The sequence below is a fragment of the Streptomyces sp. NPDC036984 genome (assembly GCF_055607665.1).
This window is the reverse complement of the sequence record NZ_JBVJRL010000007.1, coordinates 1-54,879: the sequence shown is the minus strand read 5'-3', so window position 1 is coordinate 54,879 and position 54,879 is coordinate 1. Positions and strand designations below refer to the sequence as shown.

The following is a 54,879-nucleotide window of genomic DNA, read 5'->3' as shown; positions in this document are numbered from 1 at the left end:
GAACGCTGCGAGGTCTCCTACGAGCCCGGCACCGGCCGCCCCGCCGGAACCCCGGAGCCGGCGGTCCCCGCCCCCGCCGCGGACGCCCCGCTCGCCCCGCTGCTCGACTGGGCGCTGCGGGCCCTCGCCTCCGTCGGCGCCCTCACCTACGGCGGCGGCCAGGCCACCCTCACCCCGCTGGGCAGCTGGGCGGTGTGGGTCAAGCTGGAGCAGATCTGCGTGGCCGCGCAGAGCCCGGCCGGCAACATCGAGCAGTCCGCCGAGGACATGCTCCGCGGCTGCGCCCAGCTGCGCCCCAACGCCGCCCGCGCCGAGTACCGCGCCTGGCTCGCCGCCCGGCCCGTCGGCAGCGCCGTCACCGAGCTGATCGCCGCCGCCCGCGGCGACGACGCCCTGCTGCGCGGCCTCGCCTTCGAGGCGCTGCGCGTCGTCGGCGCCCCCGCCGAGCCCGACGTCCGGGGCGTCGTGGACGAGCCGGCCCTCAGGCCGTACGCCCTGCTGTGGCTCGCCGAGCACGACGGCCTCGACCCCGAGGACGCCCACGAGGTGCTCACCCGGGAGGAGGCCACCTGGCTGTGGGTGGACACCGCCGCCGCGGTCGCCGACCACGGCGAGGCGCCGATGCTGGTCCGGCATCTGGAGTCGGCGGTGCAGCCCACCGTGCCCCAGCTGCTCGACGAGGTCCGCGCCGTCGGCCACCCGCGCACCGTGCAGGTCCTGGTCGCGCTCGCCGCCGCCCACCCCGACCCGGCCCTGGCCAAGGCCGTACGCCGGGCCGCCTTCCAGGTGCACACCGGGGGATGAGCGGAGGGAGGGGGACTCAGGAGCCGATCTCGGGGGCGTACGTCCCGAAGCTCCAGATGTTCCCCTCGGTGTCCCGGGCCATGTAGTCCCGCGAGCCGTAGTCCTGGTCCGTCGGGGGCATCAGGATCTCCACCCCGTGCTCCACGGCCCGCTCGTGGTGGGCGTCCACGTCGTCCACCACGACGTACACCCCGGCGGGCCCCGCGTTTTTCATCGCCGCGTCGAAGAGGCCGCCGCGGCCCTTGGAACCGATCATCACCGCGCCGGTGCCCTGGACCAGCTCGGCGTGCATCACCGTGCCGCCCTCCGTCTCGTACACCGACAGCTCGGTGAAGCCGAGGGCCTCCGTGAGCTGCCTGATCGCCGCCTTCGCGTCCGCGTACAGCAGCGTGGGATAGATGCTCGGCCGTGCGCCGCCGCCCGTGCCTGCCATGCCGATCACTCCTTCGTGCATCGGTTCCGCCGTGCTTTCCGAGTGTGGCAGGCACCACCGACAACGCCCCGGCGGACCGCGCCGCATCGCGCCGAGCCGCCGGTCCGGTGCCCCTGCTCGCGGCCCGCCGCCGGCCTCCGAACGGGCGACTTCCCCACCCGGCCCGCCAAGCCGCCCCGCCCGCCCCGCCGACGGTGACTACGCTCGGCGCCTGATCCGGGACGGTGGCCTACCGAAGGGGGGCGAGGTGGCACTTCCACCCCACGGACCCCACCGGCACCACCCCACCCGGTCTCCGGACACCAACCCCCCACCCCCGGATCCGGGCGCCAACTCGGCACCTCCGGCTCGGGACAGCGCCCCGGCCCCCATGCACACCGCCCCGGCCCCCATGCACACCGCCCCGGCTCGGGACATCGACCCGCCCCCCGCGCACACCGCCCCGGCGTCGGAGGCCCCCCGAGCCTCCGCAGGCCCTGCCTCCGCCCCGGAGGCCCCCCGACCCCCCGCAGGCCCTGCCCCTGCCCCGGACACCAGCCCGCCGTCCACGCGCACGGCCCCGAAACCCACCCCGCTCATCCCCGTCGCGGCCCCCCGTCGGCTGGCCGGCGCCCTCCTCCTGGCCGTCCTGGCCGCCGGTCTTCTCGGCGCGGCCCACCAGCTGCGGCCCGCCCCCTACGGCGACCGGATCCTGCACGGCCGGGAGCGGGTCGCGGATGCGCAGGGTGCCGTCATGGCCGGGCACGACAGCCGTACCGGTGTGCCCCGGTGGCGCTACGCGCGCGTGGGGCACCGTCCCGTCGCCGTGCTCCCCGCGCGCGGGGAGGTGATCGCACTCTGGGACGACGGGCTGCTCACCGACACCGACGACCGTTCCGTGCGCTGGCACCGGGCCCTGCCCGACGCGGCCGAGTGGCTCCCGGCCCAGGGCGGCACCGGCGTCCTGCGCCCCCTCGGCCACGGCATCCTCGCGGTCGTCACACCGCACCGCGTCACCGCGTACCGCACCGCCGACGGTGATCTGCGCTGGATGCTGCCCGCCCGCAAGGGCTGCGCGTTCCGGCCCGAGGACGCCGTACGGCGCGGCGCGGCCCTGCTGCTCGCGCAGCCCTGCGCGGACGCCGCCTGGACCGGGCAGCTCGTGGCCCTGGACGACCTGGGCCGGATCGCCCCCGGCCGCACCCCGCTGCGCAACGATCTCCCGGCCCGCGCCCCCGGCACCTGGACGCAGAAAAACCGCTTGCACGGCCCCGTTAGACTTGTCCCCATGGCCATTCTCCTCGCGCATTAGACGGCGGGAACGTCCTGACGCCGCCCACCCGCCAACCCCTGTACGCCCTGGAGTCTGTCCTTGATCTCCGCCTCCGGTATCGAGCTGCGCGCCGGTGCGCGCGTCCTCATCGAGAACGCCAGCTTCCGTGTCGCCAAGGGCGACCGCATCGGCCTCGTCGGCCGTAACGGCGCCGGCAAGACCACGCTCACCAAGTGCCTGGCCGGCGACGGCATCCCGGCCGCGGGCCAGATCACCCGCTCCGGCGAGGTCGGCTACCTCCCGCAGGACCCCCGCACCGGTGACCTGGACGTCCTCGCCCGCGACCGCATCCTCTCCGCCCGCGGCCTCGACGTACTGATCCGCAAGATGCGCGAGAACGAGGAGCGCATCGCCAACGGCAAGGGCACCACCCGCGAGAAGGCCCTGAAGCAGTACGAGCGCCAGGAGACGGAGTTCCTCACCAAGGGCGGGTACGCCGCCGAGGCCGAGGCCGCCACCATCGCCGCCGCCCTGAACCTGCCCGACCGGGTGCTCGGCCAGCCGCTGCACACGCTCTCCGGCGGCCAGCGCCGCCGTATCGAGCTGGCCCGCATCCTGTTCTCCGACGCGGACACCCTGCTCCTCGACGAGCCGACCAACCACCTCGACGCAGACTCGGTCATCTGGCTGCGGGACTACCTGAAGACCTACCGCGGCGGCTTCATCGTGATCTCCCACGATGTCGATCTCGTGGAGACCGTCGTGAACAAGGTGTTCTACCTGGACGCGAACCGGTCCGTGATCGACATCTACAACATGGGCTGGAAGCTCTACCAGCAGCAGCGCGAGGCCGACGAGAAGCGCCGCAAGCGCGAGCGCGCCAACGCCGAGAAGAAGGCCGCGGCGCTCAACGCGCAGGCCGACAAGATGCGCGCCAAGGCCACCAAGACGGTCGCCGCGCAGAACATGGCCCGCCGCGCCGAGAAGCTGCTCTCCGGCCTCGAGGACGTCCGGATGTCCGACAAGGTCGCCAAGCTCCGCTTCCCGGATCCCTCGCCCTGCGGCAAGACCCCGCTGACGGCCGAGGGCCTGTCGAAGTCGTACGGCTCGCTGGAGATCTTCACCGACGTCGACCTCGCCATCGACAAGGGATCCCGGGTCGTCATCCTCGGCCTCAACGGCGCCGGCAAGACCACCCTGCTGCGCCTGCTCGCGGGCGTGGAGACGCCGGACACCGGCCAGGTCGTCCCCGGGCACGGCCTCAAGCTCGGCTATTACGCGCAGGAGCACGAGACCCTGGACGCCGACCGCACGGTCCTGGAGAACATGCGCTCGGCCGCCCCCGACATGGATCTGGTCGAGGTCCGCAAGGTGCTCGGCTCGTTCCTGTTCTCCGGCGACGACGTCGACAAGCCGGCCGGTGTCCTCTCCGGCGGTGAGAAGACCCGGCTCGCCCTCGCCACGCTCGTCGTCTCCTCGGCGAACGTGCTGCTGCTGGACGAGCCGACGAACAACCTGGACCCGGCGAGCCGCGAGGAGATCCTCGGCGCCCTGCGCACCTACAAGGGCGCGGTCGTCCTCGTCACCCACGACGAGGGTGCCGTCGAGGCGCTCCAGCCGGAGCGGATCATTCTGCTGCCGGACGGCGTCGAGGACCTGTGGGGTGCCGACTACGCCGATCTCGTCGCCCTGGCGTGATCCAAAGCCTGATCCATTGAGTATGGATCATTCGGCCCATCCGTGATCCATCATCTGTGTGAGATGCCCTCGTATCGAGGTGTGTCGTACACGGATTTTCCGGCCGATCCCCGTGCTGCCAAGGGATCGGCCGCTCTGCGTCCCTGACCTGGTACTTCGCGAATCCACCCGTTCGGACCCAAGGATCCCAGCGCTCGGAATCTCATATTCCGCTTGTGGGGAACCGCTCCTGTCGTCACAACGATGTCTCACGGACCTTGCCGAATGGGTGGCCATCGCGCCGAAGAGGGGTGATCATGAGGAGACCAGAGCGCACTTCCCATGAGGAGGCACGGGTGGCCGAGACTCTGAAGAAGGGCAGCCGGGTGACCGGCGCCGCGCGCGACAAGCTCGCGGCAGACCTGAAGAAGAAGTACGACTCCGGTGCGAGCATCCGGGCGCTGGCCGAGGAGACCGGCCGCTCGTATGGCTTCGTACACCGGATGCTCAGCGAGTCGGGCGTCACGCTACGTGGGCGTGGCGGAGCGACCCGGGGCAAGAAGGCCGCTTCGTCCTGACGCCGGGCGGCCCATCGGCTTCGATGGTGGCCACCCGGTCGGCGGACTGACCGGCCGGGTGGTTACTGTGCAGTCACTTAGCTCTGCTCAGCTGACCGCACCCATCGGAGGCGTCCCATGGCTTCGCCCGACCAGGATCTCGCTGCTGTACTCGACAAGGACGGCGTACGGCTCACCGTCGACGACGCGCTCGCCACGGTGACGCTGGCCAACCCGGCCAAGCGCAACGCACAGAGCCCCGCCCTGTGGCGGGCGCTCGCCGAGGCCGGGCGGCTGCTGCCGGGCTCCGTCCGCGTTGTCGTGCTGCGCGGTGAGGGCAAGTCCTTCTCCGCCGGGCTGGACCGACAGATGTTCACCCCGGAGGGGATCCCGGGCGAGCCGACCTTCATCGACCTCGCGCGCCGTGACGACGCCGGGCTCGACGCGACCATCGCCGAATACCAGGAGGCGTTCACCTGGTGGCGACGGAACGACATCGTGTCCATCGCCGCCGTCCAGGGGCATGCCATCGGGGCCGGGTTCCAGCTCGCGCTCGGCTGCGACCTCCGGGTCGTCGCCGACGACGTGCAGTTCGCCATGCGCGAGACCAGCCTCGGTCTCGTCCCGGACCTGACCGGCACTCACCCGCTGGTCGGCCTCGTCGGGTACGCCCGCGCGCTGGAGATCTGCGTGACCGGGCGGTTCGTCGGGGCCGCCGAGGCGGTGTCGAGCGGGCTGGCCAGCCTCGCGGTGCCCGCGGCGGAACTCGACGCGGCCGCGCGGGACCTGGCCGCCGCCGTGCTGGCCGCGCCGCGGGATGCCGTGGTGGAGACCAAGGCGTTGCTGCGCGGCGCCCTGGACCGCACGTACGAGGAGCAGCGCGTGGCCGAGCGGGCCGCGCAGGCCCGGCGCCTGCGGGACCTGGCCGGCCTCGGCGAGTGACCCCACGGCCCTAGACGTGTTGTCTCGGTACGTCGGTGACACGCGTGCACAAGTACATCCAGTACGAGGGCCGGGGCCCGGCATTCCCCCAGAGCACGCACCCGACGTCGCGCGGCGCGCCCTTCGGGCGGACGACGGGAGTGTGACCACGGCCCCTAGCCGACCGCCGTGACCACCACGGCCACCGTCGGCCGGTCCGTCAGCGCGTCGCGTACGGCCGCGCGGACCTGCCGGGCCACGTCCACGGCCCGGTGGTCCGCGCCCGTCATCAGTTCCACCCGGACATGACGGCGCGGCAGCGTGCCCTCGGACACGCGCTCCTCGATGTGCACCGCCCGGCCGAGGCCTCCCAGCACACCCGTCAGCCGGGCCACCCCGGGGGTGGCGAGGGCCGCCGCGGCCACCGCGGTCTCGTCCGGGTCCGCCGTCTCCCGGGCGGGTGGCGGCTGCGGCGGGCGCACCGCCGCGGGGGTCTGTTCGTCGGTCTCCAGCAGGTCCGTCACCCGTAGATCGACATCCGTCACGGCGAGACCGAGGCGTTCCGTCGCCGCCGTCGCCAGGGCCAGCCGCAGCCGGGACGCCGCCGCCGGCAGCGGCTCGGCGGCCGTCACCGCGCAGTCCGCCGACACCCGCAGCAGGCCCGGCGGCAGCGCGCTCGGCGGCGCCGGCACGACGGGCTCCTGCGCATCCTCCGGATCGGCCAGGGCGATCCGCAGCGCATCCAGCCGCACCCCCGGCGCGCTGTCGGCCGCCGCACGCCCCAGCACCGCGCCGGCCGCCGCCTCCGCGATCCACGCGCCGTCCCGCGGCCCACCGAGCGGCACAAGCCTGCCCAGTCCCACCTGTTGCCGCACCATCCGAGTCCACCGGTCCGCCGTCATTCCACCAGCCTGCCGTATGAGCGGCGCGCGGCCGAGCAACCTTGCATAGCGTGGTGCGTGAGGACGACGACCGGGCGGGGCGACGACCGAAAGGGATGTACGGCGATGACCGACATGACGACCACTCCCGAAGGCAGCCAGGAACCGCCGGCTTCGACCCGCAAGACCACCCGGCACGGCGGCGACCCGGCCGCCCGCGGCCGGACCACCATCGCCGACGGCGTCGTGGAGAAGATCGCCGCGCTGGCCGCCCGCGACGTGGTCGGCGTCCATGCCATGGGCAGCGGCCTGGCCCGCACCTTCGGCGCGGTACGCGACCGGGTGCCGGGCGGCGCCAAGTCCGTGACCCGCGGTGTGAAGGCCGAGGTCGGCGAGGTGCAGACCGCGCTCGACCTGGAGATCGTCGTGGACTACGGCGTGGCGATCGCCGATGTCGCCCACGCGGTACGGGAGAACGTGATCGCGGCCGTGGAACGCATGACCGGCCTCGAGGTGGTCGAGGCCAACATCGCGGTCGGCGACGTCAAGCTGCCCGAGGAGGCGGAAGAAGAGGAGGAGCCGGGGCCCCGGATCCAGTGAGACCGGACCCGGCCCCGGACACCGCGCGCCCGAGGGCGCACCGGACACCGCACGCCTGACGAGCTGAGGAGCGCTGCATGAGCAGGGCCGTGGTCGGCATGATCGCCGGAATGGCACTGGGTTTCGCCGGGTACTTCGGCGGTTTCGGCGCGTTCCTGCTGGTGGCGGCGCGGTCCTGGCCGTCGGCCTGGGCGCGCCGCCCCCTCCTGGTGGCTGCACACCGGCCCGCACGACGTCTGGCGTCCCTTCCGGCGGAGGTCCGGCTGACGAAGGTCAGGCACACGGCGCAACGGGTGTCCTGACAGCCCTGGGGGCTAGAACCCGTGCCGCATCCCTCCGTCGACGGGCAGCATGATTCCCGTCAGATACGACGCGGCCGGGGACAGGAGGAACGCCGCCGCCTTCCCGAACTCCTCCGGCGTCCCGTACCGGCGCAGCGGAATCCGGGACTCGTTCGCGGCCCGGGTGGCCTCCGGGTCCGCGGACAGGCCGTCCAGCTCGCGCACGCGATCCGTGTCGATCCGCGACGGCAGCAGTCCCACCACCCGGATGCCGCGCGGGCCCAGCTCGTCGGCGATCGACTTGGCGAACCCGGCCAGCCCCGGCCGCAGGCCGTTGGAGACGGTCAGTCCCGGAATCGGCTCGTACACCGACGCGGACAGCACGAACCCGATCACTCCGCCCGGCTCCAGCTGCTCCGCCGCAGCGCGAGCGAGCCGCACGGCGCCGAGGAACACCGATTCGAACGCGTCCCGCCACTGCTCGTCGGTGTTGTCGGCGACGAACCCCGGCGCCGGCCCGCCCACGCTCACCAGCACACCGTGGAAGCCGCCGAAGTGCTCACGGGCGGCGGCGATCAGCCGCTCGGGAGCCTCCGCGTCCGCGTTGTCCACGGCCACGCCGATCGCGTTCGGGCCCAGTTCGGCCGCGGCGTCGGCGACCCGCTTCTCGTCCCGGCCGGTGATCACGACCTTCGCCCCGTCGGCGACGAGCTCGCGCGCGGTGGCGTTGCCCAGTCCCCGGGTGGCCCCGGTGACGACGTACACCCGGTCCTTCAGTCCAAGATCCATGCCCCTATCCTGCCCCGTCGCCCCCGAACAGCGTGAGGGCGGTGTTCACCAGGCCGATGTGACTGAACGCCTGCGGGAAGTTGCCCAGCTGGCAGCCCGCCACGGGGTCGTACTCCTCGGCCAGCAGACCCACGTCGTTGCACAGGCCCACCAGCCGCTCGAACAGCTCCCGCGCCTCCTTCGGCCGGCCGGTCATGTGCAGCGCGTCGGCCAGCCAGAACGAGCAGGCCAAAAAGGCGCCCTCGCCGCTGGGCAAGCCGTCGACCAGTGAGTCCTCGGTGTCGTAGCGGCGCAGGAAGCCGCCGTGGCCGAGGCCGTCGCGGATCGCGTCGACCGTGCCGACCACCCGCGGGTCGTCCGCCGGCAGGAACCCGACGCGGGGGATCAGCAGCAGCGCGGCGTCGAGTTCCCGCGAGCCGTAGTACTGGGTGAAGGTGTTGCGCTCGCGGTCGAAGCCCTTCTCGCACACCTCCCGGTGGACCTCGTCCCGCAGCCTGCGCCAGCCCTCCAGGTCGCCGCGCAGCTGCCGGTGCGTCTCCAGCGTCCGCACGGCCCGGTCGGCGGCCACCCACACCATCACCTTCGAGTGCACGAAGTGGCGCCGGCCGCCGCGCACCTCCCACAGACCCTCGTCCGGCTGCCGCCACGCCGACATCAGGAAGCCCATCAGCGAGCGCTGGATGGCCCACATGTGCGGCTTGGCGGGCAGGCCCGAGGCGCGGGCCAGCGACAGCGAGTCCATCACCTCGCCGTACACGTCCAGCTGGAGCTGGTCGACGGCGCCGTTGCCGGTGCGCACGGGCGCGGAGGCGACGAAGCCGGGCAGCCAGGGCAGCTCGGTCTCCGGCAGCCGCCGCTCGCCCGCGACGCCGTACATGATCTGGAGGTCGGCCGGGTCGCCGGCGACCGCGCGCAGCAGCCAGTTCCGCCAGGCCTCGGCCTCCTCCTGGTAGCCCGCGGCGAGCAGCGCGCCGAGGGTGAGGGTGGAGTCGCGCAGCCAGCAGTACCGGTAGTCCCAGTTGCGCACCCCGCCCGGCTGCTCGGGCAGCGAGGTGGTCGCCGCGGCGACGATGCCGCCGGTCGGGGCGTAGGTGAGGGCCTTGAGGGTGATGAGGGAGCGGACCACCTCGTCCCGGTACGGGCCGGTGTACCGGCACTGGCGGGCCCAGTGCCGCCAGTCGGTGACGCTGCTCTCCAGCGCCTCGTACGGGTCGACGAGCGGCGGGCGCTTCTCGTGCGAGGGGTGCCAGGTGAGCACGAAGGCGACCCGCTCGCCCTCGGTGAGGGTGAACTCCGAGTGGGTGCCGTAGTCCTCGCCCCAGGTGTGTACGGCCGGCTCGGCGCGCAGCCAGGCGGAGTCCGGGCCGGCTACGGCCACCCGGTGGCCGTCGGAGCGGCGCATCCACGGCATGATCGAGCCGTAGTCGAAGCGCAGCCGCAGCGTACTGCGGACGGTCACCCGGCCGCTGACGCCCTCCACGATCCGTACGACGTCGGGGGCGTGCTCGCGCTGCGGCATCAGGTCGGTGACGCGCACCGTGCCGTCGGCGGTCTCCCACTCGGTGTCGAGGACGAGGGTGTCGGGCCGGTAGGCGCGGCGGGTGCAGGTGTCCGCCCCGGCGGGCGCGATCCGCCAGTGCCCGTGGTCCTCGTCGCCCAGCAGCTTGGCGAAGCAGGCCCCGGAGTCGAAGCGCGGCAGGCACAGCCAGTCGATCGAACCGTCCTTGCCGACCAGGGCCGCGGTCTGTTCGTCTCCGATGACGGCGTAGTCCTCGATGCGCGCGTTCACGGGATGCGGTTTCCCGGCGGACCAGGGGGCCAATCAGGTGGTGCGCCGGGGGAGTGAGCCGCCCCGGCGAACCGTGGCGCGCTCAGACCGCGGCCGGTTCGCTCTCCTCCGGTCGCGGCTCGGCCGCGGCCTCCGCCCGGTCGCGGATCTCCCGCCGGACCAGGAACCACCAGCCGACCGGGACGGCCGCGGCGAACAGCCACCACTGGATCATGTACGCGTAGTTCAGCGGGGCGTCCTCGCTGCCCGGGTCGGAGATCTGCTCCGGGGAGCCGCCCTTGGCTTGGGGCGCCGTCTGCTGGATGTAGCCGCCGAGCACCTCGGCGCCGAGCCGCCGTGCCTCCTCCGCGCTGTTGATCAGCATGATCTGCCGGTCGGGGAGGCCCTTGACGTTCTTGATGCCGCTCGCCGCGGTCGTCTCGTCGGCCATCAGCCGCCCGGTGACGGTGGTCCGGCCGGCCGGCGGGGCGGGAATCTCGGGGAAGGCGGTCTGTACGCCGTTCGCCGGGATCCAGCCGCGGTTGACGAGCAGCACCTTGCCGTCGGTGAGCACGAACGGGGTGAGCACGTGGAAGCCGACCTCGCCGTCGGAGCTGGTCCGGCGCCGGACCACGACCTCCTTGGCGGTGTCGAAGGTGCCGGTCGCGGTGACCGTGCGGTACTTCTCGGCGCGGGTCACGGCGTGCCCGGGAGAGCTCAGCTCCTCGACCGGGACCGGCTCGGCGTGCAGCGCGGCGGAGACCAGGTCGTTGCGGGCCGTCCGCTCCTCGTACCGGTGCTGCTGCCAGAAACCCAGTTTGATCATCGTCGGGATCAGCGCGATCGCGACGAGCGTGAGGATCACCCACTGGCGGGACAACAGGAAGCGGTAGCGGTGCACCCCACGACGGTACCTCCGGGGCGTGGGGTGCCTTGCCCGGGGGTGCCTTGCCGTGGGGTGCTTCGGACGGGTGCCGGGTCACACCCGGTCGACGATTCCGGTCCTCCCCTCCTGGCGGGCGCAGTGCCCGCCGCAGTACCAGTGGCCCTCCACCTCCACGCCCTGGCCGATGATCTGCACCCGGCAGTGCTCGCAGATCGGGGCCATGCGATGGATCGCACAGGAGAAGCAGTCGAAGACGTGCACCGCGCCCTGCGCGTGCACCTCGAAGGTCATTCCGTAGTCGTTGCCGCAGACTTCGCATGTCGCCATGGGCCACAGGGTGGGCCGTGGCCCCTCCCCGGGCGAGCGGGCGCCGGGTGAGTCGTGTGGCAATCACCCATTCGTACGATCACGCCCCGGGTGGGCGACAGGGTGGGCGACAGGGCGAGCGGCTACTCGTCGGCGGGCTCGACATCCCGGAGCAACTGGCCGAAGGCGGCCTCGTCCACGATCGGCGTGCCGTACTGCCGGGCCTTGACCGTCTTCGACGTGCCCGAGTCCGGGTCGTTGGTCACCAGCAGGCTGGTCAGCCGGGAGATGCTGGTGGCGACGTGCAGCCCGGCCTCGACGGCACGGTCCTCCAGCATCTCGCGTTCGGTCGACGTGTCACCGGAGAAGGCCACCCGCATGCCCTGTTTGAGACGTTTGCCGTCTTCGTAGCGACCTGGGTTGGGATAGGGGCAGGCGGGCCTTTTGCGGGACGGGCGCCAACTGCTCGGCCGGTAGGCGCCGTAGCCCCCGGACGACTGCCGGGGTACGGGCCGGTCCGACCACTCCGTCAACGGCCGGCACTCCAGCAGCGGCAGCCGCACACCGCCCGCCGCCGCGGCCCGCAGGCTGGGCCGGAACGCCTCCGCCAGCACGCGCGCGTCGTCCAGCGCGTGGTGCGCCCGCTGCTGTACGACCCCGAAGTGCGCCGCCAGCGACTCCAGCTTGTGGTTGGGCAGCGGCAGTCCCAGCTCCTTCGACAGCGCGATGGTGCACAGCCGCTGCCGCACCGGCGCCTCGCGGCGCACGCGCGCGTACTCCCGCGCGATCATCTGCCAGTCGAAGACGGCGTTGTGCGCGACGAGCACCCGGCCGTCCAGGCGGGCGGCGAACTCCTCGGCGACGTCCGCGAACAGCGGCGCGCCGTCGAGCACCTCGCTCGTCAGACCGTGTATCCACACGGGCCCCGGATCGCGCTCCGGGTTGACGAGCGTGTACCAGTGGTCCTCGACCTCGCCGCGCGCGTCCAGCCGGTAGACGGCCGCCGAGATGATCCGGTCGTCCCGGGCCAGGCCGGTGGTCTCCACGTCAACGACCGCGTATCCCTTCGGATACGCGGCCGGCCACTGGGTGGGGGAGGACACTGCGGTCGCACGGTCTTCGAGCATGGTCACTGAGGATACGGGCCACGACTGACAGCGCTGTCCCACAGGGGGCGGTCATGCGTCCCGGGCTCGCCTTCCTGCTCGGCGCTCGCACACACACGCGCGTGCGCGCGACGGCTCGGTCGCCACGGTCCGCGCGTGCCCGCAATGGCACGCCGGTGGAGCCGCCCCGCGGTCGGGAACCGCGGGCGTACGGCAGTTCGGGCGGCGGCTAGTTTCCGCATGGGGCCAGCAGCGACCGCACCAGCGCCCGTACGGCCGTCACGAACAGCCGTTCCGTGTCCACCGGGCGGGCCAGCGCCCGGGCCAGCGCGGGATCGTCCCCGGCGCCCCCGGTGTGCCACAGCTCCTCCTCGCCCGGGTGCTGTGCCGGTGCCCGCTCGCGGTTGCGCTCCACCAGCACATGCCCGACGACCTGGAACTGCACGGCCCGGACGAACTCGGCGGCGCGGGCGCCGCGCAGCCCCGCCGCGTGCGCCTCGCGCACCAGGACCTGCTGGGCCGGCAGGAACATCCGCTCGGTCAGGCCCCGCTCGTGCACCAGGGCCACCAGATGCGGATGGTCGCGCAGCTGGCGCCGCAGGGCGCGCGCCACGGACAGCACCCGCTGCTCGGGCGTGCGCCCGGCCGGGCGGATCTCGCCGAGGCCGGCCACGGTCCGCTCCACGAGCGCGTCGAGCAGCGCCTCGCGGCCCCCGACGTGCCAGTAGATCGACGTCACCGCGGTGCCCAGCTCGGCGGCGAGCTTGCGCATGGTCAGCGCGTCGGGGCCGTGCTGCCGCACCAGCCCCGCGGCGGCCTCCAGTACGGCCTCCCGGGTCAGCGCGCTCCTCACCCCGCTCGGCATGATCGCCCCAACTCCCTTCCGTGCACGCGTATTTACCCCGCACCCGGTCTGCTGTAACTGTGTTACAGGTGACGGTCCGTCAGGAGAAGGGTGGTACGGGTATGGCACGCGTACGGTACGGCGCGCGGACCGAGCGGGAGATCGCCGCCACGCGCACCGCGAGCGCACGGCTCCCCGACATCTGGTCCACCGGGGTGGTGGCCGTCTGGGAGACCGACCCGGACGCGGTCGCGGCGGTGCTGCCGCCCCCGCTGAAGCCCACCGCACGGCCTCTGGTGCGGGTGAACATCAGCAAGGTCGACCTGTCCGGGTATCCGCTCGGCGCGGGCTCCTTCGCGGTCGCCGCCGCCCACGGCGACGTCGACGGCTGGTACCCGCTCGTGATGCCGATGACCCGCGAGCGCGCCCTCACCGGCGGCCGCGAGGTCTTCGGGGAGCCCAAGAAGCTGGGCGAGGTCACCGTCGAGCGCGACGGTCTCGTCGTGCGGGCGTCGATGGCCCGGCACGGCATCGCCTTCGTGGAGGTCCGCGGGGCGGTCGTCGGCCCGCTGCCCCTGCCCGGCCCCGCGCGCAGGACCGACTTCTACTTCAAGTTCCTGCCCGCCGTGGACGGGCACGGCTTCGACGGCGACCCCGTGCTCGTGCACTGCGTACGCGACGAGAAGGTGCGCCGGCTGGAGCGGGTCACCGGAGACGTCGTCCTGCGCGAGTCGATGTACGACCCCGTCGCCGACCTTCCGGTCCGGCACCTCGTGGAGGTCACCATCGGCGAGAAGACCAGCGACCAGCGCGGCCGGGTGGTCGAACGGGTCGACCCGCAGACCCTGCTGCCGTATGTCCACCAGCGCTACGACGACCCGCTCCACGCCCTCGACGCGCCGCCCGAGGGGAGCCGCTGATGCGCCTCGAAGCCGGACAGGTCGCCGTCGTCACGGGCGCGGCGAGCGGGATCGGGCTCGCGATGGCCCGGCGGTTCGCGGCCGACGGCCTCAAGGTGGTCCTCGCCGACGTCGAGGAGGCCGCCCTGGACAAGGCCGCGGCCGGGTTGCGCGCCGAAGGCGCCGACGTCCACGCGTGCGTGGCCGACGTCGGCGACCGCGACCAGGTGCGGGCGCTGGCCGACGAGGCGTACGACACCTACGGCGCCGTGCACGTCCTGTGCAACAACGCGGGCGTCGGCTCCGGCGCCGAGGGCCGCATGTGGGAGCACGAGCCGAACGACTGGAAGTGGGCCTTCGCCGTCAATGTGTGGGGCGTTTTCCATGGCGTCCAGGCATTCGTGCCCAGGATGATCAAGTCGGGTCAACCCGGTCACGTGGTCAATACATCCTCCACCGACGGCGGTGTCGCACCGCTCCCGACCGCCTCCGTCTACGCGGTCACCAAGGCGGCCGTCGTCACCCTCACCGAGTCCCTTTACGCCCATCTGAAGGCCGAGCAGGCGCGCGTGGGCGCCTCGGTCCTCTTCCCGGGCCCGCACATGCTGCGCACCGGCCTGTGGGAGTCGCACCGCAACCGCCCCGCCCGCTACGCCAAGCAGCGCCCGCGCCGGACCCCGTACCGCAGCCTCGGCCAGTGGGAGGCGGCCATGCGCGCGGCCGGCCAGGAGGTCCGCTTCACCCCCGTCGAGGAGGTCGCCGATCTCGTCGTGACCGGTATCCGGGAGGACCGCTTCTGGCTGCTGCCGGCGAGCGAGCACAGCGACGAGCGGATCCGCGCCCGGGCCCGCTCGATGCTCGACCGGGCGAACCCCACGTACCTCGAAAGCTTCATCCTGGACTGAGAGGAGGCCGCGGTGACCGGCCAGGACGACCCGTACCTGATCATCTCCTCCGACTGCCACGCCGGACTGCCCACCGAGGAGTACCGGCCCTACCTGGAGGCCCGTTTCCACCGGGACTTCGACGAGTTCCTCGCCGGCCGCGACCGGCGCCGCGAGGAGATGACCCGGCTCGGCATCCGCAACGAGGCGTTCGCCGACAGATGGTTCGAGGACAACGAGGAGGGGCTGCGCGGCGGCTGGGATCCCGCACAGCGCCTGAAGGAGCTGGACGGGGACGGGGTGGCCGCCGAGGTCGTCTTCCCGGACGCCGACGCCGTCGACAGCCGCACCGCCGCCCCCTTCGGCGTGGGCCTCGGCCTCTCCGGCGACCAGGACCCGGAGCTGGGCATGGCGGGCGCGCGGGCGCACAACCGCTGGCTCGCCGACTTCGTCTCCGCCCGCCCCGAGCGGCACTGCGGAGTCGCCCTGCTGCCCGTCACGGCCCCTGTCGATCAGGTGGTCGCCGAGATCCACCGGGCGAAGGAGTCCGGGCTCGGTGCCCTGATGATCCCGTCCATGTGGGCCGACAAGGAGCCCTACCACGACCGCCGTTACGACCCCGTGTGGGCGGCGGCCGCCGAGCGCGGCATGCCGGTGCTCACCCACTCCGGCGCCGCTCCGCGCCACGAGTACGGCGACCACCTCGGCATCTACGTCTCCGAGGTCACCTGGTGGCCGGCCCGCCCACTGTGGTTCCTGCTCTGGTCCGGTGTGTTCGAACGCCACCCGGGGCTGCGCTTCGGCGTGGCCGAGTCGGGCTGCTGGTGGCTGCCGAACCTGCTGTGGTTCATGGACCGCCTCTACCTCGGCGCGCACGGCGGCAAGAAGCTCTCCCCGTTCGAGGAGCTGCGGCGCCCGCCGCACGAGTACCTGGACCGGCAGGTGTTCGTCTGCGCCACCAACACCAAGCGGCGCGAACTGGCCCAGCGGTACGAGATCGGCGTCGACAACATCCTGTGGGGCAGCGACTTCCCGCACCCGGAGGGCACCTGGCCCGACACGCGCGCGTGGCTGCGCCGCACCTTCCACGACATCCCCGTCGCCGAGACCCGCCGCATGCTCGGCCTCGCCGCGGCCGAGGTCTTCGGCTTCGACGTCGCGAAGCTGACGCCCCTGGCCCGACGCATCGGGCCCACCCCCGCCGACCTCGGCCAGCCGGCCGACCAGGCGGCCGTGGAGGCGTCCTGGGCGCGCTCCCGCGAGACCGGCCGGCACTGGCTGACCGGCGGGGACTTCCCGGTTCTGGGGGTGACCCGATGACCGACGACCGGTACACGGTGATCTCGGCCGACTGCCACGCCGGCGCCGACCTGCTCGACTACAAGCCGTACCTGGAAAAGCGCCACCACGACGACTTCGACGTCTGGGCGGCCACCTACGTCAACCCCTACGAGGACCTGCTCGCCGACTCCGCCGACCGGAACTGGAACTCGCAGCGGCGGCTCGCGGAACTGGAGGCGGACGGGATCGTCGCGGAGGTGATCTTCCCGAACACCATCCCGCCGTTCTTCCCGTCCGGCTCCCTCATGGCCCCGCCCCCGGGCGCCGAGGACTTCCGGCGCCGCTGGGCGGGCCTGCGCGCCCACAACCGCTGGCTCGCGGACTTCTGCGCCGCCGCGCCGGGCCGCCGGGCGGGCGTCTTCCAGATCCTGCTGGGCGACGTCGAGGAGGCCGTCAAGGAGATCCGCTGGGCCGCCTCGGCGGGTCTCAAGGGCGGCCTGATGCTGCCCGGCACCCCGCCCGGCTCCGGCCTGCCCGAGCTGTACTCGCGGTCGTACGACCCGATCTGGGCCGCCTGCGCGGAACTCGGACTCCCCGTCAACCACCACGCCGGCTCGGCATCCCCGCCGCTCGGCGAGGAACCGGCCGCACGCGCGGTCTTCATGGTGGAGACGACCTGGTTCTCCCACCGCGCCCTGTGGCACCTGGTCTTCGGCGGCGCCTTCCGCCGCCACCCGGACCTGCGACTGGTCCTGACCGAGCAGGGCTCCGGCTGGATCCCGGGGGTCCTGGACATGCTGGACTACTACCACGGCCGCCTGGTCGCCGCGGCCACCGAGGCGGACACGGCGGAGGCCAAGTTCGGTGCCGGCCTGGCCGCAGGCATGGGCGAGGCGCCCTCCCTGGTCTGGCGCGACCACTGCTACGTCGGCGCCAGCTTCATGCGCCCCCACGAGGTGCCGCTGCGCGACCGCATCGGCGTCGACAAGATCATGTGGGGCAGCGACTACCCGCACGACGAGGGCACCCACCCGTACACCCGCGAGGCCCTCCGGTTCGCCTACGCGGGCGTCCCGCGCGCGGAGGTCGCGGCCATGCTCGGCGGCAACGCGGCCCGCGTGTACGGCTTCGACCTCGGCCTCCTGGACCCCATCGCGGCGAAGGTCGGACCGGCGGTGGCGGAGGTCGCCGAGCCGCTGGACGAGCCGCCGGCCGACGCGACCAGCCCGGTGTTCGCGCGGGGGGCGTCGGTACGCGTGTGGTGACATCCGGCCGGGGCCGCGCGGGCGGTGCCGCAGGAGCGTCGGTGCGGCGGGCGTGACCGTCGGGGTGGGATCCTCCCTGCTGTGATGGAACCCACCCACGACGAGGCCCACGGCGGCGCGCTCGGCTCACGGCTGAACTGGCTCCGGGCGGCCGTGCTGGGCGCGAACGACGGCATCGTCTCCACCGGGGGACTGGTCGTGGGCGTGGCCGGCGCGACCGAGAGCCGGGCCGCCCTGCTCACCGCCGGACTGGCCGGCCTGCTCGCCGGTTCGATGTCGATGGCGGCCGGCGAGTACGTCTCCGTCTCCACCCAGCGCGATTCCGAGATGGCCGCGCTGGCCGTCGAGAAACGGGAACTGCGCGAGCAGCCCGAGGCCGAACTGCGGGAGTTGACCGACCTCTTGGCGGAGCGCGGCCTGACCCGCGAGGTGGCCCGGGAAGCCGCCGAACAGCTCACCGCGCGGGACGCGCTGAAGGCCCACGCGCGCGTGGAGCTGGGCATCGACCCCGACGAGCTGACCAACCCCTGGCACGCGGCCTGGGCGAGCTTCCTGTCCTTCACCGTGGGCGCGCTGCTGCCCCTGCTGGCCATCGTCCTGCCTCCCGCCGGCGCGCGGCTGGCGGTCACCGTCCTCTCGGTCCTGGCCGCCCTGACCCTCACCGGCTGGAGCAGCGCCCGCCTCGGCGCGGCGGACCCGAAACGCGCGGTCCTGCGCACCGTGGCGGGCGGGGCACTGGCGATGGGGGTCACGTACGTGGCGGGGAGCCTGCTGGGCGCGGCGGGGGTGTAGCACGCGCCGTGGCCCCTGCCGGTGCTGGTGAGCAACGGGCTGAGTCAACGCCGTCAACGGGCGCGTCATGTCGTCAATGGTCACGCCGCGTCGTCAACAGCCGCGTCGGGTCGTCAATGGTCGTGGGGAGTCGTCAACGGTTGCCAATGGTCGTGGGGCGCCGTCGACGGTGGCCCATGGCCGCGGGGGCGTCGTCAACGGTTGCATCACGTCGTCAAGCGTCGCGTCCCGTCGTCAGCACCGGGTCCGATCCGGCCTACTGGCACAGCCACTCGGCCGGGTCCGATCCCCATGCCCCCGCCGGCCGTGCCCAGCCGGTGGGGCCGCCGGCGAAGGAGACGGCCGGGCGGGGGTGCCGTAGCCGGCCGAGGGGGCTGCCCGTCTCGGTCAACCAGGCGTCCGGGCCCGGATCCGGCGTGCCCTCGGCCGTCGCCGGGCGGATGCCGTCCGTCAGCCAGCGGGCGGTGCGGGCCAGCGCCAGCCGGACCAGCCGGCTCCCGCCGTCGTACGACTGCTCGGTCAGCGCCCGCAACACGGCCGCCGCCAGCAGATAGCCGGTGCCGTGGTCCAGGGCCTGCGCGGGCAGCGCGCCGGGCTGTTCGGCCGCGCCCTCGGTGACCGCGATGCCGGTCGCGACCTGCACCAGGCTGTCGAAGCCGCGCCGTCCGCTCCACGGCCCGTACGCGCCCCACGCCGACACCTGCGCCACGACCAGGCCGGGGTGCCGCTCGGCCAGTGCCCGCGGGGAGAGCCCGAACCGGTCGAGGGCGCCCGGCCGGTATCCGGTCACCACCACGTCGGCCGTGCGCAGCAGTTCCTCGAAAGTGTCCCGGCCGGCCGTCAGGTCGAGCGTGGCGGACCGCTTGCCGATGCCCGTGTCGGCGTGCTGGTCGGGCAGTTCCGGCAGCCAGGGTGCGTCCAGGCGCAGGACGTCCGCGCCCAGCAGGGCCAGGGTGCGGGTGGCGACCGGGCCCGCCAGTACCCGGGTCAGGTCCAGGACGCGCAGCCCGGCGGCGGGCAGCAGCGGAGCGGCGGCCGGGTCGGTGGGAGGCAGCACGCGCACGGGTGCCGTGTCGAGCCGTGCGCGCTCGACCAGCGGCCGTGCGGCCACCTCGGCGGCCTGCGGGTGCTCGTGCCACTCCTCGGGGGTGCGCAGGGCCACGGCGAGGCCGCCGGCGCCGTACACGGCCTCCTCGGTCTCCAGGGCGGAGCGCTCGACGAGCCGGCCGGCGGCCTCCTCCACCGAGGCGTCCGCCGGCAGGCCCAGCGCGGCGAGCAACCGGGTGCGGTGGTGGGGGTAGTTGGCGTGGGTGCGCACCCAGCCGTCCGCCGTGCGCCAGAACCGGGACAGCGGCGCGAAGGCGACCGGCGTCCGGCCGTCGACCCGCAGCAGCCGCTCGCTGTGGAAGGCGGCGGCCACCGCTCCGTCGTCCACGGTGACCGCCGGTACCTCGGCGAGGCCGGCCCGCCGCGCCCCCAGCTCGGCGGCGGCCAGCGCGCACGCTCCCACGCACGCGTGCGCCAGCTCCCGTACGGGCAGCCGCGCGGCGAGCACGTCCCGGCGGACGACGGCCGAGACACGCGGCACCAGAGCGGGCTGCCCGCCCAGGGCGTCCCAGGCATCCTTGATTGCAGTCATTACTTCACTATGCAGTATTGATTCAATCAACACTGCATAGTGATGACTGCACACGACGGGCAGGGTGCACGGGGTGGGCAGGGTGGACTGGTCGTACGGATCAGCGGTCGCTACTTGACCGCACGCAGCGCGTTGACGACACCGAAGCCGTAGAAGCCGTTGACCCGCTTGCCCCCGGCGCAGGTTGCGTCCACGACCCCGTCACCATTGCCGTCGTACGGCTCACTCGGGCAGCCCGGGTTGTCCGCCTCCGCCTTCAGCAGCGCCTGGAGCTGCGCCGGAGTGGCGTGCGGATGGGTCGACTTGAGCAGCGCGGCCACCGCGGCCACGTGCGGGGAGGCCATCGAGGTGCCCTGGAGGAAGCCGTACTGGTTGTTCGGCAGCGTGGACAGGATGCGGCCGTTCTTCGACGGCGTGTCCGGGATCTGGTACTTGTCGCCGCCCGGCCCCGCCACGTCGACGACGCCCTGGCCGTAGCTGGAGTAGTACGACTTGGTGCCCTTCACGCCCACCGCGCTCACGGTCACCACGCCGGGCAGCTGGGTCGGCACGTCGAAGCACTCGTGCGGGTCGACCGTGCGGGTCTGGGCGGTCGAGTCGTCGGGGCTGGAGTCGTCCACGAGGGCGTCGGAGTCCAGGTCGTCGTTGGAGTTGCCCGCCGAGGCGACGTTGAGGGTGCCCTTGTGCTGGGCGTACAGCTGAGCCCTGTTGACCGCGTCAACGATGGCGCGTTGGTCGGGGTCGTCCATGCAGTTGTACAGCCACGGATCAACGTAGTAGCTGTTGTTGGTGATCTCGATGCCGTGGTCCGCGGCGAACACGAACGCGCAGACCACGCTCTCCGGGTAGAACAGCGACTTCTCGTCCGGCTGCGCCACCGTGATGCTCGCGACCTTCACCCCCGGCGCCACACCGGCCACGCCTGTGCCGTTGCGGGCCGCGGCTATCTCACCGGCCACGTGGGTGCCGTGGTAGTGGTCGGCGTCCACCGGCCGCCAGGCGCCGTACGTGGTGTCCGCCTTGCCGCTCACGCAGCTCGCCGACTGGGCCGGGGAGAAGTTGGGGGCGATGTCCGGGTGGGTGTCGTCGACGCCCGTGTCGATGACACCGACGGTCACGCCGGCGCTGCCCGGGTTGATCTTCGCGGCCTGGTCGGCGCCGATCGCCCGCAGGTCCCACTGGTCGGCCTCGAGGGGTTCCTCGCCCGCCGCCGCGCCCTGGGCGATCCTGGCGGCCTCCGCCTTCGACAGCACCTGCGCCGCGCCCTCGTCGGTCGTGCCCGCCGCCGTCAGCGGAGCCGTGCGCGTGGCACCCGCCGACTGCACGCCGCGCACGGCACGCATCCGCGCGCCGAAGTCGGGGTTGGCGGAGTGGACGACGATCACGCCGATCCGGTCGTAAGTCGCCACGACGGTCCCGCCGTTGCGCGTGATCTCTCGCTGCACCGACTCGATCGTCCGGTGGTCGGTCCGGGTGTTGACCACGTACGCGAGGTTGGGGCCGTCCGCCGCCCGTGCCGCCGTGGCCGCCGTGGCCGTCGGGGTCGCCGCCGAGGCCGCCGACGGAAGGAAGCCGAGGGAGGCGGTCAGCGACAGCACGACCGGTACGGCGAGCGCAAGCCGGCGTCTGGAGCGCAGATGAGCCATGGGATCTCCACATCATCCGAATACGAAAACCGCCCGAGACGCAGGTGCTGTTCGGGCAGGTACATGACGGGTGGTGCAGGGCGAAGCTATCTCCCGAGGCTGATCTCCGAAAGAGCCAGGCGGACTTGAACCACTCCGCGCGTGGCGCCGTGACCGTGAACGGAGGGCCCATCCGGATCGTGGCCCTCGCGGGAATCACGCCAAGGAGTCGTTCGATGACTCCTTGTAATGTGGCCCCCGTACCTGTGAGATCAGAAAAGCGCATGTCCGTGACGCGAGGAGACTCCGTGGCAACCGAGACACCGCCGCCCGCGAAACCCCAAGCCCACCTTCCCTCCACCGAGGAGTTCACCGAGGTGCAGCAGAGCGCGGAGTTCGGTGAACTGCGCCGCGCCTACCGCTCCTTCGCCTTTCCGCTCACCTTCGCCTTCGCCGCCTGGTACCTGCTCTACGTCCTGCTCTCCAACTACGCGGGCGACTTCATGGGCACCAAGGTGGCCGGCAACATCAACGTGGCCCTCGTCCTGGGCCTTGCCCAGTTCCTCACCACGTTCCTCATCGCCTGGTGGTACGCGCGGCACGCCGCCGCCAAGCTCGACCCGAAGGCCGAGGCCATCAAGTCCCGGATGGAGGGCCGAGCATGAGCCCCGCACACACCCTGCTGGCCGCCGGTGAGGCGAGCGAGCACCGGACGCTGATCATCACGCTGTTCGCGGTGTTCGTCGCCGCGACCCTCGTCATCACCGTCTGGGCGGGCCGGCAGACCAAGGACGCCGCCGACTTCTACGCCGGCGGACGCCAGTTCACCGGCTTCCAGAACGGCCTCGCCGTCTCCGGTGACTACATGTCCGCCGCGTCCTTCCTCGGCATCGCCGGCGCCATCGCCCTCTTCGGCTACGACGGCTTCCTGTACTCCATCGGCTTCCTCGTCGCCTGGCTCGTCGCCCTGCTCCTGGTCGCCGAGCCGCTGCGCAACTCCGGCCGCTACACGATGGGCGACGTGCTGGCCTACCGGATGCGCCAGCGTCCCGTCCGCACAGCCGCCGGCACCTCCACGATCGTCGTGTCGATCTTCTACCTGCTGGCCCAGATGGCCGGCGCAGGCGTCCTCGTCTCCCTGCTCCTCGGCATCACCAGCGACGGCGGCAAGATCGGCATCGTCGCCCTGGTCGGCGTTCTGATGATCGTGTACGTCACCATCGGCGGCATGAAGGGCACCACCTGGGTCCAGATGGTCAAGGCGGTCCTGCTGATCGTGGGCGCCCTGCTGCTGACCTTCCTGGTCCTGCTGAAGTTCGACTTCAACATCTCCGACCTGCTCGGCAGGGCCGCCGACAACAGCGGCAAAGGCAGCGCGTTCCTGGAGCCCGGCCTGAAGTACGGCGCCACCGGCACCACCAAGCTGGACTTCATCTCGCTCGGCATCGCCCTGGTCCTCGGCACCGCCGGCCTGCCGCACATCCTGATCCGCTTCTACACGGTGCCCACCGCGAAGGCCGCACGGAAGTCCGTGATCTGGGCGATCGGCCTCATCGGCGCCTTCTACCTGATGACCCTCGCCCTCGGCTTCGGCGCCGCCGCGCTGATCAAACCGGACGAGATCATCGCCTCCAACAAGGCGGGCAACACCGCGGCCCCGCTGCTCGCACTGCATCTGGGCGGTGTCGACTCCAACTGGGGAGCCATCCTGCTCGCCACCATCTCGGCGGTCGCCTTCGCCACGATCCTCGCGGTCGTCGCCGGCCTCACCCTGGCCTCGTCCTCCTCGTTCGCGCACGACATCTACGCGAACGTCATCAAGCGGGGCCAGGCCACGGAGCGGCAGGAGCTGGGCGCGGCCCGCTGGGCGACCGTCGGCATCGGCGCGGTCTCGATCGTCCTCGGCGCCCTCGCCCGCGACCTGAACGTGGCCGGCCTGGTGGCCCTCGCCTTCGCGGTCGCCGCCTCCGCCAACCTGCCGACGATCCTCTACAGCCTGTTCTGGAAGCGGTTCACCACCTCGGGCGCCCTGTGGTCGATCTACGGCGGCCTGGTCACCGCGGTCGGCCTGGTGCTCTTCTCCCCGGTGGTCTCCGGCAAGCCGACCTCCATGTTCCCCCACGCCGACTTCCACTGGTTCCCGCTGGAGAACCCCGGGATCATCTCCATCCCGGTCGGGTTCCTCCTCGGCGTCGTGGGCACTCTGCTGTCCAAGGAGACCCCGGACGCGGGCAAGTACGCGGAACTGGAGGTGCGGTCCCTGACCGGCACCGGAGCGCACTGAGGTTCGTACGACGGCCGCGTCGTCCAGGACTGTACGGTCCTACGACGCGGCCGTGTCGTACCTCGTGGGATCGGGCCGCTGTCGATGTCAGTGCGGTCGCGTAGGCTCGCAGGTGACGGTCGACGCACATCTGACCGAAACGAGTGACCGGGAGAGGGAGGGGGCCCACGTGCTCATCGACACCTACGGCCGAGTGGCCACCGACCTGAGGGTCTCGCTCACGGACCGGTGCAATCTGCGCTGCACCTACTGCATGCCCGAGGAGGGCTTGCAGTGGCTGGCCAAGCCCGACCTGCTCACGGACGACGAGATCGTCCGCCTGATCGACATCGCGGTCCGGACGCTCGGCATCGCGGAGGTCCGCTTCACCGGCGGCGAGCCGCTGCTGCGCCCCGGACTGGTCGGCATCGTCGAGCGCGTCGCGGCCCTCACCCCGCGTCCGCAGATGTCCCTCACCACCAACGGCATCGGTCTCAAGCGCACCGCGACCGCCCTGAAGGCGGCCGGCCTGGACCGGGTCAACGTCTCCCTGGACACCCTCCGCCCGGACGTCTTCAAGACCCTCACCCGCCGCGACCGCCACCACGACGTACTCGAAGGACTCCAGGCCGCCCGCGAGGCCGGCCTCACCCCGGTCAAGGTCAACTCGGTCCTGATGCCGGGCCTGAACGACGACGAGGCCCCCGACCTGCTGGCCTGGGCGGTGGAGCACGACTACGAGCTGCGCTTCATCGAGCAGATGCCCCTCGACGCCCAGCACGGCTGGAAGCGTGAGGGCATGGTGACCGCCGGGGACATCCTCGCCTCCCTGCGCACCCGCTTCGACCTCACCGCCGAGGGCGCGGACGAGCGCGGTTCGGCACCGGCCGAGCGCTGGCTGGTGGACGGCGGCCCGCAGCGGGTCGGCGTGATCGCCTCGGTGACCCGCCCGTTCTGCGCGGCCTGCGACCGCACCCGACTCACCGCCGACGGCCAGATACGGACCTGCCTGTTCGCCACCGAGGAGACCGACCTGCGGGCGGCCCTGCGCTCGGGCGCTCCGGACGAGGAGATCGCCCGGATCTGGCGGCTGGCGATGTGGGGCAAGAAGGCGGGGGCGGGCCTGGACGACCCGTCGTTCGTACAGCCGGACCGGCCCATGTCGGCGATCGGCGGCTAGCCCTTCTCGGCCGCCCGCCACTCCTCGAACGGCACCACGTCCTTCAGGAACCCCCGCACCCCGAGGAACTGCGACAGATGCTCGCGGTGCTCCTCGCAGGCGAGCCATGTCTTGCGCCGCTCCGGCGTGTGGACCTTCGGGTTGTTCCACGCCAGCACCCACACGGCGGCGGCACGGCAGCCCTTGGCGGAGCAGATCGGGGTGTCGTCACTCACGGCTTCGTCTCGGTTCGTCTCGCGAAGGGGGTGTCATGGGGCGTGAACAAGGCGACGCCGGGCAGCCACGGGGGGAGCTGCCCGGCGTCGGTCCGTCGCTCCGACGGGGGATGCGGAGCGCGTACGCAGTATGTCACGGGTACCCCACCGCCCGGCACTGGAACAGCAGGATTGATCTGAGCTTTTCTTGAGCTTGACGCGTGGCCGCGTTCCGCTTCGGCCGCGTCCGCCCTGATCAGGCGGGGTCGGGGTGTTCGGCGCGGACCCCGTCCGCCGAATTGGCCGAGACGTCGTCCGCTACGGACCCCGAGCCGGACCCGGACGCGGACCCCGAGCCGGGCGCGGCTTCCGCCGGGTCATCGGCCCGCGGCGGCGCGATCATCGGCCGCGTCGGCGCAGTGACGAACGTCGACGGAAGGGAGGGCGGCCTCTCCCGGCCGGCGTTGGCGACCACCACGGCGATATAGGGGAGCACCGCGCCGAGCACCAACGCCACGATCGCGACGTACCGCTCGACGTTCCACAGCGAGGCCGCGAGGATCACCGACACGGTACGGACCGACATGGAGATGACGTACCGTCGCTGCCGGCCCCGGACGTCCTCGGCGAGCCCCGTCCGGGCACCGGTGATCCGGAAAACCTGGACGTTGCCGCCGTGCTGTTTCCGCATCACATTCCACCATCCGCCCGCATCGGACTTTCCCCGGCCCGCACCCTCGTCCACCTCCGGCGGGGAACCGGGACGGGACACCCCCCACGGTACGCCGCGCCCGCGCCGCCTTCGAGACCGGGTCGCCCTCTGCCTGCGGTGACGCCTGCGGCCGTGCCACGCACGGCGGTACCCGGCATGCGCCGTACGGCGGACGGAACCACACTGGCCGTAATGCTCACGTCGATCCGTACGAGGAGGCAGCCATGGGCTGGTTGTGGGCGATCATCGTGGGATTCGTGCTGGGGCTCATCGCCAAGGCGATCATCCCGGGCAAGCAGCACAGCCCGCTGTGGCTGACCACCATCTGCGGCATACTGGGCGCCATCGTGGGCAACGCGATCGCCCGTGCGGTCGGCGTGGAGGCGACCCCGGGCATCGACTGGAGCCGCCATCTCTTCCAGCTCGTGGCCGCGATCATCATCGTCGCTGCCGTCGACGCCCTGTACATGGCGACGGTGGGCAAGAAGAAGTACGGGCGGGCCTGAGCTGTCCAGGACCCTGAGGGAAGCACGCCCCGAAGGGGCGCAGGGCGCGGGGAACTGCGCGGGCAACCGGGAACACCCCGCAGCCCGCGCATTCCCCGCACCCCTACGGCGCTATGCGGCCACAATCTCCACGGCGGCCAGATTCTTCTTCCCCCGCCGCAGCACGAGCCACCGCCCGTGCAGCAAGTCCTCGGCACCGGGGACGGCGTCCTCCGCGGCGACCTTCACGTTGTTCACGTAGGCCCCGCCCTCCTTCACGGTCCGCCGGGCAGCCGACTTGCTCGCCACCAGACCGACCTCGGCGAACAGGTCGACCACCGGGCCCAGCTCGGCGACCTGGATGTGCGGCACCTCGGACAGCGCCGCGGCCAGCGTCTTTTCGTCCAGCTCGGCCAGCTCGCCCTGACCGAACAGCGCCTTGGACGCGGCGGTCACCGCGGCCGTCTGCTCGGCGCCGTGCACCAGCGTCGTCAGCTCCTCGGCGAGCGCCCGCTGCGCCGCCCGGGCCTGCGGACGCTCCTCCGTCTGCCGCTCCAGCTCCTCGATCTCCTCACGGGACCGGAAACTGAAGATGCGCAGGAACTTGGAGACGTCCCGGTCGTCCGCGTTGACCCAGAACTGGTAGAACGCGTACGGCGTGGTCATCTCGGGGTCGAGCCACACCGTGCCGGACTCGGTCTTGCCGAACTTGGTGCCGTCCGCCTTGGTGATCAGCGGGGTGCCCAGCGCGTGGACCACGGCGTCCGGCTCGGCCCGGTGGATCAGGTCCGTGCCGGAGGTGAGGTTGCCCCACTGGTCGCTGCCGCCGGTCTGGAGCGTGCAGCCGTGGCGCCGGTACAGCTCCAGGAAGTCCATGCCCTGGAGGATCTGGTAGCTGAACTCGGTGTAGCTGATGCCCGCGTCGGAGTTCAGCCGCCGGGCGACGGCCTCCTTGGCGATCATCTTGTTGACCCGGAAGTACTTGCCGATGTCCCGCAGGAACTCGATGGCCGACAGGCCCTGGGTCCAGTCCAGGTTGTTCACCATCACCGCGGCGTTCGGCCCGTCGAAGTGGAGCAGCGGCTCGATCTGGGCGCGCAGCCGCTCCACCCAGCCGGCCACCACCTCCGGCGCGTTCAGCGTGCGCTCGGCCGTGGGCTTCGGGTCGCCGATGAGCCCCGTGGCACCGCCGACCAGCGCCAGCGGACGGTTCCCCGCCTCCTGGATGCGGCGCATCGTGAGGATCTGCACGAGGTTGCCGAGGTGCAGGCTGGGCGCGGTCGGGTCGAAGCCGCAATAGAACGTGACGGGGCCGTCCGCGAACGCCTTGCGCAGTGCGTCCTCGTCCGTGGAGAGGGCGATGAGCCCACGCCACTTCAGCTCGTCGACGATGTCCGTCACGGTTCTCGTGTCTCCTTGATGGTCTTCGGGCGGTCGGGTGACAGCCGACTACGAGGTTATACGCCCTGACTGACAGAGCTCATGTTGAAATCGGGGATCCGCAGCGCGGGCATCGCGGCCCGGGTGAACCAGTCGCCCCACTCGCGCGGCAGCGTCTTCTCCGTCCGCCCGGCCTCCGTGACCCGGCTCAGCAGATCCACCGGCGACTCGTTGAACCGGAAGTTGTTCACCTGCCCGGTCACCTCGCCGTTCTCCACGAGGTAGACGCCGTCCCGGGTCAGGCCCGTCAGCAGCAGCGTCGCCGGGTCGACCTCGCGGATGTACCACAGGCAGGTCAGCAGCAGTCCGCGCTCGGTGTCCGCGACCATCTCGTCCAGGGAGCGGTCCCGCCCGCCGTCCAGGATCAGATTGCCGAGCGCCGGGGCGACCGGCAGCCCGGTCAGGGCGGCGCTGTGCCGGGTCGTCGTCAGATGCCGCAGCACGCCCTCGCCGATCCACTCGGTGGCGTGCACGGGCAGGCCGTTGTCGAACACCGACTGGTCGCTGCCGGAGGAGTGGGCGACCACGAACGGCGGGCACTCCAGTCCGGGCTCGTCCGGGTCGCTGCGCAGGGTGAGCGGCAGCCGGCAGAGCTTCTCGCCGATCCGGGTGCCGCCCGGCTTGGAGAACACCGTCCGGCCCTCGCTGGCGTCACGGCCCGACGCCGACCACAGCTGGTAGATCAGCAGGTCCGCCACGGCGCTGGGCGGCAGCAGCGTCTCGTAGCGGCCCGCGGGCAGTTCCACGCGCCGCTCCGCCCAGCCCAGCCGTACGGCCAGCTCGGCGTCGAGCGCGCCCGGGTCGACGTCCTTGAAGTCCGGGGTCGACCGGCCGGCCCACGCCGAGCGGGTGTGGTCCGGCGACTTGGCGTTCAGCTCCAGCGTGCCGGTGGGCTGGTCGTGCCGCAGACGCAGCCCGGTGGACGTCCCCACGTACGTCGACACCAGCTCGTGGTTGGCGAAGCCGTACAGCTCCCGGCCGCCCGCCCGCGCGCGTGCGAAGGCCTCGCCGAGCGCCGGGGCGAAGTCGGCGAACACCGCGGAGGAGGTCTCGGCCGGCGCGTCCGTGAAGTCCGGGGACTCAGGGACCCCGCTCACCAGCGGCTGAGCGTCCTCGGCCGGCGCGGCCCCGCGCGCGGCGGCCTCGGCGGCCCGGACCAGAGGCTCCAGCTCGCCGGCCGTGACAGCCGACCGCGACACGACACCGGAGGCCGTGCCCTCCCGGCCGTCCACGGTCGCGATCACCGTGAGGGTGCGGCCCCTCGTGACACCGTTCGTGGTCAGCGCGTTGCCCGCCCAGCGCAGGTTCGCGGTGGAGTGCTCGTCGGCGATGACGACACAGCCGTCGGCCCGGGACAGCGCCAGTGCCTGCTCGACGACCTCGTGCGGCTTGTGGGTGCGGACGCTCATCGACCGGCCTCCTGAGCTGTATGTAGACGGTGCTTTCCCGGGGGGTAACCCCCGGACCCCCAGCCGATCCCCGTGCTGACCTTCATCGACCGGCCTCCTGAGCTGTATTGAGGATGTTGATGCCCCTGAACAGGGCGGACGGGCACCCGTGGGACACGGCGGCCACCTGGCCCGGCTGGGCCTTGCCGCAGTTGAAGGCACCGCCGAGGACGTACGTCTGCGGCCCGCCCACGGCGGCCATGGACCCCCAGAAGTCCGTGGTCGTGGCCTGGTAGGCGACGTCCTTCAGCTGCCCGGTGATCCGCCCGTTCTCGATCTTGAAGAACCGCTGGCCGGTGAACTGGAAGTTGTACCGCTGCATGTCGATCGACCAGGACCGGTCGCCGACGACGTAGATGCCCCGGTCGACACCCCCGATCAGGTCCTCGGTGGACAGCCCCGCCGGGTCAGGCCGCAGGGACACGTTGGCCATGCGCTGCACCGGCACATGGGCGGGGGAGTCGGCGTACGCGCATCCGTTGGAGCGCTCGAACCCGGTCAGCCTCGCGATCCTGCGGTCCAGCTGGTAACCCACCAGCGTGCCGTCCTTCACCAGGTCCCAGGACTGCGCCGCCACGCCCTCGTCGTCGTAGCCGATGGTCGCCAGGCCGTGCTCGGCGGTGCGGTCGCCGGTGACGTTCATCAGCTCCGAGCCGTACCTCAGCTTGCCGAGCTGGTCGAAGGTGGCGAAGGTGGTGCCGGCGTACGCGGCCTCGTAGCCGAGGGCGCGGTCCAGCTCGGTGGCGTGACCGATGGACTCGTGGATGGTCAGCCACAGGTTGGACGGGTCGACCACCAGGTCGTACAGGCCGGGCTCCACGCTCGGCGCCCGCATCTTCTCGGCGAGCAGTTCCGGGATCCGCTCCAGCTCGGCGTCCCAGTCCCAGCCGGTTCCGGTCAGGTACTCCCAGCCGCGCCCGACCGGCGGCGCGATGGTGCGCATGGAGTCGAACTCGCCGCTCGACTCGTCGACCGACACGGCCGTCAGCTGCGGATTCAGCCGCACCCGCTGCTGGGTGGTCACGGTCCCGGCGGTGTCGGCGTAGAACTTGTTCTCGTGCACGGTGAGCAGCGAGGCGTCGACATGGCTGACGCCCCGCGCGGCCAGCAGCCGTGCGCTCCACTCCGCGAGCAGCGCGGCCTTCTCCTCGGCGGGCACCGAGAACGGGTCGATCTCGTACGACGAGATCCACGTCTTGTCGGCGTGCACCGGCTCGTCGGCCAGCTCCACCTTCCCCCGCTGCCCGAAAGGCGTGGGAGGTGCCCCCACGCCCGAGCCGGCGGCGCTGATCACCTGCGCGGACAGCTTGGCCATGGCCACGGCCTGCGAGGCGACCCGGGCGGCGGCGTCCATGGTCAGATCCACCCCCGAGGCGAAACCCCACGTACCGCCGTGCACGACCCGGACCGCATACCCGAGGTCCGTGGTGTCCGACGATCCGGCGGGCCTGGCGTCCCTGAGCCGCCAGGAGGCGCTGCGCACCCGCTCGAACCGGAAGTCCGCGTGCTCGGCCCCCAGCGCACGCGCGCGTGCGAGCGCGGCGTCGGCCAGGGCCCGTAGGGGAAGCGCCGTGAAGGCTTCGTCGATGGAATGAGGCACGGAGGTCTCCCTGCTGTCGTGGCCTGTCGGATCCGATCATGTCCTGGGAGCGGGTCGGCGGACCACAGGCTTCCGGTGCCGGCCCGGCCCGTTTCTGTAGGGACCCGACAGCGACACCCCCGAGCCACTGTCGGTGCCCGCTTGCCCACGGGCATGGCGGTACCGATAGGTTTTCGATGAAGCCGCCTGTCATCCAGCTGTTCGGGCGGATGTGTCAGACCGCTATGGAAAGGGTGATCCGTTGAGCCGCTCGGTTCTCGTCACCGGAGGCAACCGGGGCATCGGCCTCGCCATCGCCCGCGCTTTCGCCGACGCCGGCGACAAGGTCGCGATCACGTACCGCTCGGGGGAGCCGCCGGCCGGCTTCCTGGCGGTCAAGTGCGACATCACCGACCCGGAGCAGGTGGAGCAGGCCTACAAGGAGATCGAGGACCAGCACGGTCCGGTCGAGGTCCTCGTCGCCAACGCCGGCGTCACCAAGGACCAGCTCCTGATGCGCATGTCCGAGGAGGACTTCACCTCGGTCATCGACACCAACCTCACGGGCACCTTCCGGGTCGTCAAGCGTGCCAACCGCGGCATGCTGCGCGCCAAGAAGGGCCGCGTCGTCCTGATCTCGTCCGTGGTCGGTCTGCTCGGCTCGGCGGGGCAGGCGAACTACGCCGCCTCCAAGGCCGCCCTGGTCGGCTTCGCGCGTTCCCTCGCCCGGGAGCTGGGCTCGCGCAACATCACCTTCAACGTCGTCGCGCCCGGCTTCGTCGACACCGACATGACCAAGGTGCTCACCGACGAGCAGCGCCAGGGCATCGTCTCGCAGGTGCCGCTCGGCCGTTACGCGCAGCCGGAGGAGATCGCCGCGACGGTGCGGTTCCTCGCTTCGGACGACGCCTCGTACATCACTGGAGCCGTCATTCCCGTTGACGGCGGACTGGGAATGGGTCACTGATCACCATGAGCGGAATTCTCGAGGGCAAGCGCGTCCTGATCACCGGTGTGCTGATGGAGTCCTCCATCGCCTTCCACGCCGCCAAGCTGGCCCAGGAGCAGGGTGCCGAGATCATCCTGACCGCGTTCCCGCGGCCCACGCTGACCGAGCGCATCGCCAAGAAGCTCCCCAAGCCCACCAAGGTCATCGAGCTCGACGTCACCAACGACGAGCACCTCGGCCGGCTGGCCGACGTCGTCGGCGAGGAGCTGGGCGGGCTGGACGGCATCGTCCACTCCATCGGCTTCGCCCCGCAGGATGCGCTCGGCGGCAACTTCCTCAACACGCCGTTCGAGTCCGTCGCCACCGCCATGCACGTGTCGGCGTTCTCCCTGAAGTCGCTGACCATGGCCTGCCTGCCGCTGATGCAGAACGGCGGCTCGGTCGTCGGCATGACCTTCGACGCGCAGTACGCCTGGCCGCAGTACGACTGGATGGGCCCGGCCAAGGCCGCCCTGGAGGCCACGAACCGCTACATGGCGCGTGACCTGGGCAAGCAGAACATCCGCTGCAACCTCATCTCGGCGGGCCCCATCGGCACCATGGCCGCCAAGTCCATCCCGGGCTTCGGTGAGCTGGCCTCCGTGTGGGACAGCCGCTCCCCGCTGGAGTGGGACCTGAAGGACCCGGAGCCGGCCGGCCGCGGCATCGTCGCGCTGCTGAGCGACTGGTTCCCGAAGACCACCGGCGAGATCATCCACGTCGACGGCGGTCTGCACGCCATCGGCGCCTGATCGCCGCCGCGACCCGACCGACGACCGGGGCCCGCACCCTTCCGGGGGTGCGGGCCCCGCTCGTGTCCGGGCAAGGGGGCCTCACTCGTATCGGAGGCGGGGCGCGTGGGCGGTGCGTGCGGCGGACATCACCCGTTCGGCTCACCGGCCGGGCCGCCGCCGCGCCGACGGCGCACCCTGGATTACACCTTCCCCCGCACGTCCCTCCGCAGCCCGGCCGAGGAGGTCCCCTTGTGCGCCTGTCCCGCATGGCCCCGGTGACCGTGGCTGTGGCCCTCGTCCTGTCGCTGCCGTACGACGCGCTGCCCCACGCGCGCGTGGGCCACGGCACGCCACCCGCGCCGAACCGGTTCGGTGCCTCGTGCCGTACGGCCGTCCGCGGCTCTCACGTGGTGGTCTACTGCCACAACCCCTATGTCGACACCGACCGCGTGCGTCTGCACATCGAGTGCGCCCGCTGGTGGGACATCGACACCGACAGCGCGCCGGCGGACGCGGGACCCGCCATGACCGTACGGCTCACCGGCCGGTGCTGGAAGGAAGTGCGTTCGGTCTGGATCAGCCACCAGAAGGCGCGGTGAACCGGCCCGGATCGCACAGGAACGGATAGCTCGCGGCCTCCTCCGCCGCCGCCTCCGCGTTCCCCGCGCGGATCGCGTCCAGCAGCCGCGTGTGGTCCATGTGGCTCTCGGGTGTCAGCTCCGCGCCGACGTCCGCGCGCAGCCAGTCCCGCAGCACCTCGCCCAGGTCGGCGTACATCGCCGTCATCACGTCGTTGTGCGAGGCGGACACCACGGCCAGGTGGAAGGTGGCGTCGGCCGTCACGAAGGCCTCGGCGTCACCGGTCTCCCAGGCCTCCTCGCGCCGGGCCAGCAGCGCGTCCAGCTGCTTGAGGTCCTTCTCGGTGCGCCGCTCGGCCGCCAGCTTGGCCGCGGCCGACTCCAGCGTGGACCGCAGCTCGGCGATGTGCCGCGGATCGGCGTCGGCGAAACGGCGGTGCATCACGCCGGCCAGCTCGCTGGTGGCCACGACGTACGTACCCGAGCCCTGGCGGATGTCCAGCAGACCGTTGTGAGCGAGCGCGCGGACGGCCTCGCGGACGGTGTTGCGGGCGACGCCGAGCTGCTCGACCAGTTCGGGCTCGGTCGGGATGCGCGAGCCGACGGGCCATTCGCCCGAGGTGATCTGGTTGCGCAGTGCGGCGATGACCTGCTCGGACAGCGCCGAACGGCGCGGGTGGCTCAAGGGCATGGCACACCTTCGCACGAGAGACCCGGGCACGAGCGCCCTGGAGATGGACAGGCAATCATCCCATGATTCTATGATGGGTCTCATGGCTAGTGAGGAAACCCGGACAGTGGAGACCCGTACGGCGATGTCACCGACCGAACGCGGTACGGCCGCCGCGGCGAGCACACCCGAGAGGACACCCGGCGCGGACCGCACGCGCGCGTGGGCGACCCGGCTGGTCGTCGTCGGCATCGTGCTGTCCGCGCTGAACCTCCGCCCGGCCATCACGAGCCTCGGCGCGCTCCTGGAGGAGGTCCGCGACGGGCTCGGCATGAGCGGCAGCGTGGCCGGCCTGCTCACCTCCGTGCCCCCGCTGTGCTTCGCCGTCTTCGGCGTCACCGCACCCCGCCTGGCCCGCCGCTACGGACCGGCCGCCGTGGTGTGCGCCGGCATGGCCGCCATCACCGCCGGCCTGCTGATACGGCCGTACGCCGGCGGCACCGCCGGGTTCCTGGCCGCCAGCGCGCTCACCCTGATGGGCATCGCCGTCAGCAACGTCCTGATGCCGGTCATCGTCAAGCGCTGGTTCCCCGACCGGGTCGGCTCCATGACCGGCCTGTACTCCATGGCCCTCGCGTTCGGCACCTCCCTCGCCGCCGCGGTGACCGTCCCCCTGACCGACGCGCTGGGCGGCGGCTGGCAGTCCGGTCTGGCAGTCTGGGCTATCACCGCCGCGGCCGCCGTCCTGCCCTGGCTGCCGCTCCTCCGGGACCGCGGCCCCGCCGCCGCGCAGTCGCAGGAGCCGGTGCGCGAACCGGCGGAAGAGCACGCTCCGCTGCGCGTCACCCGCAGCCGCACCGCCTGGGCCCTCGCCGTCTTCTTCGGCCTCCAGGCCACCGCCGCCTACATCACCATGGGCTGGATGCCGCAGATCTTCCGGGACGCCGGCGTCCCGGCGGGCACCGCGGGCGTGCTGCTCGCCGTCACCATGGTGATGGGCGTACCGCTGGCCTTCGTCATCCCGCGGGTCGCCACGCGGCTGCCCCAGCAGGGGCCGATCGTGCTGGTCCTGGGCGCCTGCGGGCTCGCCGGATACGCCGGGCTGTACCTCGCCCCGGCCGCCGGCGCCTGGGCCTGGGCGCTGCTGCTCGGCGTCTCCAACTGCGCCTTCCCGCTGGCGCTGACCATGGTCGGCATGCGCGCCCGGAGCGGTCCGGGCGTGGCCCAGCTGTCCGCGTTCGCGCAGAGCACGGGCTATCTGATCTCCATCCCCGGCCCGCTGCTGGTCGGCGTGCTCTACCAGCAGAGCGGCGGCTGGGGCCTGCCGATCGCCCTGATGGCGGCCCTCATGGTGCCGCAGATGGCGGTCGGTTTCCTGGCCGGCCGGGACCGCACGGTGGAGGACGAGGCGGCGCGCTGACCCGCCACCGGGTGCCCCCGGCGCCGCCGCGCGGGGGGCGGGTGCGAGACTGGGCGCATGCAGCCTGTGCTCGACCCGAACCCGAAGAACGGCCAGAAGAAGATGCTGCTCGTCTTCGGTTCGTTCCTCGCCATCTTCGTGATCATCGCCATCGTGGCGACCATCGCGTCCCCCTGAGGGTCGCTGCTCCCGGCCGTCATGCCCCTCTGGCGGCCGCTGCTCCCGGCCGTCATGCCCCTCTGGCGGCCGCTGCCTCCAACATCGCGTCCCCCTGAGGGCAGCTGCTCCCGTCCCCCCGGCGGAGGGTGGGGCTGGCCCCACCATCCCCTAGGGGGTCAGGGTCAGGGTCAACTGGGTGGAATGCCGGATGGGTTGTCGGCGCCGGATTCCGTAGCTTCGAGAGGTGCCCGCACCAGGCGGTCACGGACCCGCTCGAAGACCCACGGAGGCGACCATGTCGGCCCGCACCCACCCCCGGCCCCACCCGGCGACCACGGGCGGCGTCGACATCAGGCTGCCCTGGTGGGCCCTCGCCCTGCCCGCCCTCGCCTTCATCGTGCTGCTCGCGCTGATACTGAACCCGTCGGACGCCCACGCGGCGAGCGGCGACCCGGCGATCGCGCGCCTCCTGGAGCGCGCCCAGCAGCTCCTCGCGCGCTGACGCCAAGCCCCCTCACGCGGTGAATCCGCATGTCAACTCCCTGCGCCGGGTGGCCTGTTTCATGCGAAGCTGGGTCCCATGAGCGTCGCTGAATCCCGCAGGATCGTCCTCTTCCGGCATGCGAAAGCCGACTGGCCCCAGGTCTCCGACCACGAACGCCCGCTCGCCGAGCGCGGCCGCACGGACGCCGCAGTCGCCGGACGCAAGCTGGCCGACACCGGCCTCACCTTCGACCGGGCCCTGTGCTCCACGGCGACCCGGACCCGGGAGACCTGGAAGCTCGCCGTCCACGAGCTGTCGCACCGGCCGAAGACCGTCTACGAGGAGCGGATCTACGAGGCGTCGCCCGGCGAGCTGATCGCCGTGCTCAACGAGCTCCCGGACGACGTGCAGAACGTGATCCTGATCGGCCACAACCCGGGCGTGCACGGCCTGGCCGACATCCTGGCCGGCCCGGCCGACGACGATGCCCGCCGGCGGATGAACCGCCGCGGCTTCCCGGCCGCCGCTTTCGCCCTGCTGTCCTACGACGGACCCTGGAAGGGCGTCGAGCCGGGCGTGGCCACGCTCATGGACTACTGGGCCCCCTCCGAGTGACCCGGCGCTGACGCGGCGCGCCGAAGGGCCCGGCACCGCACCGGTGGCCGGGCCCTTCGCGGGCGAGCGCGGGCAGCGGCCCGCTCAGTCCTCGTCGTGCATGTCGGCCGCCTCGACCTCTTCCCGGGTGATGCCGAGGAGGTACAGGACCGTGTCGAGGAAGGGGAAGTTCACCGCCGTGTGTGCGGCCTCCCGCACCACCGGCTTGGCGTTGAAGGCCACGCCCAGGCCCGCCGCGTTCAGCATGTCCAGGTCGTTGGCGCCATCGCCGATCGCCACCGTCTGCGACAGCGGCACCCCGGCCTCCGCGGCGAACCGGCGCAGCAGCCGCGCCTTGCCCGCCCGGTCCACGATCTCGCCGGTGACCCGGCCGGTCAGCTTCCCGTCGACGATCTCCAGCGTGTTGGCCTGCGCGAAGTCCAGGCCCAGCCGCTCCTTCAGATCGTCCGTGACCTGGGTGAAGCCACCGGAGACGACGCCCACCTGATAGCCGAGCCGCTTCAGGGTGCGGATCAGGGTGCGCGCGCCCGGCGTCAGCCGGACCTCCTCGCGCACCTTCTCCACCACCGAGGCGTCCAGCCCCTTCAGCAGTGCCACGCGCGCGTGCAGCGACTGCTCGAAGTCCAGCTCCCCGCGCATCGCCGCCGCCGTCACCTCGGCGACCTGGTCCTCGCAGCCGGCGTGCGCGGCGAACAGCTCGATGACCTCGTCCTGGATCAGGGTCGAGTCCACGTCCATGACCACCAGCCGTTGGGCCCGCCGGTGCAGACCCGCCGAGACCACCGCGATGTCGACACCCAGTGCCGCCGCATCGGAGGCCAGGGCCGTGCGCAGCGGCTCGGTCTCCACACCGGACACCGCGAACTCCACCGCGGTCACCGGGTACTTGGCGAGCCGGAAGATACGGTCGATGTTGCCGCCGGCCTTCGCGATCCGGGCGGCGATCGCGGCCGTCGACTCGGCGGTGAGCGGATGACCGAGGACGGTCACCAGGGAGCGCCCGAGGCCGCGCGGACGGTTGTCGCCGTGCCCCGAGATGATCTCCGCCTGCATCTTCATCGACTCGGCCCAGCTGTGCACGGTGGCCCGCAGGTCACCCTCCAGGCCGGCCGGCGGCTGGGTCACCAGGGCGCACAGCACCAGCCGGCCCCGGGTGACGACCTGCTCGATGTCGACCACGTCGACGAGGTACGCGGCAAGCGTGTCGAACAGGCCGGCCGTGATGCCCGGCCTGTCCTTGCCGAAGATCTTGACGAGGAGGGTGGGGACCTCGGAGGTCTGCGAGGCGGAGGTCTGCGAAGCGCTCATGGTGTCACCACCGTATCCGGCACCCAGTGCCTCCCGCCGCCGAGGTCCGCCTGACGGACACGGAACAATGGGTGTCGGGCCGGTGTGGGGAATCTTGCCGCCGGGAAACGGCACCGGCCCGCGGGCGCGGTACCGCCCCGGCTCCCTCACGAGAGTGCCACGGCATGCCCCGGACCGCCCCTCGTAGGCCGGTTTCCGGCGGGGCCCGGCGTGGTGCGTGGCCCACGCCGACGGGGATCCGTCCTGAGGGAGCCCGGCCTGGTGCGCGGCCCGGACCGATGGGATCCGCCCTGAGGGGGCCGGTCTCATCGGCGCGGTTTCGGTGCTCCGGGCGGGGGCGGCGGAGGCGGTGGGCCGTCGTCCGGGGGTGCCTCCGGCGGACGCCGGCCCGGCGGACGCTCCCGGGGCGGCGGGGGAGGAGAGCCGAGCGGTCCGGCGATGGTCGGGGCGCCGTACACGTCCTGTCCCGCAGCCGGCGGCCAGACGTCCCGCGGCTCCTGCGGCAGCCGCAGATACGGGTTGGTGTCCGGGTTCGGCGGCCGGTACGGCCTGGCCGGCGCGTACGGCCCCGCCTCGGACCCGGACCCGGGGCGCCCGGCACCACCGCCGTACCCGGGGCCTCGGCCGGGCTCGCCGTACCCGGGGCCCGCACCGGGCTCGCCGTACCCGGGAGGCGCGGCCCTGTCGCCGTATCGGGAGATCTCGACCCGACCGGCACCCTCATGGCCCTCATGGCCCTGGATGCTGCCGGACGGGCCGGCGCCGGAAGCCGACGGCTGCACGTAGCGCGCCGCAGCCACCGCCCCAGCCCCCGCGCCCCCCGCTCCCGCCGCCGCGTCCACCGCCCCCGCCCCCGCCGCCCCGCTCGCCCAGGCCAACAGTGCGCCCGCCGCGCCGGCGGCCGCCCCCCACACCGCTCCCAGAAGCAGTGCCGTGCCGAGCCGGCCGTGCAGGGCGAGGCCCGCGCCGAAGGCGTCGAAGCCCAGGACGGACAGGCCGGCGTCCACGGACACGTCCGTCAGCCACGCGAGGAGGGGCAGGGCGAGTGCGGTCGTGGCGCCCAGCCGCAGCGCGCACCGGCCGGCGAGGCCGAGGGCGCTGTCGGCGGTGCGCACCACCGGGGTACGGATCGCCGTGAGCACCCCGGCCAGCAGGAGCATCAGCACCGCGGCCGGCACGAGCAGCCACACGCGCCCGTCGAGCTCGGCCAGCCGGCCCACCGTCACGGGCTCGTCCGACCGGCCGCCGAGGAACTGGTCCAGTGGGTGCGGCAGCAGCGTGCCGAGGACGCCGGTGGCCCTGCCGTCCCAGGGGACGAACAGGCCGAGAGGGACCCCGAGCCAGACCCCGTTCGGCGCGCCGAGCAGCGCCGCCCCGGCGACGCGCCCCGGGTGGTCGTCGCCGGCCGCCGCGTACGCCGCCGCCGCGAGCCCCGCCACGACGGCCAGCAGCACCACGGTGACCAGCGCCGAGACAGCCGGGCGCACCACCCGGTGCACGGCGGTCCAGCCGGGCGGCAGGGGAGCGCGGCGGCCGGCGAGCAGCGCGATCAGCAGGACGCCGGCGCACCAGCCGAGGCCGCCGAGGAGCGTGGCCGGGGTGTCCACGGTGAAGCCGACGGCCGCCTTGGCGTCGATCAGGTCACCGATCCGGTCCGGCAGCAGGCCGCCCACGTCCCCGAGGCCGGGGATGCTCAGCCCGCCGCCGGCCCTGTGCCCGCCCGGCAGGTCGTCCAGGCCGAGCGAGCCGCCGTCGAGGGTGATGACGTCGTGACCGGCCCAGGCGAGACCGCCGAGCAGCGTCACGAAGAGCACGGCCACCGCGCCCGCGCGCGCGAGGAGTTCGGACGGCGGGACGACAACTCCGGCCGCGCGCAGGGACCGTAGGAAGAACCACGACAGCAGCAGCGCACCGACCAGGCTCACCCCGAGTGGCGTGATGTCGACGGCGGTGTGGGCCTCGGCGCCTTTCAGTCCGAAAGCGGATACATCACCCGCCGGGGAGACCGAACCACCCGCCCCGAGCGCCACAACGGCCGCCGTCATGGGGCCGAGTGAGCCCGCCGCGTCCGCCCGCAGCAGATGCAGACCGAGCGCGGCGGTGCCCGCCATACCGATCAACGCCCAGCTCACGGCGGCGATCGCGGACAGCAGAACGTCCCCCCAGGGCACCGGCGCACGATGCCGCGTGGTCTCGACGCCGGTGACAGAACTCATCGCAGAGCCCCCGATCCACGCCGCGGCGCCGTTGGCCGCGCTTGCCCCCTCGCGGGAATTATTACTCTCCGGCCCGTTTTCAACCCCGTCAACGGGGCGAGTTGGAGCGCGTGCCGGAGCCCTCCGCAAGGCCCGGGTTTCGGTCAGGGGCCGGAGCCTGAAATAGTTCCCCACGATGTTCGACATCCCTAGACTCCCTGTGATGGGGGTAACTCGGGGGACAACTCAGTGGGGCATGGAGTGCCGGAACTCGTACTGGAAACAAACGGACGGACCTGGACGCTCGACCCGTCCAGGCCATACACCCTCGGTCGCGATCCGCAGGGTGACATCGTCTTCGACGACGCCAGGGTCTCCTGGCGACACGCCACGGTCAGCTTCAACGGCCGCAGTTGGGTCATCGAGGACCACGGCAGCACCAACGGCACGTTCGTGCAGGGACAGCGGATCCAGCACATGGAGATCGGCCCCGGCTCGTCGCTGCACCTCGGCAACGCGACCGACGGGCCGCGGCTGAACCTGTCGGGGGCCGCCGCACCGGTCGGCGGCCCGGACCGGCAGCCGCAGGCGGCGGCGCCGTACGCGGCCCAGGGGGCCGGCGCGCCCGGCTGGGCCCAGCAGCAGGATGCTCCGCAGCAGGCGCCCGCACCTCAGCAGGGTGCTCCGCAGCAGGCCGTGCCCCACCAGGCGGCCGCGCACCAGCAGGCCCCGCAGGCGGGCTGGCAGCAGCCGCCCGCGTTCCCGCAGCAGCAGGGCGGCCCCGCCGAGCAGTACGCGCAGAAGACGCCCGGTGGTGGCGCGGGGGCACCGCCGGTCTACGGCGACCGCAGCCCGACCACGTTCCACCAGTTCGCCCTCGGCCGCGTGATGCGCATCGGCCGTGCGCTGGAGAACGACCTGGTCGTCTCCGACCTCCAGGTCTCGCGGAACCACGCCGAGTTCCACGTCACGCCCGACGGCCGGTTCGAGATCCGCGACCTCGGCTCGCACAACGGCACCTACGTCAACGGCCAGCCGATCACCAAGGGCGGCTCGGCACTGCTCGGCCCGAGCGACATCGTCGGCGTCGGCCACTCGACCTTCCGTATCGTCGGTGACCGCCTCGAGGAGTTCGTCGACACCGGTGAGGTCTCCTTCTCCGCCCGCCACCTCACCGTCACGGTGGACGGCGGCAAGCAGATCCTGAAGGACGTCTCCTTCGGTGTGCCGGAGAAGTCGCTGATCGCGGTCATCGGACCGTCCGGCTCCGGCAAGTCGACCCTGCTCAAGGCGCTCACCGGCTACCGACCGGCCAACCAGGGCGAGGTGCTGTACGACAACCGGAACCTGTACAAGCAGTTCGCCGAGCTGCGCCAGCGCATCGGTCTGGTCCCGCAGGACGACATCCTGCACAAGGAGCTGAGCGTCAAGAAGGCCCTGAAGTACGCGGCCAAGCTGCGCTTCCCGGCCGACACCACCGCGCAGGAGCGCGATGCCCGCATCGACGAGGTGCTGCGCGAGCTGAAGCTCGACATCCACAAGGACAAGAAGGTCACCTCGCTCTCCGGTGGCCAGCGCAAGCGCGTGTCGGTCGCCCTGGAGCTGCTCACCAAGCCGTCGCTGATCTTCCTGGACGAGCCGACCTCGGGCCTCGACCCGGGCATGGACCGCGACGTCATGCAGCTGCTGCGCGGCCTCGCCGACGACGGCCGCACGGTCCTCGTCGTCACCCACTCGGTGGCCGAGCTGGCGCTGTGCGACAAGCTGCTGGTGATGGCGCCGGGTGGCGCGGTCGCCTACTTCGGCCCGCCGGAGGAGGCGCTGAACTTCTTCGGCTACGACAGCTGGGCCGACGTCTTCTCCGCCTTCGAGAACTATCGCGACTACGACTGGGCGGGCCGCTGGAAGGGCTCGCAGCACTACCAGATGTACGCCGCGGAGATCGACGCGATCGCCCCGCAGTCCGTACCCATGCCGGTGCCGCAGGCCATCAGGCCGCCCAAGCCGCAGAGCTGGGGCTCGCAGCTGATGACCCTGATCCGGCGCTATGTGTCGGTGATCGTCTCCGACAAGGGCTTCCTGGCGCTGACGGTGATCCTGCCGGCGGTCCTCGGCGCGGTCAGCCTGCTGATCGACCACGAACGCGGCCTGCTGGTGAACCCGCCCAACCGCACCACCGGCCTGCCCGTCCCGAACGGCACCGCCACCACCGTCCTGCTGATCCTCGCCGTCGGCGCGTGCTTCGCGGGCGCCGCGAACTCGGTCCGTGAGCTGATCAAGGAACGGGTGATCTACGAGCGGGAGCGCGCCACCGGCCTGTCCCGCTCGGCGTACCTGATGTCGAAGGTGGTCGTGCTCGGCGTCATCACGGTGCTCCAGGGCCTGATGGTCGGCGTGATCGGCTTCTCCAGCCGGGAGATCCCGGAGGAGGGGCTCGTCCTCGGCGGCTCGACGCTGTTCGAGCTGTGCGTGCCGATCATGGCGCTCGGTTTCACCTCCATGATGGTCGGCCTGGTGATCTCCTCGCTGGTGAAGACCGCCGAGAAGACCATGCCGCTGCTGGTGATGTTCGCGATCATCCAGGTCGTCTTCACCGGCTGCCTCTTCACCCTGCACGGCACGCTCGGCGTCAACGAGTTCTCGTACCTGATGCCGTCGCGCTGGGCGGTGGCCGCGGCCGGCGCCACGCTGGACTTCAACAAGATCGCCCCGAACACCGACGACCCGACCAGCACGGACCCGCTGTGGGACCACGCGGCCTCGGCCTGGACCCTGGACATGGTCGCGCTGATCGCGCTCGGTGTGGCCTGCGGCTTCTTCGTGGCCCGCTTCCTGCGCCGCCACGAGCCGGAGGTCATGCGGAAGTAACCGCGCCCGTACGACGCCGAAGGGCGGCACCCCGCATCGGGGTGCCGCCCTTCGGCGTGTGCGTCGCTGAGGTCCCGCGCCAGGCCCTCAGTACGCGCTGTTGACGTTGTCGATCGAGCCGTACCGGTCGGCCGCGTAGTTGGCGGCGGCGGTGATGTTGGCGACCGGGTCGTAGATGTTCCAGGACGTGCCCGGGACGTGGTACGCGTTGAAGGTCGGCGGGATGACCTGGAGCAGGCCCTTGGACGGGATGCCGTTGATCGCGTTGATGTCCCAGTTGTTGATGGCGTTCGGGTTGCCGGAGGACTCCCGCATGATGTTGCGGTGCAGGCCGTTGTAGCTGCCCGGGATGCCCTTGGTCTTCATGATGTCCAGCGCGTGCCGGATCCAGCCGTCGAGGTTGTCGGCGTAGGTCTTCGCGGCGACCGGCTGCATCTGCGGGCGCTGCGCGGAGCGGGTGGCGGCCAGCGCGGCGGCGCGCTGCTGCGCGGCCTGCTTCGCGGCGGCCGCGGCGGCGGCCTTCTTCTGCGCGGCGGCCTCGGCGGCCTTCTTGGCGGCGGCCTCGTCGGCGGCCTTCTTCTGCGCCGCGAGGGTGTCGAGCTTGACGTTCTCGGCGGCGAGCTGGTCCGTGACCGTGCCCTTGACGTTCTGGAGGGCGATGCCGGTGGCGACCTGGGCGGTCGCGGCCGGGGCGCCGGTGGTGACGGTCTCGGCGCTGCTGGGGGCGGCCGAGAAGGCGAGGGCGGCGGTACCGAGCGCGGCGACACCGGCGACGGCGATCTTGTGGTGCTTGGTCAGCGTACGACTATAAGCACGGTTGAGGATGTTCTTGGGCATGGCTGTTGGACCTCTTCGAATAGCGCGGAGGTCGCTCCTGCGTCCGCCGGGGGAATCGGCTCCTCCCACACGAACGCCGCGGGCGGAACCCACGGCGCTGAGCGACGGAAGCAATTCTTAGCGGGCGCAAAATGCCCAGGCAAAGGTGTGACGTACGATCCCAGGTAGTGGATCAGGGAAGGGCAAAACGGGACAGACAGGGCCGTCTGCCCCGTTCATGTGGGCGGGTTTATCTCCTATGTTCTTTCGTACGTGATGCAGGCCCTATGTGCGGGCTCACACCGCCCGCCGCCCCTTCTCACCGCGCGTTGCCGCCGCAACTCGCTCAGTGAGGGTCCTCCTCGGGAAGGATGAGGTGCACGTCGCCGAACTCGTGCCACAGGTAGAGCCCGCGCACCGCCTCCGCGTAGGCACGGTCGACCGCCGCCCGGCCGGCCACCGCCTCCAGCATGAGCAGATGCGAGGCCTCCGGCTCGTGCAGCCCGGTCAGCAGCCCGTCCACCACCCGCACCCCGCGCTCGGGCGTGACCACCAGATCCGTCCACCCCGCGACCGCCCGCACCACCCCGTCCGGCCCCACCGCCGACTCCACGGCCCGCACGGCCGTCGTCCCGACCGCGATCACCCGGCCGCCCTCTCGTCTCCCGCCCCCACCCTTCCGAGGAAGCGCTTCGCGCCCTTCCCGATTCGCCCGCGCATGGTTGATCAGCCGCGCCGACGCCTCCGGCACCGCGAACCGCTCCGGGTACGGCGGCTCGTGCGCCTCCGCCGACGAGACCCCCGTGTGCAGCGTGACCGGCGCGAACTGCACCCCCCGGCGCACCAGCTCCGCCACCAGCCGCTCGGTGAACGGCCGGCCCGCGCTCGGCATCTCCGCACTGCCCGCCCCGTCCGCCGACGGCAGCGCGAACACCGTCTGGTACACGGACAGCGGCTGCTCCCGCTCCGTATAGGAGTAGCGAATGGGCCGCCCGTGCTCCCACAGAACCTCCCGTACGTCCGCCCCGGCGGCCCGCGCCCACCACAGCCGCTCCCCGTGCGCGCTCAGCGGCTCCTCCAGCAGCAGCCGGCCCCCGCCCGGCAACGACACCTCCCCGACCGCGGGCGAGCCCGTACGCGCGCGCGTGGTGCCCCGCCCGTCCGGCTCCCGCAGCTCGACCGCCCACCGCCCGTCGTCCCCGCGCGTGGAGACGTGCACCACCACACGCGCGTCCCCGATCCGCCCGTCCACCGCTGCGGCCAGCGTCGGCGAGGTGTTCACCACCAGCAGGTCCCCGGCCCGCAGCAGCTCCGGCAGCTCACCGAACGCGTGATGCGCCACCTCCGTACCGCGCGACACCAGCAGCCGCACGGCGTCCCGGCCCAGCCCCCGCCCGCGCTGCTCGGCCGGCACGCGCGCGGACAGCTCCCCGGGCACCCGCACCGAGAGGGTCACCGCACCTCCAGCAGCGCCGCCGCGGTGTACCGGCCGCTCGCCGGCCGCCGCTCCAGCAGCCGCAGGAAGGCCGGCGCGATCTCCTCCGGCGCCGGCGTCCCCGACAGGTCCTCGTCCGGCTCCGCCGCGGCCAGCATGTCGGTCCGCATCCCACCCGGGTCCACCCACCAGACCCGCAGTTCCGGCTCCTCCACCGCGAGCACCGCGGACACCTGGTCCAGTGCCGCCTTCGTCGCGCCGTACGCGCCCCACGTCCGGTAGGCCTCCACGGCCGCGTCCGAACTCACGTTGACCACTGCACCCGCGGGCGCCTTCCGCAGCAGCGGCAGTGCCTCCTGGAGCAGTCCCAGCGGGGCCACCAGGTTCGTCTCCAGCGCCGCCCGGAAGCCGTCCAGCGGCTGGCCCCCCAGCGGCACCAGCGGCTCGCTCCCCAGGATCCCCGCGTTGTTCACCACCAGATCAAGGCCGCCGAGCCCGTGCGCCGCCGCCACCAGCACCGCCCGGTGCCCGCTGTGCGTCACGTCCCCCGGCAGCGCCACCACCCGGGCACCGTGCCGCGTGGCGGCCTCCGCGGCCTCCTTGAGGGCGTCGGCGCCCCGGGCGTCGAGCACCAGATCCCAGCCGCGCGCGGCCAGCGCCTCGGCCAGCGCCCGCCCCAGGCCCTTGGAGGCCCCCGTGATGATCGCTACCGGCATGACTACCGTCCCCTCGTCGGTCACCGCCTCCGCCGGGCGGTGACCACACCGTAGGGACGGCACCGCCCGGGCCGCCTCGGACGCGGGCCGCACAGCGCGGGGTCCCTTCGGCGTACGTCCAGCGCCCCGGCCCCGGGGCCTACGCCGACGGCCCTAGGCCCAGCGGACCGGATCCCGCCGTCACGGGTCCGATCCGCGCTGTCACACCCCGCCGGTACCGTGAGGACATGAGTCAAGGCCCCCGGTCCGGCCTCGCCGCGGTGAGTTCCGCGCTGCTGGCCATGAGCAGGCATCTGGAGGTGCGCGACGTCCTCAAGACGATCGTCGCCTCCGCCCGCGAGCTGCTCGACGCGCAGTACGCCGCCCTCGGCGTCCCCGACGACCACGGCGGCTTCGCCCAGTTCGTCGTGGACGGCGTCAGCGACGACCAGTGGCGTGCCATCGGCCCGCTCCCGCGCCAGCACGGCATCCTCGCCGCGATGCTGCACGAGGCCAAGGCCGAGCGCCTCGCCGACGTGCGCAAGGACCCCCGCTTCGAGGGCTGGCCGTCCGCCCACCCCGACCTGATCGACTTCCTGGGCCTGCCCATCAAGGACGGCGAGGAGGTCCTCGGGGCACTGTTCCTCGCGAACAAACGCTGTTCCAAGCCGGAAGGCAGCTGCGGCTTCACCGAAGAGGACCAGGAGCTGCTCTCCATCCTCGCCCAGCACGCCGCCATCGCCCTCACCAACGCCCGCCTCTACGAGCGCAGCCGCGAACTGACCATCGCCGAGGAGCGCTCCCGGCTCGCCCACGAACTGCACGACGCGGTCAGCCAGAAGCTGTTCTCCCTGCGCCTGACCGCCCAGGCGGCCGCCGCGCTGATCGACCGCGACCCCGCCCGCGCCAAGGGCGAACTGCACCAGGTCGCCGCGCTCGCCGCCGAGGCCGCCGACGAACTGCGCGCCGCCGTCGTGGAGTTGCGGCCCGCCGAGCTGGACGAGGACGGCCTGCTCGCCACCCTGCGCACCCAGACCCAGGTCCTCGACCGCGCCCACACCGCCCGCGTGACCTTCACGAGCAACGGCTTCCGCGCCCTGCCCGCCACCCAGGAGGAGGCCCTGCTCCGGGTCGCCCAGGAGGCCCTGCACAACGCCCTGCGCCACTCCGGCGCCGGCCACGTCGACGTGAGCGTGGAGCGGCGCGGCGGCGGAGCCGTACTGCGCGTCACCGACGACGGCCACGGCTTCGACCCCACGGCCGTCCGCCGCGCCGGACGCCACCTCGGCCTGGTCTCGATGCGGGACCGGGCGAGCGGGGTCGGCGGCAGCCTGAGCGTGGAATCGGCGCCCGGCAAGGGCACCACGATCGAGATGGAGGTCCCCGGTGGGTGAACCGATCAGAGTGCTGCTGGTCGACGACCACCAGGTCGTCCGCCGGGGCCTGCGCACCTTCCTGGAGGTACAGGACGACATAGAGGTCGTCGGCGAGGCCGCCGACGGCGCCGAGGGAGTCGCCCAGGCCGAGGAACTACGGCCGGACATCGTCCTCATGGACGTCAAGATGCCGGGCATGGACGGCATCGACGCCCTGCGCCGCCTGCGCGAGCTGGGCAACCCCGCGCGCGTGCTGATCGTCACCAGCTTCACCGAGCAGCGCACGGTCGTCCCGGCCCTGCGCGCGGGCGCCGCCGGGTACGTCTACAAGGACGTGGACCCCGACGCCCTCGCCGGTGCCATCCGCTCCGTGCACGCCGGGCACGTCCTGCTCCAGCAGGAGGTCGCCGACGTCCTGCTCTCCCAGGAGGAGGCCAACACCGGCCCGGGCCGGGGGACTTCGCTCACCGAGCGGGAGCGCGAGGTGCTCGGCCTGATCGCGGACGGCCGCTCCAACCGGGAGATAGCCCGCGCCCTCGTGCTGTCCGAGAAGACCGTCAAGACGCACGTGTCCAACATCCTCATGAAACTCGACCTCGCCGACCGCACCCAGGCCGCGCTGTGGGCCGTACGCCATGGCGTGACCGGCTGAAACGCCCTGACCAACGCCTCACGCACGACAACACGGAGGGTTACGGTCCAGGCCGAGATTCATACCGTCGTGGGAATGTCACCCGTATGGCGCACCCTCCGGTGATCTCCGCCGTTCTCCAGTGCGTGCCGCGGTGATCGCCGCGGTGAACGTCCAGGAGGGGTTGACAGTGAAGAACCTGAAGAAGGCGGCGGCCGTGACGATGGTGGCCGGTGGCCTGGTGGCCGCCGGTGCCGGCCTTGCCTCCGCCCACGGCGGTGCCCACGCGGCCGGCGGGGCCGCGGGCTCCCCGGGCGTCGGCTCGGGCAACGTCGCCCAGGCCCCGGTGCACGTCCCGGTGAACGCGGTCGGCAACAGCGTGAACGTCATCGGCGTGCTGAACCCGGCCTTCGGCAACCTCGGCGTCAACCACTGACGCCCCGCCCACGGTGACCCCAGGCCTCCCGGACCCGCCGGGAGGCCTGGCAGGTCGTCCACCCGCGGACGCCGTTACCGCGCTCCCCGCTCCCGCTCCTCGACGTACGCGTTGTACGCCGCCACCTGCGCCCGCCGAGCCGTCCGCTCGACCGGCCTCAGCGCCTCGGTACGCGCCCTCATCTCGGCGGAGCTGACCGCGCCCCCGTGCCCGTTGCCGTAGGCCAGCGACACCAGCAGCCCCACCCGCTGCGCCAGCTCCAACACCCGTACCGCCCGGGGCGGATACCCGGGCGCCAGTACCTCGCGCCCCCGCTCGGCCCGCGCCCGGTACGCGTCGATCGCCGCCTCCGCCACCGGACCCGACCCGGCGACGTCCAGCTTCGACAGCACCTCGGTCGCCTCCCCGAGTGCCTCCGCCAGCTCCCGCTCGGCCTCGCCCAGCGACGGCACATCGGCGGGCGGCGCCTGGCGCACCGGCAGCACGTGCCAGACCACCTCGGCATGTACATCACCCGCGGGCCCGGCCTCGTACACCTCCGGCACCAGCCCGAACGCGGCACCGTGACAGACCACCGCCTCCTCGGCCTCGAGCGCCCGCGCGTTGAACTCCGGCGGACCGCTCAACCCCAGCGGATGCCCCGGCGCCGGCAGCGCCACCCGCAGCGCGGTCACCCCCAGCGCGCGCAGCCGCCCCAGCGCGAGCGTCAGGCCGACCGGCGCGGACTCACCGGGCAGCCCCTCCACCCGGTGCACCGTGTCCTCGCCCACGATGGCGAGAACGGCGTCATCCGGAGAGACAAGTCCGGCCAAAAGGGCATTTCCCCAAGCGGCAAGGCGTCCTGAACGCGGTTCCGAGAGCATGCCCCCACCCTAAGGACAGGACCGATGGAATGGAGCGGGGCACTCGTGGCGTAGATTTCATAAGGGCTGCGCCCACCGGCGCGGCGGACCCGAGCCACAGGCGTACGCGACAGCCGAGACCGGCCACACTGCAAGGGGAGACAACGCGCTCATGAGCGATGTTCTGGAGCTTCAGGACGTATCCGTGGTCCGCGAGGGCCGGGCTCTGGTGGACCAGGTCTCCTGGTCGGTGAAGGAGGGCGAGCGCTGGGTCATCCTCGGCCCCAACGGCGCCGGCAAGACCACCCTCCTGAACGTCGCCTCCAGCTACCTCTACCCCAGCAAGGGCACCGCCACCATCCTCGGCGAGACCCTCGGCAAGCCCGGCACCGACGTCTTCGAGCTGCGCCCCCGCATCGGCATGGCCGGCATCGCCATGGCCGACAAGCTCCCCAAGCGCCAGACCGTCCTCCAGACCGTCCTCACCGCCGCCTACGGCATGACCGCCGGCTGGCAGGAGGAGTACGAGGCCGTCGACGAGCAGCGCGCCCGCGCCTTCCTCGACCGCCTCGGCATGAGCGACTACCTGGACCGGAAGTTCGGCACCCTCTCCGAGGGCGAGCGCAAGCGGACCCTGATCGCCCGCGCCCTGATGACCGACCCCGAGCTGCTCCTGCTGGACGAGCCGGCCGCCGGCCTCGACCTCGGCGGCCGTGAGGACCTGGTCCGCCGCCTCGGCCGGCTCGCCCGCGACCCCATCGCCCCCTCGATGATCATGGTCACCCACCACGTCGAGGAGATCGCCCCGGGCTTCTCCCACGTCCTCATGATCCGGCAGGGCAAGGTCCTCGCCGCCGGCCCCATCGAGCTGGAACTGACCTCCCGCAACCTCTCCCTCTGCTTCGGTCTCCCGCTCGTCGTGGAGCAGGTCGGCGACCGCTGGACCGCCCAGGGTCTGCCCCTGTCCTGACCCGTCTGCTGCCCCGTCGCTCTCCCTTTCGCGCCCTGTCCGCCGCCCGACCGCGGCCCTACCATGACCATGTGAACGACATCGACGCATGGGTGTGGTGGCTCGTCGGCGCGGCGGCGCTCGGAATCCCGCTCGTGGTGACCGCGATGCCGGAGTTCGGCATGCTCGCGGTGGGAGCCGTCGCGGCGGCGGTCGTCTCCGGCCTCGGCTTCGACGCGGTCATCCAGGTCCTCACGTTCGTCGTCGTCTCCGTCGCCCTCATCGCCGTCGTCCGGCCCATAGCGGCCCGGCACGGCCGACAGCGCCCCCAACTCGCCACCGGCGTCGAGGCGTTGAAGGGCAGACAAGCCGTCGTACTGGAACGGGTCGACGCATCCGGCGGCCGCATCAAGCTCGCGGGGGAAGTCTGGTCGGCCCGCGCCCTCGACACGGGCCGCGCCTACGAGGTGGGCCAGGAGGTGGACGTCGTGGACATCGAAGGGGCCACCGCGATCGTTCTCTGAGGACAACTCACCGAGAACGACGCACGAGTTGCGCGACGGTCTGTCAGACTCGACCAGCAAGATCTTCAACAGTCATGAGATCTGCCGAAAGCGCCGAGGCGGAGAAGGGTACGGGGAACGACGATGGAACCGGTCATCATCGTCTTGATCATCCTGGTGGTGTTGGTCTTCATCGCCCTGATCAAGACCATCCAAGTCATCCCACAGGCCAGCGCCGCCATCGTCGAGCGCTTCGGCCGCTACACGCGGACCCTGAACGCGGGCCTCAACATCGTGGTCCCGTTCATCGACACCATCCGCAACCGCATCGACCTGCGCGAACAGGTCGTACCGTTCCCGCCGCAGCCGGTGATCACCCAGGACAACCTGGTCGTGAACATCGACACGGTCATCTACTACCAGGTCACCGACGCCCGGGCCGCCACCTACGAGGTCGCGAGCTACATCCAGGCGATCGAGCAGCTCACCGTCACCACACTGCGCAACATCATCGGCGGCATGGACCTGGAGCGCACCCTGACCTCCCGCGAGGAGATCAACGCGGCCCTGCGCGGCGTCCTGGACGAGGCCACCGGCAAGTGGGGCATCCGCGTCAACCGCGTCGAGCTGAAGGCCATCGAGCCGCCCACCTCCATCCAGGACTCGATGGAGAAGCAGATGCGCGCCGACCGTGACAAGCGCGCCGCCATCCTCACCGCGGAAGGTACGCGCCAGGCCGCCATCCTCACCGCGGAGGGCGAGAAGCAGTCCCAGATCCTGCGCGCCGAAGGTGAGGCCAAGGCGGCCGCCCTGCGCGCCGAGGGCGAGGCCCAGGCCGTCCGTACGGTCTTCGAGGCCATCCACGCCGGCGACCCGGACCAGAAGCTGCTCTCCTACCAGTACCTCCAGATGCTCCCGAAGATCGCCGAGGGTGACGCAAACAAGCTCTGGATCGTCCCCAGCGAGATCGGGGACGCCCTCAAGGGCCTCTCCGGCGCGATGGGCAACTTCGGCTCCATGGGCGGCGGTTCGGGCGGGGGCGGTTCCTCGGGCAACGGCAACAGCGGTGGCACGGAACGCCGGGAGAAGCCGAGCATCGACTGAGGCACTGGAGAACGGCGGGTTCCTCCCGCGCCCCTCAGGGGCGCGGGGCTGTTTCGATATGCGGCTCCGCCGCGTGGGCGCGATCAACCCACGACGACCCGCAGCCGCCGACAAACAGAACCCGGCAGACGCCTAGGCCGCATCCAGAGCCAGCCACTCAGGCAGCGCAGCGAAGTCCTCCTGCCCCAGAGCCAACAGCATCGCATCAGCCGGGGTCGGCTCGAACGGCTGCCGCAGCAGCGCCATCCCGGCCTCTTCCGGAGTCCGGTTCGCCTTCCGGTGATTGTCCTCCGCACATGCGGCCACCGTGTTCAGCCACGTGTCCTGCCCACCCTGCGACCGCGGCAGCACATGGTCCACGGTCGTCGCCCGGCGCCCGCAGTACGCGCACCGGTGCCGGTCCCGGACCAGCACACCCCGCCGCGACCACGGAGCTTGTCTTCGGAACGGCACCCGTACATACCGGCACAGCCGGATCACCCGGGGCGCGGGTATGTCCATCTCGGCACCGCGCATGCGCAGTTCGGGATGGGCCTGCTCGACCACGGCCTTGTCCTGCAGCACCAGGACCACGGCTCGGTTCAGAGTCACCGTCGACAGCGGCTCGAAGCTCGCGTTCAGCACCAGCGTGTCACGCATCCAGCCCACCTCCCGTGTGCACCTGCCCACCCCCCGGCGGGCTTGGATCAACTCTGGACGGGCGCGCCGAGATGGACAACGCAATAAAAAAATGCCCGCCTCCGATCACTTCCAAGACCGGAGGCGGGCAAACGTTCAATGAACGCTCGGCTGAAACGGGACGGTGCGGTCAGCCCTTCTGCGGGTTCTCGTACTCACCGATGAGCTGGGCGCGCGCGATCGCGTGGAACCGCAGGTTGAAGCCGACGACGGCCGGCGAGGCGTCCGCGTCCGGGCCCAGCTTCTCCTTGTCCACCGCGTACACCGTGAAGACGTACCGGTGCGGGCCGTCCCCGGGCGGCGGAGCGGCACCGCCGAAGTCCTTCGTCCCGTAGTCGTTCCGCGCGTGGACGGCGCCCGCGGGCAGCCCCTCGAACTTGCCGCTGCCCGCACCCGCCGGCAGCTCCGTCACCGAGGCCGGGATGTCGAACAGGACCCAGTGCCAGAACCCGCTGCCGGTCGGCGCGTCGGGGTCGTAGCAGGTCACGGCGAAGCTCTTGGTCTCGGCCGGGAACCCCTCCCAGCGCAGCTGCGGCGAGGTGTTGCCCTCCGCATGGACCTGGGCGCTCCCCAGCGTCGCACCCTGCGCGATGTCCTCGCTCGTCACCGTGAACGACGGCACGGGCGGATGGAAATCGTGCGGGAGCGGCCGCCGCTTGAGCTCGGTCACCTCGGTACCTCCTGATCGATGATCTGGAACCAGCAGTTCCCGAGCCTAGAACCAGTTGCGCTTGCTGCCGACCTCGGACAGCCACTGGTTGAGGTAAGCCGCCCAGTCGGTCCCCTGCCAGTCGTTCAGACCCACCTGGAAGGACCGGAAGGTGTCCGAGCCCTCGCTGAACAGCCCCGGCTTCTTGTCCATCTCCAGCACGACGTCCATCGCGTGCTCGTCCGCGACGAAGCTCAGCTCGACCTGGTTCAGGCCCCGGTACTGCGACGGCGGGAAGAACTCGATCTCCTGGTAGAACGGCAGCTTCTGCCGCGTACCCCGGATGTGGCCGCGCTCCATGTCCGCGCTCTTGAAACGGAAGCCCAGCTGGATGAAGGCGTCCAGGATCGCCTTCTGCGCCGGCAGCGGGTGCACGTTGATCGGGTCCAGGTCGCCGGAGTCCACCGCCCGCGCGATGGCCAGCTCGGTGGTCACACCGATGTTCATGCCCCGCAGCGCCTGCCCGTCGATCATCGTGACCGGCGTCTCCCAGGGGATCTCCAGCCCGAACGGCACCGCGTGCACGGCCCCCGCCTGGAGCTCGAAAGCCCCGCCCAGCTGCACCTTGGTGAACTCGATGTCCTGCTTGTACTCCTGGTCGCCGCTCTCCACCTCGACCTTGGCCTGCAGGCCGACGGACAGCCCCTCGATGGCCTGGTTCACGGACCCGCCCTGGATCCGCACCTCACCCTGGACGACCCCGCCCGGTACGACGTTGACCTCGGTCAGCACCGTCTCGACCGACGCCCCGCCGGCACCCAGGCTCGCGAGCAGCTTCTTGAACGCCATGACTCTCCCTTTACGAATGGACCCTCGCCCGTACAAACGCGATCGGCCCGCGACCGGTTCCGCCGGCGCGGTGCCCCGTCTGGACTACCCTCGGAGGGCATGATCGCGCCCCCGGACCGTACGCCACTGCCCCGGACCTTCTTCGACCGCCCGGTCCTGGAGGTCGCTCCGGACCTCCTCGGCCGCATCCTGGTCCGCACGACACCCGACGGCCCGATCGCCCTCCGTCTCACCGAGGTGGAGGCGTACGACGGCCCGAACGACCCCGGCTCGCACGCCTACCGGGGCCGCACCGCCCGCAACGCGGTGATGTTCGGTCCGCCCGGACACGTGTACGTCTATTTCACCTACGGCATGTGGCACTGCATGAACCTCGTCTGCGGACCCGAGGGCCGGGCGAGCGCGGTGCTGCTCCGTGCGGGTGAAGTGGTGGAGGGCGCCGAGCTGGCCCGGAAGCGACGGGTTTCGGCCCGGAACGACAAGGAACTGGCCAAGGGCCCGGCCCGGCTGGCCACCGCCCTGGAGGTCGACCGGGCCCTGGACGGCACGGACGCGTGCGCCGCCGACGAGACGCCACTGAGGACGCTGACCGGTACGCCGGTCGCCTCCGACCAGGTACGCAGCGGTCCGCGCACGGGGGTGGCAGGCGAGGGCGGGAACGGCGACCTGCACCCATGGCGCTTCTGGATCGCTGACGACCCGACGGTCAGCCCCTATCGGGCCCATGTACCGAGGCGCCGCCGAAGTTGACGCGGCTGGCCGAGGTGCGTAATGTATCCCGAGCCGCTGAACCGGGTACGGCGATCGCCTGCAGCCGGAGCGGCCAACCCACTACCTAGCTCCCCCCTCAAGCGGGGTCGATTCTGGCGCGCTCGTGTGCCCGAATTCGAACTCGCGAGACTCGATTATGAGTCGCCGAGGGAATCGGCTAAAGTAGTGAATGTCGAAAGGGCGGAGGGCGAAAGCCGAAACCCCCGAGACAATCCCGCCGACAGGGAATCGGATCGAGAAAAGATCTGATAGAGTCGGAAACGCAAGACCGAAGGGAAGCGCCCGGAGGAAAGCCCGAGAGGGTGAGTACAAAGGAAGCGACCGTTCCTTGAGAA

General features: G+C 72.0%; 56 protein-coding genes (1 of these 56 only partly in view). 31 read left to right on the top strand and 25 right to left on the bottom strand.

Going from position 1 to position 54,879, the window contains the following annotated elements:
- On the top strand, nt 1–804 hold the 3' portion of the coding sequence (locus ACZ7DL_RS15500; RefSeq protein WP_470774672.1) for a hypothetical protein. The gene continues 465 nt to the left of window position 1, outside the view; only the last 804 of its 1,269 coding nucleotides appear in the window; the start codon falls outside the window, past its left edge; the stop codon is at nt 802–804.
- Nucleotides 805–820: 16 nt separating this feature from the next.
- On the opposite strand, the gene ACZ7DL_RS15495 is transcribed toward ACZ7DL_RS15500, so the two are convergent.
- Nucleotides 821–1,258 (bottom strand): VOC family protein, encoded by a 438-nt coding sequence (locus ACZ7DL_RS15495; RefSeq protein ID WP_470774671.1) that lies wholly within the window; start codon nt 1,256–1,258, stop codon nt 821–823.
- A gap of 349 nt (nt 1,259–1,607) precedes the next feature.
- Here ACZ7DL_RS15495 and ACZ7DL_RS15490 point away from each other — a divergent pair, with 349 nt between their 5' ends.
- The 4 genes from ACZ7DL_RS15490 (at nt 1,608) to ACZ7DL_RS15475 (ending at nt 5,665) form a co-directional block, all read left to right on the top strand.
- The gene (locus tag ACZ7DL_RS15490; protein WP_470774670.1) at nt 1,608–2,528 is read left to right on the top strand and encodes a PQQ-binding-like beta-propeller repeat protein; all 921 of its coding nucleotides are present in this window, start codon (nt 1,608–1,610) and stop codon (nt 2,526–2,528) included.
- Between the two features lie 60 nt (nt 2,529–2,588).
- A complete protein-coding gene (locus tag ACZ7DL_RS15485) occupies nt 2,589–4,187 on the top strand; it encodes an ABC-F family ATP-binding cassette domain-containing protein (protein ID WP_470774669.1) in 1,599 nt (532 codons plus the stop codon).
- A 335-nt stretch (nt 4,188–4,522) separates the two neighbouring features.
- Nucleotides 4,523–4,744 (top strand): helix-turn-helix domain-containing protein, encoded by a 222-nt coding sequence (locus ACZ7DL_RS15480; RefSeq protein ID WP_004002281.1) that lies wholly within the window; start codon nt 4,523–4,525, stop codon nt 4,742–4,744.
- Between the two features lie 117 nt (nt 4,745–4,861).
- The gene (locus ACZ7DL_RS15475) at nt 4,862–5,665 is read left to right on the top strand and encodes an enoyl-CoA hydratase/isomerase family protein (RefSeq protein ID WP_470774668.1); all 804 of its coding nucleotides are present in this window, start codon (nt 4,862–4,864) and stop codon (nt 5,663–5,665) included.
- 155 nt (nt 5,666–5,820) lie between these two features.
- Here ACZ7DL_RS15475 and ACZ7DL_RS15470 read toward each other — a convergent pair whose 3' ends face one another.
- Nucleotides 5,821–6,546, bottom strand: coding sequence for a nucleopolyhedrovirus P10 family protein (locus ACZ7DL_RS15470; protein WP_470774667.1), 726 nt, complete (start codon nt 6,544–6,546; stop codon nt 5,821–5,823).
- A 105-nt stretch (nt 6,547–6,651) separates the two neighbouring features.
- On the opposite strand from ACZ7DL_RS15470, the gene ACZ7DL_RS15465 reads away from it, so the two are divergent.
- Together ACZ7DL_RS15465 and ACZ7DL_RS15460 are read left to right on the top strand one after the other, a co-directional pair.
- Entirely contained in the window at nt 6,652–7,125 is a 474-nt protein-coding gene (locus tag ACZ7DL_RS15465) for an Asp23/Gls24 family envelope stress response protein (protein WP_470774666.1), read from the top strand.
- Nucleotides 7,126–7,202: 77 nt separating this feature from the next.
- Entirely contained in the window at nt 7,203–7,427 is a 225-nt protein-coding gene (locus ACZ7DL_RS15460) for a hypothetical protein (protein WP_470774665.1), read from the top strand.
- 12 nt (nt 7,428–7,439) lie between these two features.
- Here ACZ7DL_RS15460 and ACZ7DL_RS15455 read toward each other — a convergent pair whose 3' ends face one another.
- From ACZ7DL_RS15455 to ACZ7DL_RS15430, 6 genes are all read right to left on the bottom strand, one after another.
- Complete coding sequence (locus tag ACZ7DL_RS15455) at nt 7,440–8,195, bottom strand: SDR family oxidoreductase (RefSeq protein ID WP_470774664.1); 756 nt, start codon at nt 8,193–8,195, stop codon at nt 7,440–7,442.
- A gap of 4 nt (nt 8,196–8,199) precedes the next feature.
- Nucleotides 8,200–9,984, bottom strand: a complete 1,785-nt coding sequence (locus ACZ7DL_RS15450; protein WP_470774662.1) for a glycoside hydrolase family 15 protein — start codon at nt 9,982–9,984, stop codon at nt 8,200–8,202.
- 82 nt (nt 9,985–10,066) lie between these two features.
- Nucleotides 10,067–10,864, bottom strand: a complete 798-nt coding sequence (locus ACZ7DL_RS15445; RefSeq protein ID WP_470774661.1) for an SURF1 family cytochrome oxidase biogenesis protein — start codon at nt 10,862–10,864, stop codon at nt 10,067–10,069.
- A gap of 78 nt (nt 10,865–10,942) precedes the next feature.
- On the bottom strand, nt 10,943–11,176 hold the full coding sequence (locus ACZ7DL_RS15440) for a hypothetical protein (protein ID WP_470774659.1): 234 nt from the start codon (nt 11,174–11,176) through the stop codon (nt 10,943–10,945).
- Nucleotides 11,177–11,298: 122 nt separating this feature from the next.
- Nucleotides 11,299–12,282: a DEDDh family exonuclease gene (locus ACZ7DL_RS15435; RefSeq protein WP_470774657.1), complete on the bottom strand. Its 984-nt coding sequence runs from the start codon at nt 12,280–12,282 to the stop codon at nt 11,299–11,301.
- A 208-nt stretch (nt 12,283–12,490) separates the two neighbouring features.
- Nucleotides 12,491–13,126 (bottom strand): TetR/AcrR family transcriptional regulator, encoded by a 636-nt coding sequence (locus ACZ7DL_RS15430; RefSeq protein ID WP_470774656.1) that lies wholly within the window; start codon nt 13,124–13,126, stop codon nt 12,491–12,493.
- A 101-nt stretch (nt 13,127–13,227) separates the two neighbouring features.
- Between ACZ7DL_RS15430 and ACZ7DL_RS15425 the strand changes: the two genes are divergently transcribed.
- From ACZ7DL_RS15425 to ACZ7DL_RS15405, 5 genes are all read left to right on the top strand, one after another.
- Nucleotides 13,228–14,025, top strand: a complete 798-nt coding sequence (locus tag ACZ7DL_RS15425; protein WP_470774654.1) for an acetoacetate decarboxylase family protein — start codon at nt 13,228–13,230, stop codon at nt 14,023–14,025.
- Complete coding sequence (locus ACZ7DL_RS15420) at nt 14,025–14,909, top strand: SDR family NAD(P)-dependent oxidoreductase (RefSeq protein ID WP_470774652.1); 885 nt, start codon at nt 14,025–14,027, stop codon at nt 14,907–14,909. Before ACZ7DL_RS15425 ends, ACZ7DL_RS15420 begins: the two co-directional genes overlap by 1 nt.
- Nucleotides 14,910–14,921: 12 nt before the next feature.
- Nucleotides 14,922–16,208 (top strand): amidohydrolase family protein, encoded by a 1,287-nt coding sequence (locus tag ACZ7DL_RS15415; protein ID WP_470774651.1) that lies wholly within the window; start codon nt 14,922–14,924, stop codon nt 16,206–16,208.
- Nucleotides 16,205–17,434, top strand: coding sequence for an amidohydrolase family protein (locus tag ACZ7DL_RS15410; RefSeq protein ID WP_470774648.1), 1,230 nt, complete (start codon nt 16,205–16,207; stop codon nt 17,432–17,434). The genes ACZ7DL_RS15415 and ACZ7DL_RS15410 overlap by 4 nt, the downstream gene beginning before the upstream one ends.
- An 84-nt stretch (nt 17,435–17,518) precedes the next feature.
- Nucleotides 17,519–18,226, top strand: coding sequence for a VIT1/CCC1 transporter family protein (locus tag ACZ7DL_RS15405; RefSeq protein WP_470774646.1), 708 nt, complete (start codon nt 17,519–17,521; stop codon nt 18,224–18,226).
- Between the two features lie 256 nt (nt 18,227–18,482).
- Here ACZ7DL_RS15405 and ACZ7DL_RS15400 read toward each other — a convergent pair whose 3' ends face one another.
- Together ACZ7DL_RS15400 and ACZ7DL_RS15395 are read right to left on the bottom strand one after the other, a co-directional pair.
- Nucleotides 18,483–19,865 carry a CoA transferase gene (locus tag ACZ7DL_RS15400; protein WP_470774644.1) on the bottom strand — a complete coding sequence of 461 codons (1,383 nt, stop codon included), beginning with the start codon at nt 19,863–19,865 and terminating at the stop codon, nt 18,483–18,485.
- A 110-nt stretch (nt 19,866–19,975) separates the two neighbouring features.
- Nucleotides 19,976–21,511, bottom strand: coding sequence for a S8 family peptidase (locus tag ACZ7DL_RS15395; protein ID WP_470774640.1), 1,536 nt, complete (start codon nt 21,509–21,511; stop codon nt 19,976–19,978).
- 287 nt (nt 21,512–21,798) lie between these two features.
- On the opposite strand from ACZ7DL_RS15395, the gene ACZ7DL_RS15390 reads away from it, so the two are divergent.
- The 3 genes from ACZ7DL_RS15390 (at nt 21,799) to moaA (ending at nt 24,933) form a co-directional block, all read left to right on the top strand.
- The gene (locus tag ACZ7DL_RS15390; RefSeq protein WP_470774638.1) at nt 21,799–22,155 is read left to right on the top strand and encodes a DUF485 domain-containing protein; all 357 of its coding nucleotides are present in this window, start codon (nt 21,799–21,801) and stop codon (nt 22,153–22,155) included.
- Nucleotides 22,152–23,774 carry a solute symporter family protein gene (locus tag ACZ7DL_RS15385; protein WP_470774636.1) on the top strand — a complete coding sequence of 541 codons (1,623 nt, stop codon included), beginning with the start codon at nt 22,152–22,154 and terminating at the stop codon, nt 23,772–23,774. The genes ACZ7DL_RS15390 and ACZ7DL_RS15385 overlap by 4 nt, the downstream gene beginning before the upstream one ends.
- 169 nt (nt 23,775–23,943) lie before the next feature.
- A complete protein-coding gene (moaA, locus tag ACZ7DL_RS15380; RefSeq protein ID WP_470774635.1) occupies nt 23,944–24,933 on the top strand; it encodes a GTP 3',8-cyclase MoaA in 990 nt (329 codons plus the stop codon).
- Here moaA and ACZ7DL_RS15375 read toward each other — a convergent pair.
- Together ACZ7DL_RS15375 and ACZ7DL_RS15370 are read right to left on the bottom strand one after the other, a co-directional pair.
- Entirely contained in the window at nt 24,930–25,148 is a 219-nt protein-coding gene (locus tag ACZ7DL_RS15375) for a hypothetical protein (RefSeq protein ID WP_470774631.1), read from the bottom strand. The genes moaA and ACZ7DL_RS15375 overlap by 4 nt on opposite strands.
- Nucleotides 25,149–25,383: 235 nt before the next feature.
- A complete protein-coding gene (locus ACZ7DL_RS15370) occupies nt 25,384–25,818 on the bottom strand; it encodes a DUF3099 domain-containing protein (RefSeq protein ID WP_470774629.1) in 435 nt (144 codons plus the stop codon).
- Between the two features lie 245 nt (nt 25,819–26,063).
- Here ACZ7DL_RS15370 and ACZ7DL_RS15365 point away from each other — a divergent pair, with 245 nt between their 5' ends.
- Nucleotides 26,064–26,345, top strand: coding sequence for a GlsB/YeaQ/YmgE family stress response membrane protein (locus ACZ7DL_RS15365; protein ID WP_470774627.1), 282 nt, complete (start codon nt 26,064–26,066; stop codon nt 26,343–26,345).
- Nucleotides 26,346–26,456: 111 nt separating this feature from the next.
- Here the strand turns inward: ACZ7DL_RS15365 and tyrS are convergent, their stop codons facing one another.
- The 3 genes from tyrS to ACZ7DL_RS15350 form a co-directional block, all read right to left on the bottom strand.
- Nucleotides 26,457–27,725: a tyrosine--tRNA ligase gene (gene tyrS, locus ACZ7DL_RS15360; RefSeq protein ID WP_470774626.1), complete on the bottom strand. Its 1,269-nt coding sequence runs from the start codon at nt 27,723–27,725 to the stop codon at nt 26,457–26,459.
- A 56-nt stretch (nt 27,726–27,781) separates the two neighbouring features.
- Nucleotides 27,782–29,173, bottom strand: a complete 1,392-nt coding sequence (locus ACZ7DL_RS15355; RefSeq protein WP_470774624.1) for a metallopeptidase TldD-related protein — start codon at nt 29,171–29,173, stop codon at nt 27,782–27,784.
- A gap of 82 nt (nt 29,174–29,255) precedes the next feature.
- Nucleotides 29,256–30,812: a TldD/PmbA family protein gene (locus ACZ7DL_RS15350; protein ID WP_470774623.1), complete on the bottom strand. Its 1,557-nt coding sequence runs from the start codon at nt 30,810–30,812 to the stop codon at nt 29,256–29,258.
- 241 nt (nt 30,813–31,053) lie between these two features.
- Here ACZ7DL_RS15350 and fabG point away from each other — a divergent pair, with 241 nt between their 5' ends.
- The 3 genes from fabG to ACZ7DL_RS15335 all read left to right on the top strand — a co-directional run bounded on the left by fabG (nt 31,054) and on the right by ACZ7DL_RS15335 (nt 33,112).
- Nucleotides 31,054–31,758 (top strand): 3-oxoacyl-[acyl-carrier-protein] reductase, encoded by a 705-nt coding sequence (gene fabG, locus ACZ7DL_RS15345; protein WP_470774622.1) that lies wholly within the window; start codon nt 31,054–31,056, stop codon nt 31,756–31,758.
- Between the two features lie 5 nt (nt 31,759–31,763).
- Nucleotides 31,764–32,531, top strand: coding sequence for an enoyl-ACP reductase FabI (fabI, locus tag ACZ7DL_RS15340; protein ID WP_470774621.1), 768 nt, complete (start codon nt 31,764–31,766; stop codon nt 32,529–32,531).
- A 233-nt stretch (nt 32,532–32,764) separates the two neighbouring features.
- Nucleotides 32,765–33,112 carry a hypothetical protein gene (locus tag ACZ7DL_RS15335; protein WP_470774620.1) on the top strand — a complete coding sequence of 116 codons (348 nt, stop codon included), beginning with the start codon at nt 32,765–32,767 and terminating at the stop codon, nt 33,110–33,112.
- Here ACZ7DL_RS15335 and ACZ7DL_RS15330 read toward each other — a convergent pair.
- Nucleotides 33,090–33,782: a FadR/GntR family transcriptional regulator gene (locus tag ACZ7DL_RS15330; protein ID WP_470774618.1), complete on the bottom strand. Its 693-nt coding sequence runs from the start codon at nt 33,780–33,782 to the stop codon at nt 33,090–33,092. The genes ACZ7DL_RS15335 and ACZ7DL_RS15330 overlap by 23 nt on opposite strands.
- Before the next feature lie 82 nt (nt 33,783–33,864).
- Here ACZ7DL_RS15330 and ACZ7DL_RS15325 point away from each other — a divergent pair, with 82 nt between their 5' ends.
- The 4 genes from ACZ7DL_RS15325 (at nt 33,865) to ACZ7DL_RS15310 (ending at nt 36,439) form a co-directional block, all read left to right on the top strand.
- On the top strand, nt 33,865–35,181 hold the full coding sequence (locus ACZ7DL_RS15325; RefSeq protein ID WP_470774616.1) for a CynX/NimT family MFS transporter: 1,317 nt from the start codon (nt 33,865–33,867) through the stop codon (nt 35,179–35,181).
- Between the two features lie 57 nt (nt 35,182–35,238).
- The gene (locus tag ACZ7DL_RS15320) at nt 35,239–35,358 is read left to right on the top strand and encodes an SGM_5486 family transporter-associated protein (protein WP_256464729.1); all 120 of its coding nucleotides are present in this window, start codon (nt 35,239–35,241) and stop codon (nt 35,356–35,358) included.
- A 277-nt stretch (nt 35,359–35,635) separates the two neighbouring features.
- Nucleotides 35,636–35,842: a hypothetical protein gene (locus ACZ7DL_RS15315; RefSeq protein WP_470774614.1), complete on the top strand. Its 207-nt coding sequence runs from the start codon at nt 35,636–35,638 to the stop codon at nt 35,840–35,842.
- A gap of 78 nt (nt 35,843–35,920) precedes the next feature.
- Complete coding sequence (locus ACZ7DL_RS15310; RefSeq protein ID WP_470774612.1) at nt 35,921–36,439, top strand: SixA phosphatase family protein; 519 nt, start codon at nt 35,921–35,923, stop codon at nt 36,437–36,439.
- Between the two features lie 84 nt (nt 36,440–36,523).
- Here the strand turns inward: ACZ7DL_RS15310 and serB are convergent, their stop codons facing one another.
- Both serB and ACZ7DL_RS15300 read right to left on the bottom strand, forming a co-directional pair.
- On the bottom strand, nt 36,524–37,747 hold the full coding sequence (serB, locus tag ACZ7DL_RS15305) for a phosphoserine phosphatase SerB (protein WP_470774611.1): 1,224 nt from the start codon (nt 37,745–37,747) through the stop codon (nt 36,524–36,526).
- Nucleotides 37,748–38,052: 305 nt separating this feature from the next.
- Entirely contained in the window at nt 38,053–39,963 is a 1,911-nt protein-coding gene (locus ACZ7DL_RS15300; RefSeq protein WP_470774610.1) for a streptophobe family protein, read from the bottom strand.
- Between the two features lie 240 nt (nt 39,964–40,203).
- Here ACZ7DL_RS15300 and ACZ7DL_RS15295 point away from each other — a divergent pair, with 240 nt between their 5' ends.
- On the top strand, nt 40,204–42,810 hold the full coding sequence (locus tag ACZ7DL_RS15295) for an ABC transporter ATP-binding protein/permease (RefSeq protein WP_470774608.1): 2,607 nt from the start codon (nt 40,204–40,206) through the stop codon (nt 42,808–42,810).
- An 87-nt stretch (nt 42,811–42,897) separates the two neighbouring features.
- On the opposite strand, the gene ACZ7DL_RS15290 is transcribed toward ACZ7DL_RS15295, so the two are convergent.
- From ACZ7DL_RS15290 to ACZ7DL_RS15280, 3 genes are all read right to left on the bottom strand, one after another.
- A complete protein-coding gene (locus tag ACZ7DL_RS15290; RefSeq protein WP_470774607.1) occupies nt 42,898–43,647 on the bottom strand; it encodes a transglycosylase SLT domain-containing protein in 750 nt (249 codons plus the stop codon).
- Between the two features lie 325 nt (nt 43,648–43,972).
- A complete protein-coding gene (locus ACZ7DL_RS15285) occupies nt 43,973–45,082 on the bottom strand; it encodes an S-adenosylmethionine:tRNA ribosyltransferase-isomerase (RefSeq protein ID WP_470774605.1) in 1,110 nt (369 codons plus the stop codon).
- The gene (locus tag ACZ7DL_RS15280; protein ID WP_470774604.1) at nt 45,079–45,777 is read right to left on the bottom strand and encodes an SDR family NAD(P)-dependent oxidoreductase; all 699 of its coding nucleotides are present in this window, start codon (nt 45,775–45,777) and stop codon (nt 45,079–45,081) included. The genes ACZ7DL_RS15285 and ACZ7DL_RS15280 overlap by 4 nt, the downstream gene beginning before the upstream one ends.
- A gap of 227 nt (nt 45,778–46,004) precedes the next feature.
- Between ACZ7DL_RS15280 and ACZ7DL_RS15275 the strand changes: the two genes are divergently transcribed.
- From ACZ7DL_RS15275 to chpE, 3 genes are all read left to right on the top strand, one after another.
- Nucleotides 46,005–47,150, top strand: coding sequence for a GAF domain-containing sensor histidine kinase (locus tag ACZ7DL_RS15275; RefSeq protein ID WP_470774603.1), 1,146 nt, complete (start codon nt 46,005–46,007; stop codon nt 47,148–47,150).
- Complete coding sequence (locus tag ACZ7DL_RS15270; protein ID WP_470774601.1) at nt 47,143–47,784, top strand: response regulator; 642 nt, start codon at nt 47,143–47,145, stop codon at nt 47,782–47,784. The genes ACZ7DL_RS15275 and ACZ7DL_RS15270 overlap by 8 nt, the downstream gene beginning before the upstream one ends.
- Nucleotides 47,785–47,953: 169 nt before the next feature.
- Entirely contained in the window at nt 47,954–48,199 is a 246-nt protein-coding gene (gene chpE, locus ACZ7DL_RS15265) for a chaplin ChpE (protein WP_470774600.1), read from the top strand.
- 74 nt (nt 48,200–48,273) lie between these two features.
- On the opposite strand, the gene ACZ7DL_RS15260 is transcribed toward chpE, so the two are convergent.
- Nucleotides 48,274–49,062 carry a hypothetical protein gene (locus ACZ7DL_RS15260; protein WP_470774598.1) on the bottom strand — a complete coding sequence of 263 codons (789 nt, stop codon included), beginning with the start codon at nt 49,060–49,062 and terminating at the stop codon, nt 48,274–48,276.
- 151 nt (nt 49,063–49,213) lie between these two features.
- Here ACZ7DL_RS15260 and ACZ7DL_RS15255 point away from each other — a divergent pair, with 151 nt between their 5' ends.
- From ACZ7DL_RS15255 to ACZ7DL_RS15245, 3 genes are all read left to right on the top strand, one after another.
- The gene (locus ACZ7DL_RS15255; protein WP_470774596.1) at nt 49,214–50,011 is read left to right on the top strand and encodes an ABC transporter ATP-binding protein; all 798 of its coding nucleotides are present in this window, start codon (nt 49,214–49,216) and stop codon (nt 50,009–50,011) included.
- Between the two features lie 71 nt (nt 50,012–50,082).
- Entirely contained in the window at nt 50,083–50,514 is a 432-nt protein-coding gene (locus ACZ7DL_RS15250) for an NfeD family protein (RefSeq protein WP_470774595.1), read from the top strand.
- A 123-nt stretch (nt 50,515–50,637) separates the two neighbouring features.
- Nucleotides 50,638–51,597, top strand: coding sequence for an SPFH domain-containing protein (locus ACZ7DL_RS15245; protein ID WP_470774594.1), 960 nt, complete (start codon nt 50,638–50,640; stop codon nt 51,595–51,597).
- Between the two features lie 132 nt (nt 51,598–51,729).
- Here the strand turns inward: ACZ7DL_RS15245 and ACZ7DL_RS15240 are convergent, their stop codons facing one another.
- The 3 genes from ACZ7DL_RS15240 to ACZ7DL_RS15230 form a co-directional block, all read right to left on the bottom strand.
- A complete protein-coding gene (locus ACZ7DL_RS15240; protein ID WP_470774593.1) occupies nt 51,730–52,236 on the bottom strand; it encodes an HNH endonuclease in 507 nt (168 codons plus the stop codon).
- A gap of 169 nt (nt 52,237–52,405) precedes the next feature.
- Nucleotides 52,406–52,945 (bottom strand): YbhB/YbcL family Raf kinase inhibitor-like protein, encoded by a 540-nt coding sequence (locus tag ACZ7DL_RS15235; protein WP_470774592.1) that lies wholly within the window; start codon nt 52,943–52,945, stop codon nt 52,406–52,408.
- 45 nt (nt 52,946–52,990) lie between these two features.
- Nucleotides 52,991–53,773 (bottom strand): sporulation protein, encoded by a 783-nt coding sequence (locus ACZ7DL_RS15230; RefSeq protein WP_470774591.1) that lies wholly within the window; start codon nt 53,771–53,773, stop codon nt 52,991–52,993.
- 99 nt (nt 53,774–53,872) lie between these two features.
- Between ACZ7DL_RS15230 and ACZ7DL_RS15225 the strand changes: the two genes are divergently transcribed.
- Nucleotides 53,873–54,523 carry a DNA-3-methyladenine glycosylase gene (locus tag ACZ7DL_RS15225; RefSeq protein WP_470774589.1) on the top strand — a complete coding sequence of 217 codons (651 nt, stop codon included), beginning with the start codon at nt 53,873–53,875 and terminating at the stop codon, nt 54,521–54,523.
- The last annotated feature ends 356 nt before the right edge of the window (nt 54,524–54,879 follow it).

Bases quoted from the DNA above. Each gene is read 5' to 3' on its own strand.
- ACZ7DL_RS15260 (WP_470774598.1), bottom strand. From the start codon at position 49,062: ATGCTCTCGGAACCGCGTTCAGGACGCCTTGCCGCTTGGGGAAATGCC.
- ACZ7DL_RS15470 (WP_470774667.1), bottom strand. From the start codon at position 6,546: ATGACGGCGGACCGGTGGACTCGGATGGTGCGGCAACAGGTGGGACTG.
- ACZ7DL_RS15225 (WP_470774589.1), top strand. From the start codon at position 53,873: ATGATCGCGCCCCCGGACCGTACGCCACTGCCCCGGACCTTCTTCGAC.
- ACZ7DL_RS15240 (WP_470774593.1), bottom strand. From the start codon at position 52,236: ATGCGTGACACGCTGGTGCTGAACGCGAGCTTCGAGCCGCTGTCGACG.
- ACZ7DL_RS15495 (WP_470774671.1), bottom strand. From the start codon at position 1,258: ATGCACGAAGGAGTGATCGGCATGGCAGGCACGGGCGGCGGCGCACGG.
- ACZ7DL_RS15395 (WP_470774640.1), bottom strand. From the start codon at position 21,511: ATGGCTCATCTGCGCTCCAGACGCCGGCTTGCGCTCGCCGTACCGGTC.
- ACZ7DL_RS15230 (WP_470774591.1), bottom strand. From the start codon at position 53,773: ATGGCGTTCAAGAAGCTGCTCGCGAGCCTGGGTGCCGGCGGGGCGTCG.
- ACZ7DL_RS15420 (WP_470774652.1), top strand. From the start codon at position 14,025: ATGCGCCTCGAAGCCGGACAGGTCGCCGTCGTCACGGGCGCGGCGAGC.
- ACZ7DL_RS15255 (WP_470774596.1), top strand. From the start codon at position 49,214: ATGAGCGATGTTCTGGAGCTTCAGGACGTATCCGTGGTCCGCGAGGGC.
- ACZ7DL_RS15280 (WP_470774604.1), bottom strand. From the start codon at position 45,777: ATGCCGGTAGCGATCATCACGGGGGCCTCCAAGGGCCTGGGGCGGGCG.
- ACZ7DL_RS15315 (WP_470774614.1), top strand. From the start codon at position 35,636: ATGTCGGCCCGCACCCACCCCCGGCCCCACCCGGCGACCACGGGCGGC.
- ACZ7DL_RS15385 (WP_470774636.1), top strand. From the start codon at position 22,152: ATGAGCCCCGCACACACCCTGCTGGCCGCCGGTGAGGCGAGCGAGCAC.
- ACZ7DL_RS15465 (WP_470774666.1), top strand. From the start codon at position 6,652: ATGACCGACATGACGACCACTCCCGAAGGCAGCCAGGAACCGCCGGCT.
- ACZ7DL_RS15405 (WP_470774646.1), top strand. From the start codon at position 17,519: ATGGAACCCACCCACGACGAGGCCCACGGCGGCGCGCTCGGCTCACGG.
- ACZ7DL_RS15410 (WP_470774648.1), top strand. From the start codon at position 16,205: ATGACCGACGACCGGTACACGGTGATCTCGGCCGACTGCCACGCCGGC.
- ACZ7DL_RS15425 (WP_470774654.1), top strand. From the start codon at position 13,228: ATGGCACGCGTACGGTACGGCGCGCGGACCGAGCGGGAGATCGCCGCC.
- ACZ7DL_RS15320 (WP_256464729.1), top strand. From the start codon at position 35,239: ATGCAGCCTGTGCTCGACCCGAACCCGAAGAACGGCCAGAAGAAGATG.
- serB (WP_470774611.1), bottom strand. From the start codon at position 37,747: ATGAGCGCTTCGCAGACCTCCGCCTCGCAGACCTCCGAGGTCCCCACC.
- ACZ7DL_RS15435 (WP_470774657.1), bottom strand. From the start codon at position 12,282: ATGCTCGAAGACCGTGCGACCGCAGTGTCCTCCCCCACCCAGTGGCCG.
- fabI (WP_470774621.1), top strand. From the start codon at position 31,764: ATGAGCGGAATTCTCGAGGGCAAGCGCGTCCTGATCACCGGTGTGCTG.
- ACZ7DL_RS15290 (WP_470774607.1), bottom strand. From the start codon at position 43,647: ATGCCCAAGAACATCCTCAACCGTGCTTATAGTCGTACGCTGACCAAG.
- ACZ7DL_RS15460 (WP_470774665.1), top strand. From the start codon at position 7,203: ATGAGCAGGGCCGTGGTCGGCATGATCGCCGGAATGGCACTGGGTTTC.
- ACZ7DL_RS15310 (WP_470774612.1), top strand. From the start codon at position 35,921: ATGAGCGTCGCTGAATCCCGCAGGATCGTCCTCTTCCGGCATGCGAAA.
- ACZ7DL_RS15365 (WP_470774627.1), top strand. From the start codon at position 26,064: ATGGGCTGGTTGTGGGCGATCATCGTGGGATTCGTGCTGGGGCTCATC.
- ACZ7DL_RS15330 (WP_470774618.1), bottom strand. From the start codon at position 33,782: ATGCCCTTGAGCCACCCGCGCCGTTCGGCGCTGTCCGAGCAGGTCATC.
- ACZ7DL_RS15245 (WP_470774594.1), top strand. From the start codon at position 50,638: ATGGAACCGGTCATCATCGTCTTGATCATCCTGGTGGTGTTGGTCTTC.
- ACZ7DL_RS15400 (WP_470774644.1), bottom strand. From the start codon at position 19,865: ATGACTGCAATCAAGGATGCCTGGGACGCCCTGGGCGGGCAGCCCGCT.
- ACZ7DL_RS15275 (WP_470774603.1), top strand. From the start codon at position 46,005: ATGAGTCAAGGCCCCCGGTCCGGCCTCGCCGCGGTGAGTTCCGCGCTG.
- ACZ7DL_RS15455 (WP_470774664.1), bottom strand. From the start codon at position 8,195: ATGGATCTTGGACTGAAGGACCGGGTGTACGTCGTCACCGGGGCCACC.
- ACZ7DL_RS15370 (WP_470774629.1), bottom strand. From the start codon at position 25,818: ATGCGGAAACAGCACGGCGGCAACGTCCAGGTTTTCCGGATCACCGGT.
- ACZ7DL_RS15490 (WP_470774670.1), top strand. From the start codon at position 1,608: ATGCACACCGCCCCGGCCCCCATGCACACCGCCCCGGCTCGGGACATC.
- ACZ7DL_RS15440 (WP_470774659.1), bottom strand. From the start codon at position 11,176: ATGGCGACATGCGAAGTCTGCGGCAACGACTACGGAATGACCTTCGAG.
- ACZ7DL_RS15475 (WP_470774668.1), top strand. From the start codon at position 4,862: ATGGCTTCGCCCGACCAGGATCTCGCTGCTGTACTCGACAAGGACGGC.
- ACZ7DL_RS15325 (WP_470774616.1), top strand. From the start codon at position 33,865: ATGGCTAGTGAGGAAACCCGGACAGTGGAGACCCGTACGGCGATGTCA.
- ACZ7DL_RS15300 (WP_470774610.1), bottom strand. From the start codon at position 39,963: ATGAGTTCTGTCACCGGCGTCGAGACCACGCGGCATCGTGCGCCGGTG.
- ACZ7DL_RS15355 (WP_470774624.1), bottom strand. From the start codon at position 29,173: ATGAGCGTCCGCACCCACAAGCCGCACGAGGTCGTCGAGCAGGCACTG.
- ACZ7DL_RS15430 (WP_470774656.1), bottom strand. From the start codon at position 13,126: ATGCCGAGCGGGGTGAGGAGCGCGCTGACCCGGGAGGCCGTACTGGAG.